Genomic DNA, 57,671 nt, shown 5'->3' with positions numbered 1-57,671 from the left:
AGCGGGATACGCCACTGCCAGCCCGCAGGCCGCGCGGTGCACCGGGTGGACGGGTCGATCTCGGCGGTTGCCGCGCAGGGGACTGCCCAGGCACGATCGCATGGCAGCAGGTCGGACAGGTCGATCGTGCCGGTGTTCAGCACGCCCTGGATCAGCAACGCGCGAAAACCGGTGCAATCGAGGAACAGGTCGCCCTCGACCACGTCGCCGCGATGGGTGTGGAGCGCCACGATGTGACCGGTTTCGGGATCCTGATCGGCCCGCTCGATGATCCCCTCGATCCGCCGGACCCCCATCGCTTCGGCCAGGGAACGCAGATACCGGGCGTAGCGTCCCGCATCGAGATGATAGGCATAGCTGAGCGTCTTGAGCGGCGAGCCGGGCGGCGCACGATCCGGGCGGTCGAACCGGCGCATCCGCGCGGCGACCGAGGTCATGCAATAATCCTCGAACGACGTGACCAGCCCCCGGCGCCGCGCCTTGACCCATAGATGCTGGAATCCGACCCCGCGAAGCGGCGCGCCGTACCGGCCGAAGGGGTGGTAGTAGCGGCTGCCCGCGCCGGTCCAGTCGCGAAAGTCGATGCCCAGCTTGAACGTCGCCTGGCTCGCGCGGACGAAGGCGTCCTCCTCGATCCCCAGAACGTTGTTCAGCCAGTGGATACCCGCGATCGTCGCTTCGCCGACACCGATAATACCAATATCATCCGACTCGACCAATTGGATCGTACAGCCCTGGTGCTGCAAGACTTTCGCCAGCACCGCGGCGGACATCCATCCGGCCGCGCCACCCCCGGCGATGACGATCCTGCGTACCGCTTCTCCCGCCATTCCCCTGTCCTCCCGATGGAACCCTTTCAACGGAAAACCTGCCTTTTACGAAGGTGATCGCAGCCGGTGGTCCGAAGGTTTCGGTTCCCGGCGACGATAAACATTGTCATCATATGTCGCTATATATGTCGATTTTGACCGAAAATATAAGTCCGTAATTGACATAGATTGGTATCGTAACATAGCCTTCCTTCCGGGGGTGAGCCGAGGACGACGGCACACGGAAACAGGGAGGGCTCAATGAAAGTTCGTACGCTTGCGTTGTTTACTACGGCGATCACCAGCGTCGGCTGGGCGGTTTCCGCCACCGCGCAGGATCAGGTCGCCGATACGCCGGTTCAGGCGCAGGTGCAGGCCGACGCGCCCCGCAGCACCGCCGATCGCGTGACGCAGCGGCTGGAGAAGCGCGGCGAGGCCAATACCGATGGCGACGGAGACATCGTCGTCGTCGGCACCCGGAACGCGATCGCCAATTCGATCGACACGAAAAGGGCATCGTCGGCGCAGATCGACGTCATCACCGCGGAGGACGTGTCCCGCTATCCCGACGTCAACGTCGCCGAATCGCTGTCGCGCCTGCCGGGCATCACGATCGATCGCACGGCGGGCGGGGAGGGCGCCAAGGTGTCGATCAACGGCATCGACTCCCGGCTGATCCTGACCCAGTTCAACGGCCAGCCCATCGCGACCGCCGAAACCGGCGCGAACAATCGCGATACCGGCCGCAGCTTCAACTTCCGCAATCTGGCGCCGGAACTGATCGGTACGGTCGAGGTCTACAAGACGTCCGAGGCGCGGCTGGACGAAGGCGGGGTCGGCGGCTCGATCATCGTCAATTCGCGCCTGCCGTTCGAACTGCCCCGCAACACCCTGTCGGTCGCGGCCAACTACAATCTCAATCTGCGCAACAAGGAACGCGATCCGCGCGCGTCGATCCTGTACAGCTGGTATACCGAGGACAAGACCTTCGGCATTCTGGCGAGCCTCGCCTACAACAAGTCGGTGCTGGGTTCGGGGTCGTTCGAGACGCGTTATGGCCCGGCCTGTAACGGCAATGGCTGGGGCGGCTGCACCAAAGGCGCGACCGGGGCGTTCAACAACGCCGCCCTGCTGCCCACCGTGACCAGTGGCCCGGCGCTGACCAGCTCGATGCTGGTGCCGCAATTCCTGTGGATGAGCGCCACCCGGTCGAACAGCATCCGCACCACGGGCTATCTCGCGGTTCAGGCCAAGCCGGTCGACAATTTCGAGATGCAGGGCACCGCGCTGCGCATCTGGGGCGATTTTTCGGATTACACGCAGACCTTCCAGACCGACTTCAGCGTGCCCTGGAACCAGGGCAACGCCTATGACGCGGGATCCGCGCCGATCACCCGGCTGTCGACCGTCACCACCCAGGCGGCGGGCGTCACCGGCGGCGCGGGCAATTTCGCGGTTCGCATGGACGAATATTACAAGCGTTCGAAGCTGAACACCGAGGTCTACAACATCCGGACGCGCTGGTCGCCCGGGCGGCTGGACATGGTCCTGAACGCGGGCATCACCCAGGCGACCGGCGGCAGCGACCCGGAATATTATCTCAGCTTCTACGGCAACACGTCGGGCAGCTTCGCCTTCGACCGCAACGGGCCTGCATTGACGCTGGCGACGTCGCCGACCGATCCGGCGCTGTTCAAGACGCGCGCGGCCGGCCAGCAGGCCGGGTTCGTGAAATTCGCCGAGACCCTCGACCGCTACCAATATGCCAAGTTCGACGGCAAGCTGAACCTCGATTGGGGCCCGGTGAAGGACCTGTTGTTCGGTGGCCGCATCCAGCAGCATCGCTCGCTGAACAAGCCGACCTTCTACAACACCGTGTTCCCGCGCACCGAGAGCATGGCGGCGTATCAGACGTCGGTGCTGGACCCGACATTGTGGCGAGGGTTGGGGGCAGGCGGCGCGCTGCGCAGCATCGTCGGCCTGACACAGGATTCGCTGACCAAATTCTCCGAGGCCAACCGGTCGCCGGGCAATGCCACCGGCAATTTCCGCGATGCCGGCAATTTCTGGAACACGATCGAAAACACCAACGCCGCTTATGGGCAGATCAATTACAACGTCGGTCGCCTGTCGGGCGATATTGGCGTGCGCTACGCCAGGACCAGCAACGAACAGACCTATCGTTCGACGCTCGATTACGACCCGTGGTACGAAGAACAGGTCACGATCAAGCGCGGCTATGACGACTGGTTGCCGTCGTTCAACGCCGCCTATGAGGTGACCGATGACATCAAGCTTCGTGCCGCGGCGAGCAAGGTCGTGTCGCGCCCCAGCTTCGCCGACATGTCCGGGCAGGTGGAATACAGCATCGACCGGTATTCGAGCTTCGGGCCGTTCTTCGGCGGGAACGGCGGCAATCCCGACCTGAAACCCTATCGCGCGTGGCGCTACAATGCGGCGTTCGAATGGTATTTCGCGAAGGGCAGCCTGTTCAACGTCGATCTGTTCGTCAACGATATCCAGTCGTACATCGTGCGCAAGAATGCCTTCGTCGAGGTCGTGGTCCCGACCGAAGCGGTCGATTTCTGCCGGCAGAACCGGTCGCTGTTCTGCAACGGCAAGCTGCAGCGGACGAACACGATGCTCGTCAACACGCCCTTCAACGGCAGCAACGCGCAGGTGCGGGGCGCGTCGATCGGCCTGACGAGCAATCTGGCCTGGGGATTCGGCATCCAGACCAATGCGACGGTGCTCGACCAGAAATACGGATCCTTCACGGACAACTTCAATACGCCCGGCAAGCTCCCACTCCCCTACCTCTCGAAGCTGAGCTATACGATCTCGCCCTTCTTCGAGCGGGGGCCGGTCCAGGCTCGCGTCTCCTACACCTGGCGCAGCAAGTATCTCGACACGGTCGGGACGGAAACGGACGCGCCGACCTACGTCAACGCCTGGGGACAGCTGGATGCCCAGGCGGCGTACAATATCACCGACAGGCTGGCCGTAACGATCGCGGCGCAGAACATCCTCGACGCGACCGAAAGGCCGACGACCAACGGCAACCTGCCGCTGGCGTGGAACCGCTACGGCGCGCGCCTCACGGCGGGTGTGACGTTCCGCATGTTCTGATGGTTCGGGGGGCTCGACGTTTCCCAATCCTCGTCGGGCCCCCCAACTGGGCGTGGTGGTCGTGGCCGTGAGCGGTGCGATCTGTGCCGCAGCACATCCGCAGTCGACCACGCCCCTTTGTTTTGCGGTGCCGCCGGATGTTCGATGGTGAGCATCGGGCCATGCCGATTTGCCAGAGGTATATCTCCCCAGGACATGCGTCGCAAACGATCGGGGTTCGTGAGGCGACATGTCAGGCCAGTGCGGTCCACCTCGGCCTGCGGCCGACAGGTTTCCACAGCGCCTCCCCATCGACGACCAAAAGTTATGCGCGACCACCAAATCACGTGAAGCAGGAGGGAAGGATGATCGAACGCAAGACGACGACCGATCGCGGCATGGATGCCGACCGCGGCGGCGGTCACGGGAAATCGCTGTCACGTCGCCAGACGCTGCTGGGCGGCGCAAGTCTGGTGGTGGCGGGGCTCGCGCTTGCCGCGCGTAGCCGCCAGGGTGGCTGGTTGGGTGGTGTCGGCCAGGCAGACGATTCCGTAAGAGTGGTGACCGGCTCGTCCGCTGCCGATTCCGCCTCTGCTATCGCCGCCAGCGCCGCGACGGCCCAGGCCGCACCCGCCTATCCGTTGACCCGCGCGAATGCCGATCAATTCCTGGCCTTCATGGCTTATGATCCGGCGAAAGATCCCGATGCCGTCTATTTCCGGTCGGTGGTTCCCCTCGCGCCGCGGATCGCGCCGCTGGCGGCCACGCAAGCGCATCCCGCGCTCGATCCAAGGCCGGGTGCGGCGACGCTGGCCGGACCCTATCGCACCATTCAGCGCGGCTATTCCAACGATCTGTATCGGCGTACGCGCCATGCCGCGATGCCCCCGATGGGCGTGCAGGTTCCGCGTCGACTGGGCGTCCACGATATCGTCGTGCAATGGGCGGGGACGGGCTCCATCCCGAATCCTGCGACGACCGACGCCGCGCATCGGAACGGTGCGCTTTGCCTCGGCACCATATTCCAGCCCGAACAGCGGATTTTCAACGGCCGCGTGTTTTCGGTCGACGCCGTCGCCAGACAATATGTCAAACTTGCCAAATATTTTGGGTTCGACGGCTATTTCGTCAATCACGAACAGGGTTCGGCAAACGACAACGCAGGCGTGGCGAGACTGATGGCGGCGATGCGAACTGCCGCTTCGCAGGCCGGTCTGGCGCGTTTCCATGTCCAGCATTACAATGGCCAGACCAGTCTGTCGCAGCTGTTCCCGCGCAGCGCGCGTCTCAATCCTGCCCCCAACAGCGCGATGCCCGATCAGGGTTGGAGCAGTTACGGCGGTCCCGGCAATTGCTGTGGGGGCCGGCCCGGTTCCCCGGCGATGAACAGCATTGCCATCGGCACGTTCCAGCGGACGAAGTTCGATATATACTATGGGTTCCAGCTCTATCCCGGACCCGGCTATATCGGCGTGGCCGCCCCCGACGTCATCAGCCCGAGTTCGGCCCAGCGGGTGGAAGGCAGCCTGCAACTCTATTCGCTGGACGACGGCATCCTCAACCTCATGCGTGCCCGCCAGTCGGGGCGAGGCGCCGCCTTCCTTCCCGCCGCCGTCGACGTCCCCACGATCGAGCGCATGGTCTATAGCGGCCAGACCCAGAACCCTGCGCTGCTCAACAGTCCCGACGCGACGCAGCAGGCGGCTTATGGGAAGGGCCGTCGTTATACCGAATGGGCGACGACCAACGACGATTTCCCGCGCTCGTCGAACGACCAGGCGGATCTTCCGATTACCTATGGCGTGGCCAACTTCATTGCCGAACGCTCGGTGATCGGGGCGATGCCCTTCGTCACGCACTTCAACGAGGGGGAAGGGCAATCCTTCTTCGTCAATGGCATGCGGGTCAGCGACACGGCCTGGTTCAACCTGGGCGTTCAGGACCTTCTGCCGACCTGGCAATGGTGGCGCGCACCGTTTGCGGGCTTGACCGACCGCAACGCCGATGCCGTCGGGCTGCTCGACGTCGCGTTCGATCGCGGCGTGGCCTATGACGGTGGCACATCGCTACGCGTCGCGGGGACGCTCGGCCCTGCCAGCGAGACGCGTCTGCATCTCTACAAGACCGACCTGCCGATCGGCTCGGGTTCAACGGTGCTGGAACTGGTCGCACGAGGGTCTGCGGCCGATCGGCTGCGAACGCGCGTCGGCCTGATCTTCGCGGACCAGCCCGCCCAGACGCAATGGTTGCCCCTTGTCTCGCCTGATGCCGTCACCGGGTCAGCGACCGACTGGGTTCCGCATCGGCTGGACCTCCGGGCATTTTCCGGACGTCGTATCGCCGCCATCCTGCTGGGTTTCCAGGCCGCAGATGGCGCAACGCAGGCGATCGACATGCGCTTTGGTCGGCTGGCCGTGACCAACGGCGCATCATCCCCGCCCGCCGCGCCGACGGGTCTTCGCCTCGACCGGCGCGTCGTCGATCCGGAAACCGGGGCAATCGGTCTGGCGCTGCGCTGGAGCGGAAGCGGTCGATACGACGTCTTTCGGCGATCGTCGGCGGGAGGGGAGCGGGTTTGGATCGGCCGGATCGACGGCGATGCATTCTACAGTCCCACCGCCCTGCCGGCGGGCACCGGCGCTGCGATCATCGAGGTGCAGGCGATCGGATCGGGCGGTCCGGGCGGTGCGGCGACGGTCAACGTCTGACGGCGCAGATGGCAGGGGCACGGACGGAACGGAGGTGTCCGGTCCCGTGCCCCGCGTATCACCGTCGACCGATGACCGAACAGCGCCGTGGCAGGATCGCGGCGCGCATGCAGGTGGCGGCAGGTACCTGACGCAGCGGGCCCAACCGGCCATCAAGCGTACCGGAAGCTTTCGTTGGTGAGCAACGCGTTTCCGGGGCACAAGCGATCGCGACCAAATGCCCCGCTGGAGCGTGTACCTTATCGGCTGGACCGGCAACGGCTCCTCGGGCGGGGCCGTTGCCGGCAAGATCGGCGCCGCTCCGCTCAGAACCTGCGTCGCAACGTGCCGAAGACCTGCCGCGGCGATCCAGCCTGAAGCGTGTTGTTCAGCGATGCCGCGGTGTTGAAGAACTGTCCCGAGCCGAGCGCTGCGATATAGGCTTCGTCGGTGAGGTTGATGGCATTGATCTGGACCTCGACACCGGCGAACGTGCTGTTCGCGGGGAAGCGATAGCCGATCGCCGCGTCGAATAGCGTGTAGCCCTTGACCGTCACGTCGCCGGTGTAGGTGACGTTGCGGCGGGAGGTATAGGCGCCCGCGAGATTGGCGAAGAACCGGCCGTCGTCATAGTTGATCTCGCCCTTGCCGAGGTGGGCGGGGGTGTCGACCGTGCGCACGCCCCGCGTCGGGACGAATGCCGTGCCGTTGACCGTGTCGTCGTCATAGGTGCTGTCGTTGTACGAATAGGAGGCGATCAGCGCGAGCGGCCGCGCCACCTGATAGGTGGCGGCCACTTCCACGCCGCGGCTGGTGACGCTGCCGACGTTCTGCAATATGCTGGGATTGCCGAGGATGTTCGCACCGCTGAAGGCCGCCAGCAGCCGGTTCCGGAACCTGACGTCATAGCCGGCAAGCACCCCGCGTACCGACCCCAGATCGAAGCGCCAGCCCGCTTCCACGGTGCGCGACGTCTCGGGCTTCAGCGTGTTCCGGATAGCCTCGAAACCGACCTGGGTCGTGCCGAAGGGGCCGCGGAACGAGCTGATGTACGCGCGCATGTTCTCGGCGTAATTGGCGAACAGCTCCTGACGACCGACACGATAGGTCGCACCGATCTGGGGCTGGAACCAATCCCTCGCGGCGATCCGGCCGTTGATGAACGGCGTGCCGACGCTGGTCGTGATGCCGTTCGACACGCGTGCGCCCTTGAAGCCGCCGGCGATCGTCAGCGCGTCGAGGATCTTCCAGCTGTCGCTGACGAAAACCTGGTTCGTCACGGTGGTCAGGTCGGTGAGGAAATCGCTGCGGAACGGATTGGTCAGGAAGGCCGTGACGTCCGGGCGGTTGGTGAGGCTGGCGGCATAATAATTGCGGTCGGTGCTGGCGCGATTGTCCTCGTGCCAATAGCCGATCTGGACCGTGTGCGCGCCGAGCGTCGCCGTCGCGCGGGCGAGGCCGCCGTCCCGCTTGATGCCATATTCGGTGGTGCGGACCGACAGCGGGAAACCATCGGGGGAGAAGACCGCCGGCGTGTAGATGCCGCCGCTGCCCTTGTCGTAATGGTGGTAATAGGTGGCGCTCGCATCCAGCCAGTCGGCGACCGGCAGGTCCAGCGTCACCGCGCCCAGCCAGTCGCGCCGCACGCCCCCGCTGTCGTAATAGGTGTCGTTGACGTTCGTGTAGGGCGCTGGGAAGGCGACGCCGGCAGTGGGGAAGGGCAGGGGCCGGCGTGCGGCCTCGGCGGTCCGGTTCGCGCTCACCTGCGACAGCAGGATCGCGGTGGCATAGTCCGGCCGCAGGAAATCGAGGTCGTAGCCGATGCGCGACAGCGTCGCCGGCGACAAATCGGCGTAATTGCGCTCCTTGTGGAGCGAGTAATTGAGCCAGCCGGTCAGCGTTGCATCGCCGATCGTCTGGACGATCTTGCCGTTGACCTTGTTGTCCGACTGGCCGCCGAAGCCCTTCCACTTGCTGGCATCGTGGATGACGCCGGAAACCGACAGCAGCGTGCCGGTCGCCAGTTCGCCGCTGTCCAGCCGGCCATACAGATGCACCGTGTCGTACATGCCATAGGTCAGCGCGACTTCGCCGCCGAGTTCCCGCGACGGCGCGCGCGACACGAACTCCAGATTGCCGCCGAGATTGCTGGTCGAGGCGATGCCGAGCGATCCGGCACCCTGCGAGACGTCGACCCGCGCGATATTCTCGGCCGCGATCGCACGGCTGACATGCAGGCCGTTGTGATTGTTGTAGAACATGTCGCCGAGCGGCACGCCGTCGAGCGTGTAGCCCATCTGGCTCTGGTTGAAGCCTCGTACCGACAGGCGGGTGCCCAGTTCGTACGACCCGAAGGGGTCGGAGCTTTGCAGCGCCACGCCGGGCAGCCGGGCGACCGCCTTCAGCGGCGAACTGCCCGGCGGCAGGATCTCGATCGCCTTGCGCGAAACCGTCTGTTCCTGGCGGACCTTGCCGCTGCCATAGACGACGATCTCGCCGCCGGCGTCCTGCGGTTCGCGCGATGCGATCTGGTCGTCGGGTGCGGCCTGAGCCCGCGCCACGCCGGAAATGGCGAACAGCGCGCTCACCGAGGCGAGCAGCATCGTCTTGCGGATCATCGGGGTTCCCACCTTTGAGAAGCGTCGTAAAAGTCGTCGTTCGTCGACGATCGTCAGGGCCCGGTTACGATCGCCCGGGGACGTTTTCGTTGCGCTTCTGCTACGTTTCCGTGACGTCGGGCGATCCGTGTCATCGCCGCGTCACGGCGCGCGGACAGGATGGATCCGCATGACGACATCCGATCAGCTGTGGCATCGCCGGGCGCTCCTCGCCGCCATGGCCGGGTTGGCGGTGATGCCGTCGATCCCGCTCGATGCGCATGCGCGTGCCGATACGGATCCGTTCGCCCTCGGCGTGGCGAGCGGCGATCCGACGACGGACGGCTTCGTCCTGTGGACGCGATTGATCGGGCCGCATGCCACGCCGCTACAGGCCGCCGCGGTCGCGGTCCGCTACGAGGTGGCGACCGATTCGCACTTCCGCAGCATCGTCCGTCGTGGGCGGGGCGGCGCCTTCCCCGAGCGCGCCCATGCCGTACATGTCGAGGTGACGGGGCTGCCGCCGGGCAGGCCCTATTGGTATCGCTTCCATGCGCTCGGCGCGACCAGCCCGGTCGGGTGGGCGGCGACGTCGCCGGTGATTGCGGACCGGCTGCGGCTGGCGGTGACGTCCTGCCAGCATTGGGAACAGGCATGGTTCGGCGCCTATCGCGACATCGTTGCCGCCGAGCCCGATCTGATCGTCCAGCTCGGCGACTATATCTACGAGCAGAGCTACCCGGACCTGCCCCGCGTCCGCAGCTTCGGCGCGCCGGAGCCGCGCGATCTGGCCGGCTATCGACAGCGGCACGCGCTCTACAAGACCGACGCCGATCTCCAGGCCGCACATCGCGCCTGCCCCTGGGTGGTGACCTGGGACGATCATGAGGTCCTCAACGATTATGCCGGCCTCGCCAACCGCGAGGGATTGCCGCCCGCTTTGTTCGCGCCGCGGCGTGCGGCGGCCTATCAGGCCTATTTCGAACATATGCCGATCCGGCCCGGCCTGTGGCGCAACCGTCGCGCACCGCGACTGTATCGTGCCGTCGACTGGGGCGATCTGGTATCGATGTCGATCCTCGACACCCGCCAGTATCGCAGTGCGCCGCCATGCGCCGCGCCCGACGTGGCGCGGAACGTCCGGCTGGAGGACTGCGCCGCAGCGTCGGCGCCGGGCCGCACGATTCTGGGAGGCGCGCAGGAACGCTGGCTGTCCGATCGTCTTGCCGGCGAGCGCCGGCCCTGGTCGCTGATCGCGCAGCAGGTGTTCTTCGCCCCGCTCTGGCTGAACGGCGCGCGGACGGCGACGTTCAGCGATCAGTGGGACGGATATGCGGCCAATCGTGCCCGGCTGCTGCGCGACATGCAGCGACCGGCGGTGACGAACCCGATCGTGTTGAGCGGGGACGTGCATTCCTTCTGGGCTAACGATCTCGGCGGGGACGATGGCACGGCGATCGGGGCCGAATTCGTGACGTCCGCCCTAGGCGCCGCGCCGCCGCCGACCGGCCGCTTCGGCGACGTGGGGCACAACAACCCGCACGTTCGCTTCCACGACGTCCGTCACAGCGGCTGGACGCAGATCGATATCGATCGCGCACTCGTGCGCGCCGACATGCGGATGATCGTCGATAGCGGCGACCGCAACGGCGCGATCCGCAGCGGCGCCGCTTTCGTCATAGCCGCAGGAACGCGAACGCTATCCGCGGGGTAGACCGAGCGAGGCTTCGGCCTTGCGAGCCACCACGTCACCGGCTTGGTGCATGTCCTTGGCCACGCAGATAGCGCATCAGTGCCGTGGGCTGGTTCGTCATGATCATCCGGGCGCCCGCCCGGATCTGCGCGCCCCAGACCGCATCGGGTTCCTTCAGCGCGAGGGCATCGTCGTGGCCCGCGTTGTCGGCCGGGAACATCGTGGCGGTCCAAAGCCTGACCGGGGTGCTGGGCTGGCTGGCGGCAACCTGGCGGATCCAGTCCTCGTCGGACCATTTGACGTGCGCCCAGCCGGCCGGGTTCGAGGGACACCGCGCCACCGCCGGCGCGAGCGGACCGTCCTTGCCGAACATGATCGGGATCGTCACGACGCGGTCGCGGAACGGCGCGATCGCCTCGGCCAGCGTGCGGTCGACGCATTCGTAGAAGAAGATCGCCTGATCGACCGTTCCCGATCGCTCGATATGCCGGAACGCCGCGCGCTGGCTGCCGTCCTTGACGTCATAGACGATCATGACCCGATCCTTCGCCGCCGCGATATAGGCGTCGAGGGTGGGAATGCGCTCGGCGGTCAGCGCGGCGCCGGCACCGCCGTTGCGCGTACGCAGGTGGAGCCCGGACAGGTCCGCCCAGGACAGGGCGGCGACGCGGCCGTGCCCGTCGGTCGTCCGGTCGACGGTGTCGTCGTGCATGATGACGGCCACGCCGTCGCGCGTATGCCGCACGTCGTTCTCGACGGCATCGATCCCCAGCGCGGCACAGGCGTCGATCGCGGCGATCGAATTCTCCGGGGCGACCTCCCAGCAGCCGCGATGCGCCACCGTGATGACGTGCGGCGAGGCGGGGTCGGCGAGCGCCTGGCGGGTAACGGCGATGCGACCGGTGGCGGTTGGCCTGGTCCGCGCCGGGGCGGGCGTGCTCATGGCGGCGGCGAGCAGCATCAGGGCGCCTCCGGACCGGGATAGATGTGACATTGCCTGTTTCTCCAGATGTCGGGGTCGAGCCGGCAGCGGCAGGCACCACCGGCTCGACCTGCCTGCCTATGTGTTCGCGATCACCACCGCCGGGTCAGCGACAGGGTGAAGGTCCGCCCGAAGATCGAGCGGCCGACCGACGCGTTCGCGACCGAGCCGGCGGCGATGGCTGCGGCCCGGGCATTGCCCTCGGTCAGGCCGACGACGTTGCCGACATTGTTGACGATGCCGCGCAGTTCGAAGCCGTCGATCGACGTGAGCGATGCGCCGATGTCGAACGTCGAATAGGCGGGCAGGCGGCTCAGGTTCGACGCATCCTGAAAGCGCCGGCCGATGGTGAAGAACGAGGTGAAGACGCGCGCGCGCAGATCGCCGGCATCGAAGCTGTACGACGGCTCCACGCTCAGCTGGATACGCGGCACGCGCGCGATGTCCGTTCCCTCCGTGCTGCGCGCATCGAGGCCGGTCAGCGTGTCCACCCGCGTGTTGGTCGGCCTCTGGACCATGCCGCTGGCGATGATCTCGACACCGTCGGCCGGGGTGGCCACCGCCTCGAACTCGACGCCATAGGTCCGGGTGTCGAAGATGATGTTTGCGTTGGTGATGAGGCCGTTGACGTCTGCGACTTGGGTGCCGCCGTTGAGATTGAGGAATTTCGACCAGAAGGCGGTCGCGGCGAGGCGCAGGCCGGGCAGCGCATATTTCACGCCGGCTTCGGCGAGCTTGATGTCCGTCACCGGCAGCGGCCTCGTCGAGCCGGGGAGGACCGCCCCGCCGAGGATATTGTCGAGCCGCGGATAGCTGAACGTCTTGGTGTAGCGGGCGAACACATTGGCGACCGGCGAGAGGATATAGCCGGTGCCGATCGTCCAGCTGTGCCCGACGGGCTTTTCGGAGCGGGCGACCGAGCGGACCGGCCCGGCGACCGCGCGCGCCGGGATCGCGCCGTTGGCGTCGGCCACGACCGTTCCGAGCACGAGTTGCACGCCGCTCTGGTCGCGCTGCACGCGGCGATAGCCCGCATCGATCGACCAGGCGGGCGTCACCTGCCAGGTGTCGGCGACGTAGACATCGGCGGAATGGCCGTCGACGCGGCCGCTCTGGCTGCCGTTGCCATAAGCGATGAAGCCGTTTTCGGTGACGCCGCCGACGACCTGCCCGGCCGCGTTCAGCGCTTGGATGTCGAGCGCGATCGGCTGCGTCCGGACGTCGGTCAGGATCGCGTTGAGCAACTGCCGCGTCTCGTAGCGATAGCTGCTGTAATAGAAGCCCGCGGTCAGCGTGTGCCGCCCGACCGGCGTGTCGAGCGCCTTGGTCAGATGGATGTCGTTGGCGTCGTAGCGAACCTCGGTGTCGACGCTGCCCCAGGTGTTCGTTGCGATCAGGGGGGTGGTGAGGGTGTAGGGGGTGTTCGTGCCGGCGACGACGTAGCGCAGGGTGGCGACGTTGGCGCCGAAGGCGGTGCGCGCGGCGTTGAGGCGGCTGGCGAGATAGGCCGCGGCGCCGGTCGGCGCGCCGTTGAACAGCGCGTTGAACCGCGTCGTGTCGTCCGTGTGGCGATAGGTGTCGTAGAGCGTGAAGCCGCTGCCGAGGTCGATGTCGCCGCCCAGCGTCGCGGTCAGCGCCTTGCTGTGGATACCGTCCTGCAGATCGCGGCGGACGGTCGTCGCGCGCCCGTCCGGACCGGTCGTGCGCAGCGTGACGTAGCGGAAGGCGTTCGACGTCAGCGTGCCGTCGCGCGGATCGATCAGGCGTGCCAGCGACGATCCGTCGAGCGGACTGGTGAGCGGAACCGCGGTGTAGAAGACGTTCTGGTCGTTCAGATATTTGACGTCCGCCCAGATCTTGCCGGCGTCGAGCCGGTAGGTCGCGCCGACCTTGATCTGCCCGCCCAGATCGGCGTTCCGGAAGCCGGTGGCGCGCAGGCCGTCGTCGCGCCGATAGAAGCCGCCGACCGTCGCCATCAGGCGATCGGTGAGCGGGCCGGAGACGGACGCGTCGCCGCGCACCCGCGCGCCGGTGCCGGTTTCGAGCCGCACCGCGGCCTCGAACGCCGGCGTGCCGTGGCCGGTGATGAAATTGACCACGCCGCCCGAGGCATTGTTGCCGTAGATCGGCGCCGTGCCACCGCGCACGACCTCCGCGCGCCGGGTGTCGAGATCGACGCGATAGATCTGGTCGATGTTGAAATAGCGTTCGGTGTTCGTCTCGAAGAGCGGCATCCCGTCCTGGTTGAGATCGATCAGCCGCCACCCGCTCCACGGCAGGCCGCGGATGACGACATTCTCGCCGCCGCCCTCGCCGCCGGACGCCTCGACGGTGATGCCGGGGGTCGCCTTGAGCAGCGCGGCGACGCTGTGCGGCGCGGTGTCGTCGATCCGCTGGCGATCGATCGTCGAGACCGAATAGGGCGCGTCGAACTTGCGCTGGGTGCGCGACGTGCCGGTGACGACGATGTCGCCGGTGTCGGTGCCGTCGCTATCGGTCCCGGGCTGGTCCGCACGCGCCTGCGCGACGGCCGCGCCGGCGGTCGCGACGGTCTGGGCCTGCGCATGGGCGCCCATCAGGCTCAGCACCGAAACGGCGCCGAGCCACTGCATTGTCGATCTGATCACTGTATCCCCCTGCGGTGTCTTCGACATCCAGGCATGCGCACGCGAGGGCCGCCGCGATTGCGCTCGACACGCGACGGCTTCGTCTGCAAAACGCTATGCAAATGCCCGAATACAATTCGCCATCTATTTTGGTCCGTTTGCAGAAATATGACGTCTGATAAAAATTCGCCGCCGCTGGGCGCGCTCGACCCGCCCGCCTGGGTGAAGCCGATCGGTGCCGGGGGGCGGGCGATCCTCGATCTCGTGTTCAAGCGGGGAAGCGCGGTGCAGGCGGACCTGCCGCGCGCGCTCGGCCTGTCGCAGCCGAGCGTCGCGCGCCTCGTGAACGGCTTCGTCGCGGATGGCATGATGCGCACCACCGCGCGCACGCCGAGCGGCCGCGGCAATCCCAGCGTCGAACTGGCGCTGGTCGCCGACTGGGCGTTCGGGCTGGGCGTCGGGATGGACGGCGACGCGCTGTCGCTGGCGCTGGTCGATTTTGCCGGACGGGTCCGGGCGACGCGACGCATATCCATGGCGGACCGCAGCCGCGCCGCGTTCCGCACGCGCCTGACCGCGTTGCGGGCGGAGGTGATCGCGGCCGCGGGGATCGATCCGGCGCGGATCATCGGCACCGGGGTGGGCTTCACCGGCTTCTTCGTCGACGGTCCGCTCCGCTTCAACCCGCCCGCGGTCCTGCACGACTGGGTCGACGCCGACCTGACCGCGGTGCTCGCCCCCGCGCTGGGGACCAACCTGCTGTGCGACCGGGTGGCGACGACGGCGGCGATCGCGGAAAGCTTCCTGGGCGTCGGCCGCACCTGCGACAGCTTCGCCTATTGCCACCTCAACAACGGGTTCGGCGGGGCCCTGATCGCGAACGGCAGGCCGATGCGCGGCTTTCTGGGCAATGCCGGCGATTTCGGCGGCATCTGGTGGATGCTCGATCAGGGCTATCCCAACCTCGAGCGGCTGCGCATCCATATCGCCGATGCCGGCACGCCATCGGCGACGGTCGAGGACATGCTGGAACGGCTGACGCCGGACACGCCGGGGATCGAGGCGTGGCTGGCGGAGGCCGAACGCCCCTTCGCATCGCTCGCCTTCCTGCTCGGCCATATGGTGGCGCCCGAAAAGGTGGTGATCGCGGGGCGGTTGCCGATCTGGCTGGCCGAGCGCCTCGCCGCGCGGATCGCGCTGCCGGCCAGCCCGCCGCGGAACGATCAGCCGTTCCGGTTGCCGCAGGTGGTCGCGAGCCAGGTCGCCGGCGACGGCGGCGCGATCGGTGCGGCGCTCATGCCGATGCAGGCGCTGCTGTTCGCCTAGGGCCGATCGACGTTCAGCCCCGACGGCCTGCAAACGGTGGTCTCGCGCGCGTCCGGTGCGCACGTACCGGATGGACGCGGCGCCGCGGGTCGCGCGGAATGACCGTGTCCGGCACGTGAGCATCCGCATGGCGATCGGCCCCGGGCGCGAGCACCGCCACCCCCACCGCGCCGGATGCGGTCAGCGCGAGGATCGCGCCCGCCGCGGACAGGCTTCCCGCCTCGACGCCCTCGATCAGCGGCCCCAGCGCCAGCGCGCCGAGCGCCGCCGCGATGTGCATCGTGAAGGTCACCGAGCCGAAGACGAAGCCGTCGCTGGCATCGCTGCGCGCGGCGAAGGCGGCGCCGGCCCACAGGCGGACGACGAGCATGCTGAGCGCGACGCCGTGCAGCGCGGCGGCCGCTTCCCGCAGCAGCGGTGGCGCGGGCAGCAGCACGACGACGCAGCTGAGCGCCGCGATGCCGGCGCAGAGCGGCGCGGTGTCGCGGCCCGGCGCGCGCCGGCCGATCCGGGCATGGACGATCGGCCCGGTCATCGATCCGATATAATAAGCGGCGACCATGACGGATGCGAAATCCGGCTGGCCGGGAACCGCGGGCAGGAAGATCAGCAGCCGCGTCAGCGTCGGCATCAGCATGGTGGCGAGCGCGAAGCCCGCGAGCAGGCGGCCGAGGCCGGGACGTTTGGCCCGCCACGAAAAGGCCGAGGGCGACGGGCGCGTTTCGGGAAAGGCGACGTTGCGCAGGCCGAACGCGCCGACAACCGTCAGCACGGCCATCACGCCGATCACGACCCCGCGTTCCGCCATCCCCTCCAGCCGCGCCAGCGCGAGATGCATGGCGAGGACGACGAGCCGCGCGCCCGAGCTGAGGACGATATGGAGCCGGGCATAGGTGTCGGTGTCGGCATCGTCGTCGGGCAGCAGCGAGGCGAGGCAGTTCTGCGTCACGTCCTGGATGGCGAAGGCGATGCGGAAGCCCAGCCCCGCGACGATGACGGCGACGACGTCGTGCGCGAGGAACTGGCAGGCGAGCAGCAGCGCCGCGGCGACGGCCGCATACAGCTGAAGCCGGACATAGACGCGCGCCGGCGCCCGCGCGTCGCTCAATCCATAGCCGATCGCGAGGCTGGCGATGCTGCCGGTGAGCAGGAACACGAACAATACGGTGGACGTCGCGAACCCGGAGAGGCCGACGACGACATGAAGGTGCCAGGCGAGCAGCAGGTCGACCGCCGACCAGGCGATCGACCGGGTGCCATGAGCGAGCGCATAGCGGGATCTGTTCCGGACGCGCTCCGCGTCGCCTGCGCCATCTGTCACCCCCGCCGCCTACAGGGCGTGGATGGCGTTGGCGTGACAGTGGCTGGCGTTCTGCATGCCGGGGAATCGGGGAGCGTGTCGGCCTGTGGTCCGCGCGCGGAGGCTAAAAGCGAAACCCCCGTGCCGCCCACCAGGCGAACAGCGCCGCCGCGACGATCCCGGCGAGCGCGCGCCACGGCGATGCACCGAGCGGTTCGGCGGGGTGGCGCGCGCCGGCCGGGCCACGGCCGTGGATCATCGGGCCGATCAGGTCGTGGCGCAGGCGGATCAGGTGGAACAGGATCGCCAGCACATGCAGCGCGACCAGCGCGAGCAACAGGTTGAAGATCACCTCATGCGCCGCGGCGGCGAGCCGGCCTTGGTCGAAGCTGACGTAATCGGCGAGCGGACCCGATTCGAGCCCGTCGACATCGACCGCGAACAGCCCCGCCACGACCATCGCGACCAGCGCGGCGAGCATCACGATCACGCTCCACCCGCCGATCGGATTATGCCCCGGCGGCGCATCGTGGCGCCCGGCGATCAGCCCGCGGGCATAAGCGATGCCGGTGCGCGGCCCCTTCACGAACTGCGCGAACCGTGCGGTGCGCCCGCCGGCGACGCCCCAGTAGAGGCGGAACACGACCAGCGCGAGGATCGCATATCCCGACAACCGGTGCCATGCCATGTCGTGGCGCTCGCCGCTCCACCATGAGAACGCCATCAGCAGCACCAGCGACCAGTGGAACAGCCGCACCGCGGCGTCCCAGACGGGCGCGCGGACGGTCGCGCCGGGGGAGGATTGCGCCGCCATCGCGGTCAGCTGTCGGCGCGGAACTGGCGATGGCAGGCGGCGCAGGTCGCGCCGGTCGCCTTCGCCTGCACGCGGATCGCGGCGACGTCGCCGCCGTTGGTCGCCGCGACGAGTTTGCCCGATTCGGCGATCAGCTTCGCCATCTGCGCGTCGAAGGTGGTGCGGTCGCTCCAGATCGTGGTCAGCGCGTCGTTGGCCACGCCGGCCGATGCGCCGCTGCCGGCGGGGAACAGCGCCGGCTGTTCACGCGCGGTCGCGGCGAGGACGCGGGCGGCGGCGGTCATCGCCTCCTTCGCCGGGGCGTCGCTCTTGAGCTGGTCGTTGAGCGCCTTCATCGCGCCGCCCATCTTCTTGAACCCCGCCTGCCGCGCCGCGACCGCCGCCGCGGGCGTGGGACCGGCCGCGGCCAGCGTCGCGGAGGCCGCCAGCGTCGCCGCGGCGAACCCGAGCAGGCCGATCTGGAAATATCGTGTCGTCGTCATGCGATCATCCCGTGCTTGAAGATGGCGGCGTCACCGGCGCGCCGCGGCGAGCCGTATCGGTGTCGGTTCTGCAAAGACCTGATGGAACAGGGTCTTCACGTCGGTCAGGCCGGTGTCGGCGATCGCCGCCGCCGTATGCCCCGACCGGTCGGCGATATCGGTACGCGCGCCGCGGGCGGCGAGCAACCGCATCGTCGCGGCCATGTCGGGCGGCATCCCCGCGCCGAGCAGGCGGTGCAGCGCGGTGCGCCCGCGCGCATCGGCGACGTCGACCGCGGGCGCCGCGTCCAGCGCCACCGCCATCGCCGCGGCGCTACCGCCATTCGCCGCCGCCAGCACGACATTGGTCCCGTCCGCGGCGACGAACCGCGGATCGGCGCCCGCCGCCAGCAACAGCGTCATCGCCTCCGCCCGGCCATGCGCGGCGGCGACCAGCAGCGGCGGCGTCGGCGGTACCGGCGGCGGCGGCACCCCGAAATTGGCCTCCGTCACCCAGGTGATCCGCGACGCGCCGGTCAGGCCGTTGGGATCGGCCCCCTTCGCGAGCAGCAGCGCGATCAGGGCGGGATCGCCCTCCGCGGCGGCGGCGTGGAGCAGCTGGTTGCCGTTGCGGTCACGGGCGGTCAGGTCGGCGCCGCGGGCGATCACCAGCGCGGCGGCGGCGGGATTGTGCTGGTAGAGCGCCAGTTGCGCGGCGCCGGTATCCTCGGGCCCGCGATGCGCGGGGTCGGCGCCGGCGGCGAGCAACGCCGCGGTCGCCGCCGGGACGCCGCTCTTGATCGCGAAGAACAGCGGCGTGAACCCGGCCTTCGACACCCGGTCGACGGCGGCGCCCGCGGTCAACAGCAGTGCCATCGCCTCGGTCCGGCCGGCGGCGGCCGCCCACATCAGCGGCGTCTGGCCGCGATCGTCGACCGCATCGGCCGCCGCGCCCGCCGCGAGCATCCGCGCCACCGCCGCGGCGGGCGCGTGGGCGGCGCAGATCGCGAGCGGGGTGATCCCCTCCGGTCCGGCGCGGCGGACGTCGGCGCGGGCATCGAGCAGCTGCGCGACGACCGCGCCGTCGCCCAGTTCGCACGCCAGCGCCAGCGGGGTGACGCCATCGCCGTCGGCACGTTGCGGATCGGCGCCCTGTTCGAGCAGCATCGCGACCATCGCCGGGTCCTGCGTGTCGACCGCGATGCCGAGCGGGGTCGCACCGAAGGCCAGCCGCGCATTGGCGTCGGCCCGGCCGCGGATCGCGGCGCGCGCGGCGGCGACGTCGGTGTCTCGGATCGCGCGGACCAGCGCTTCGGGATCGCGGGCGTGCGCCGCCGCCGCGCCGGCCAGCGCCAGCGCGGCGGCGAGCAGCGGCAGGGGCCAGCGCTCAGCCATGGGCCAGCCCCGCCAGCACGCCGGTGCTGTCGCCGAAGGTACGTGCCGGCACGTCGAGCAGCTGCAGCCCGGCCAGCAACAGGTTCGACATCGGCGTGTGCGGCGTCACCGCCATATGGCGGTTCCCCTGCACCAGCCCGCCCGCGACGATCACCGGCAGGTTCATATGGTCATGCTCGTTGGGGTCGCCGAAGGCGGAGCCGCGGATCACCAGCGTCCGGTCGAGCAGCGATCCCTCGCCGTCCTTCGTCTCCTGCATCCGCTTCAGATAATATGCGAAATATTCCATGTGATGGCGGTTGATCCGGGCCAGCTTCGCCATCTTGTCGGGGTTGTTGCCATGGTGGCTGAGCATGTGGTGCGAATCGGGGACGCCGATCTCGGGATAGGTGCGGTTGCTGAGCTCGCGGCCGATCATGAAGCTGCCGACGCGGGTGATGTCCGCCTGCATCGCCAGCACCTGCAGGTCGATCATCATCCGGACATGCTCGTCGAACGTATCCGGGATACCGGCCGGGCGCTGCATGCCGGTCGCCTGCGGGTTGCCGCCGCCGGCGCCGTCCGCCGCCATCGTGCGCTGGATGCGCCGTTCGATATCGCGCGTCGCCTCCAGATATTCGTCGAGCTTGCGGCGATCCTCCGCGCCCAGCCGGCCGGACAGGCGGGCGGTGTCGTCCATGACGAAATCGAGGATGCTCGACTGGCGCCGGAGCTGCGCCAGCCGACTGGCGGCGTCGAGCGCGTCGCCGTCGCCGAACAATCGCTCGAACACGTCGCCGGGGTTGGCCGTGACCGGCAGCGGCACGGTCGGGCCGCGCCATGAGATGCCGTTGGTATAGGCACAGCTGTAACCGATGTCGCAGCTGCCGAGCAGGCTGGCCTGGTCGATGCCGAGTTCCAGCGAACTGAGCCGGGTGGCGTCGCCGAGATGCGCGGCATAGACCTGATCGACCGAGATCGCGCAGCGGATGTCGGTGCCCTCGGTCTGGCGGACATGGGTACCGGTGAGGAAGGCGGGGCAGGAGCGGCCGTGCCCCGCCGGCCGGTCGCCCATCGCCGCGGCGCTGGGATGCGCGAGGCCGCTGACCACCGCTACCCGGTCGCGGAACGGCGCCAGCGGGGCGAGCGTCGGCGGCAGGACGGCGGGCAGCGCGGACCCGGTGCCGGGCGCGGGCACGAATCCGTCCATCATCATGCCGTTGGGCGAATAGAATATCTGCAGCCGTTTGGGCCGGGCCGCGCGGTCGGCGGCGCGGGCGGCGGGCATCATCGCCTCGAGGAACGGCAGGGCGATCGTCGTGCCGGCGCCGCGCAACAGCGTCCGGCGGCTGATCGGTCCGCGCAGCAGTTTCATGACAGGTTCCTCATGGTTGCGGCACCCGACGCTGGGTGAACGGCGCGCTGGTGGCGATGCCGCGGACGATCGTCTGGATGCGATAGTCGTCCGCCGCCGCCGCGCGCGCGACCCGGCGCACCGCGGGCATGTCGGCCGCACCGAGCCCGCGGGCGAGCGCATAGGTCATCAGCCGTTCGGTGAAGGCCGCGGCGAATTCGTCGCGATGCGTCATCAGGATACCCTGCAACCCCGCCAGCCCGGCGAACCGCGTCCCGTCGGGCATCCTCGCGCCCGCGTCGATCGGCTGGCCGGCATCGACCCGGCGATAGCCGCCGATCGCGTCGAAATTCTCCAGCGCGAAGCCGAGCGGGTCCATCTTCACGTGGCAGGCGGCGCAGGCCGGGCTCTTGCGGTGCAGTTCGAGCTGCTCGCGCGCGGTCAGCAGGCGGCCGTCATGCTTGTCCTGCAACGCCGGCACGTCGGGCGGCGGCGGCGGCGGCGGCGCGGCCAGCATGTTGTCGAGGATCCACTTGCCGCGCTTCACCACCGAGGTGTGGTTGCCGTAGGAGGTGACGGTGAGGATGCTCGCCTGCCCGAGCAGGCCGCCGCGGTTCGACCCGGGGGCGAGCGCGACGCGGCGGAAGGCGGTGCCGGTGACGCCGCCGATGCCGTAATGCTGCGCCAGCCGCTGGTTGAGGAAGGTATAGTCGGCGGCGATGAAGTCGAGCACGCTGCGGTCGGTGCGCAGGACGTGACCGAAGAACATCTCCGTCTCGCGCGCCATCGCGCTGCGCAGCCGCAGGTCGTAGGTCGGGAAGACCGCGATGTCGGGGCGCTGCTGGTCGAGGTTGCGCAGGTAGAGCCACTGGCCGGCGAAATTGGTGGTCAGCGCGTCGGCGCGCGGATCCGCGAGCATCCGCGTCACCTGCGCCGCCAGCACCGCCGGGTCGTGCAGCCGGCCCCGTTCGGCGACCGCGAGCAGTGTGTCGTCGGGGATGCTGCTCCACAGGAACAGCGCCAGCCGCGACGCGAGTTCGAGGTCGCCGAGCGGATGGACGCTGCCCGGTGCCGCGCCGGCGGGATCGCGTTCGATCAGGAACAGGAAGTGCGGCGACACGAGGATCGCCTCCACCGCCGCCTCCACCCCGTGCGCGAAATCGCTGCGCGACCGTTCGGCGGCATAGACGCGCATCAGCGGCGCGAGGTCGGCCGCGGTCACCGGCCGGCGATAGGCGCGGCGGGCGAGCGCCGCGACGATGCGGGTCGCGCACGGCGTCTCCGCGCCCTTCGTCTTCGGGCTGCACAGGAAGATGCGGCGGCGGCTCGGCGTGTCGCCCGCGCCGGCCGGGGCGAACGGCCCGGCGACGTCGATCTGCAGCACGTCGCGCGGCCAGTTCTGCTGCGCGTAGCGCGGCGACAGGCGATAGGAGGGCACCTGGAGCTGCCGCACCCGCGTGCCGTCGACGGACACGTCGAGCGGCAGCATCACCGGCGGCGCGGTCGGCATCGGCACGACGTCGAGCGTGTTGCGCAGCGTCTGGATGCTCTCGTCGGGCGCGAGGCGGCGGCGGAACGACAGCGCGATGGCGTGCGACCCCGCCTTCAGCGGCACGCGCACGCCGACGCGATCCTCGGGCAGGTCGTCGGTTTCGTTGTTGGTGTTGGCGTTCAGATGCGCGGTGATCTCGTACACCCCGTCGTGGCGCGCATAATAACGCACCGCGCCGCCGCCGCGCGACCCGAGCGGCAAATCGTCGCCCGCGCGTTCGTTATAGGCGGGGCGGCCGCCGTTCATCACCGACCCGTCCTTCGGCATGGGAAAGGTGGTGACGATGGCGCGGCGCGACGCCAGCCCGGTCGCCAGCCGCCCGACCTTGCCCGCGACCGCGACATAGCGGTCCATCAGCGTCGGCGAGACGCTGAGCACGTCGGCGATATTGTCGAAGCCGTAGCCGGAATTGTCCTGCGGCAGGTCGCGGCTGACGTCGACGTTCAGCGCCAGCAGGTCACGGACCGCATTGGCATATTCGACGCGGTTGAGGCGGCGGATGGTGGCGCGGCCGGGATCGGGATGGGCGATTGCGCGCGCGTCGAGCGCACGGCGCAGCCAGGTGACGAATGCGGTGCGCGCGGCGGCATCGGGTTGCGGCCGATTGAGCGGCGGCATCTCGCCCTGGCTGACCCGGCGCAGGATCTTTTCCCATTCGTCGGCATGCGCGCCCCCCGCCGGATCGCCGGGCCGCAGATCCTCGATCGAAAGGCCGGCGGCCTTGTCGGTGTCGTTGTGACAGCGCGAACAATATTGGTCGAGCAACGCCGGTGGCGCATCCGGCCCGGCCGCCTGTGCCGCCGGGGGCGGTGCGGCGCCATCGTCCGACCGTGCCAGCACCGATCCGGCGGCGATCAGCGCGCTGAGCATCAGCACGCCGCTGTGCAGGGTAGGGCGCCAGGTCAGGCTCATGCGGTTCAGGTCCATCCTTTCCGAGTGGCCGCCAGCGGACCGTCGGGCCATGTCGGGGCGGCGCCCGGCGCCGGCCGGCGAATGCGGCATGACGGGGAGGTAACGGACGGGGACTTGCCGCGTCCATTGCCGTTAACGCGACGCCCGGAGCGCAAAATGAGCGCATGCCCCGGGACGGCGGCTTTCACCCACCCCTGCCGAATTTCAGCAACGCATCGTGCTTTTAATGGTCGTTGAGCAGGCGGGGGCGGCGGCGCTAGGTCGGGCGCGGGGCGGCCCTGGGGGGAGCCGCCCGAGCGGTATCGACGTCGGGGCGACGCGGCCGCCAGCCACATTCCAACCGGGGGGACGACGATGCGGGCGGCGGCTGCTGCGATCATGATGGTGCTGGCCTCGCTGCCGTCGCCCGCTGCGGCGAAGGCGGCGGGTGCGGCGGCGCGCGCGGAGGCGCGAACGGCGGCGCGGCTGCAGCGGATCGCCGACAGCCCGCCGCGGCTGCGCCTGTTCCTGCAGGCGATGCCGAAGGGCGGCGACCTGCACAACCATATGGGCGGGTCGATCTACGCCGAGGATTATCTGCGCTGGGCCAGCGCGGGCGGATTGTGCCTGACCACGCCCGGCTATGCGATCGTCGATCCGCCGTGCGACGCGCCGGGCCGGGTGCCGGCGGCGGGGCTGGAGCTGGACTATCCGCGCTGGTCGGGGGCGATCGACGCGCTGTCGACCCGCGGGTTCGAGGCGGGGGTCGGCGACCGGTCGGTGTCGGGCTACGACCGGTTCTTCGCGACCTTCGCGTCCTTCTCCGCCGCGTCGCGGGGCAATATGGGCAAGGAACTGGCGGCGACGCGCGAACAGGCGGCGGCGGACCGGGTGTCCTATGTCGAACTGGGGGCCGGATCGCGCGCGGCGATGACGCTGGTCACGGCGATGGACGATCGGGGGGAAGGGCGCGGGGACGAGCGGGAGGGCGACAGTTTCGCGGCGATGACCGCGCGGCTGGCGCCGCTGCTGCCCGCCGTGGTGGCGCAGGTGCGCGCCGATTACGACGCGGGCGAGGCGGCGTCGGCGGCGATCGACCAATGCGGGACCGCCGCGGCGCAGCCGGCCTGCGCGGTCGAGGTGCGCTATCTCTTCACCGCGCTGCGGACGATCGCCCCGGCGAAGGTGTTCGCGCAACTGGCGCTGGCCTTCGCGATGGCGGAGGCGGATCCGCGCTTCGTCGGGGTCAACATCGCCGCGCCCGAGCACGATCCGGTCGCGATCCGCGACTATGCGCTGCACATGCGGATGATCGCCTTCCTGAAGGCGCGGCATCCGCGCGTGAACCTGTCGCTGCATGCCGGCGAGCTGGTGCTGGGGCTGGTGCCGCCGCGCGAACTGGCGTTCCACATCCGCGACGCGGTGGCGGTCGCCGGTGCGCGGCGGATCGGCCATGGCGTCGACATCGCCCATGAGGCGGATGCGGCGGCGCTGCTGCGGCGGATGGCGCGGGACCGGGTCGCGGTGGAGATCAACCTGACCAGCAATGCGGTGATCCTGGGCGTGAAGGGCCGCGACCACCCGCTGTCGCTGTATCGCGAGGCGGGGGTGCCGGTGGTGCTGTCGACCGACGACGAAGGCGTCTCTCGCAGCGACATGACCAACGAATATGTGCGCGCCGTGACCGAGCAGGGGCTGCGCTATCGCGACCTCAAGCAGATCGTCCGCGACGGGCTGCACTATGCGTTCCTGCCGGGGGCCAGCCTGTGGCGCGACCGGGCGGGCGGCGCGCGGGTCGCGGCCTGCGTCGTAGCGGGCGCGCCGGCCTGTGCGGCGTTCCTCGCGACCAGCGCCAAGGCGACGCGGCAGATGCAGCTGGAACGCGACCTGACCGCGTTCGAGGCGGCGGACCAATGAGGGGGTGCGCTGTTTTTTGCAACGATCCGTCGCAGTCATTGCGTTGGATCGGTAGGGTGCGGTCGGGCATCATGCTGTGATGACCGCCGACGCCGATCCCATCCCCCGCACCGAAGCGGCCATCGCCGCCGCGGCGGCGGCGATCGGGCTGACGATCCCGGCGGCGTGCCTGCCCGGCGTGGTCGCCAATCTGGCGCTGCTCGATCGGCATGCCGCGATCCTGCGGGGGACGGGCGGTTGAGACGCGCGGGTGCCATCGCCGCATCGGTGCGCGCCGGGCGGGAATCCGCGCTGGCGCTGGTCGAGGCATGCCTTGCGACCTTGCCCGCGGCGGACGCGTCGCTGGTCGCCGTGACGCGCATCCTCGCCGATCGCGCGCGGGCGGAGGCGGCGCGGGTCGACGGTATCGTCGCGGCGGGCGGCGATCCGGGGCCGCTGGCGGGCGTGATCTATGGCGTGAAGGACCTGTTCGCCGTCGCGGGCCTGCCGACCACGGCGGGATCGACGCTCTATGCCGACGCGCCGCCCGCGACGGCGGATGCGACCGCGGTCGCGCGGCTGCGCGATGCGGGGGCGGTGCTCGTCGCGACGCTGAACATGGACGAATTCGCCTATGGATTCGCGACGATCAACGCGCGCCACGGCACGACCCGCAACCCGCACGACACGCGCCGGCTGGCGGGGGGATCGTCGGGCGGGTCGGCGGCGGTGGTCGCCGCCGGGCTGATGCCGCTGGCGCTGGGGTCGGACACCAACGGATCGATCCGCGTGCCCGCCAGCCTGACCGGCGTCTATGGCCTGAAGCCGACGCATGGCGCGCTGCCGATGGCGGGGGTGTTCCCCTTCGCCGACAGTTTCGACGACATCGGCCCGTTCGCGACGTGCGTCGCCGATCTGCGGCTGGTCTGGGACGTGCTGGGCGGGGCGTCTGCCGACGATGGCGCGCCGGTCCGCGTCGCGCGGCTGGGCGGGCGCTTCGCCGCGAACGTCGATCCCGATCAGGTCGCGGCGATCGACGCGATCGCACCCGGCGCGGCGACGGTCGATTTGCCCGATATCGCGCGGGCGCGATCGGCGGCGTTCGTCATCACCGCGGCGGAAGGGGGCGCGCTGCACCGCGATGCGCTGGCGCGCGCGGCGATGGCGTTCGACCCGGCGACGCGCGACCGGCTGATCGCGGGCGCGCTGCTGCCGGCGGGGCTGGTCGCGGCGGCGCAGGCGTTTCGTGCCGGTTTCCGCCAGCGGGCGGCGGCGCTGTTCGCCGATCACGACGTGCTGCTCGCGCCCGCCACGCCCTGCGTCGCGCCGCCGGTCGCCGATCCGCGGATCGCGATCGACGGGGCGATGGTGCCGGCGCGTGCCGATCTGGGCATCCATACGCAGCCGATCAGCTTCGCCGGGCTGCCGGCGCTGGCGGTGCCCTTGTACCGGCCGGGGCGATTGCCGCTGGGGTTGCAGCTGATCGGGCGGCCGGGGGGCGAGGCGACGCTGTTCCGGTTCGCGCAGATGCTGGAAGACGGGGGGCTGGTCGGCGTGTCGCCGCCGGCGGACGGGGGACAGAGCGATGACTGACGCAGCGGCCACGGCACCTCCCGGCCGGCTCGACCGGCGGTTCGCGCTCAGCGCGCGGGGCACGACCGCGCGGACCGAGGTGCTGGCCGGGGTCACGACGTTCCTGACCATGGCCTATATCGTGCTGGTCAACCCGGCGATCCTGGGACAGGCGGGGATGCCGGTCGCGGCGGTCGCGGCGGCGACCTGCTTTGCCGCGGCGTTCGGATCGATCCTGATGGGGATGGTCGCCAACACGCCGCTGGCGCTGGCGCCGGGCATGGGGCTGAACGCCTATTTCAGCTTCACCGTCGTGCAGCAGATGGGGGTGCCGTGGCCGGTCGCGCTGGGGTGCGTGTTCGTTTCCGGCATCGCGTTCCTCGTGCTGACGCTGACGGGGGTGCGGCAGATGATCGTCGCGGCGATCCCGATGTACCTGTTCGCCGCGGTGGCGGGCGGGATCGGGCTGTTCATCGGCTTCATCGGGCTGAAGAACGCCGGGCTGATCGTCGCCAATCCGGCGACCTTCGTGGCGCTGGGCGACCTGAAGGCGCCGGGGGCGATGCTCGCGCTGTTCGGGCTGCTGGTGATCGGCGGGCTGAGCGTGTGGAACGTCCGCGGTGCGATGCTGATCGGGATCGTCGCGACGACGGTCGTCGGCTGGCTGACCGGGCAGGTGGTGGTGAAGCCCGAACCCTACGACCTGTCGGCGCTGGCCGGCACCGCGTTCCAGCTCGACCTGCCGGGCGTGTTCGGGCTGACCGGCAGCCACGGGCTGGGGCTGCTCGAGATCCTGTTCGTGTTCCTGTTCGTCGACCTGTTCGACAATATCGGCACGTTGGTGGCGGTGACGAAGCGGGCCGGGCTGATGGACACGGCGGGGCGGATCCCGGGGCTGAACCGCATCCTCCTGACCGATGCGACCGCGACCGTCGTCGGATCGCTCGCGGGGACCAGCACCGTCACCAGCTATGTCGAAAGTGCGGCGGGGGTGCAGGCGGGCGGGCGCACCGGGCTGACCGCGGTGGTGACCGGCCTGCTGTTCCTCGCGACGATGTTCGTCGCGCCCTATGCGCAGATCGTGCCGCTGGCGGCGACCGCGCCGGCGCTCATCATCGTCGGCGGGCTGATGCTGCTGCCGCTGGGCGAGGTGGCGTGGGAGGACCCGCTTTCCGCGATCCCCGCGTTCCTGACCGTCGCGATGATCCCGCTGACCTTTTCCATCGCCAACGGCATGGCGTTCGGGATCGTCGCGCATGCGCTGCTGAAGCTGGTCCGCGGCAGCGCGGGGCGGGCGGACTGGTTCCTGTTCGTGCTGGCGGCGCTGTTCGTGGTCCGCTTCGTGTGGATGGGTGCGGCGTGAGGGCGATGCCGTCCACGGTCACCGGCACGTCGGGCATGGTCACCGCGCCGCATCACCTCGCGGCGGAGGCCGGGTGCGCGGTGCTGAAAGACGGCGGCACCGCGGTGGAGGCGGCGGTGGCGGTCGCGGCGACGCTGGCGGTGGTCTATCCGCACATGACCGGGATCGGCGGCGACGGCTTCTGGCTGGTGGCGGAGCCCGATGGCCCGGTGCGTGCGATCCACGGCTGCGGGGGCGCGGCGGCGCGTGCCGACCTGGCGCTGTACGACGGTCATGCCGCGGTGCCGACGCGGGGGCCGCTGGCGGCGAACACGGTGGCGGGCACGCTGTCGGCCTGGGCCGCGGCGCTCGCCGACGACGGCGGGCGGCTGCCGCTGGCGCGGCTGCTGCGCGATGCGATCGGCCATGCCGAGGCGGGGGTGGCGATCACTGCCGGCGGCGCGGCGATCGCGGCGGCGAAGGGCGACGAACTGCGCGGGCAACCGGGGGCATGGGCGGCGATCTTCGAACCCGACGGCCGGCCGATGCGGGCGGGCGAGACGCTGCGCCAGCCGGCGCTGGCGGCGACGTTGCGGGCGATCGCGGCGGACGGCGTCGCGGGTTTCTATGACGGGCGGCTGGCCGCGCTGGTCGCGGAGGACCTTGCCGCCACGGGCAGTCCGGTGACGGCCGCCGATCTGGCCGCGCATCGCGCGACGCGGCCGGCGCCGCTGCGCGCGCGGATCGCCGGTATCGACCTGTTCAACACCGCCCCGCCGACGCAGGGGTTCGCCTCGCTGATGATTCTCGCCCTGTTCGACCGGTTGCAGGCGCCGCATGCCGACGGCTTTGTACATCTCCATACGCTAATCGAAGCAACCAAACTCGCGTTCCTGTTGCGCGACCGGCATGTCGGCGATCCCGACTGGCATGACGTCGACCTGCAGGCGCTGCTGCACGACGGGGCCGCGCTGGAGCGGCTGGCGGCGGGCATCGACCCGGCGCGGGCGCTGTCGTGGCCGCAGCCGTCGATGCCGGGCGATACCTGCTGGTTCGCCGCCGCCGATCGCGACGGGCGGGTCGCGAGCGTGATCCAGTCGACCTATTTCGAGTTCGGATCGGGCATCGTCCTGCCGCAGACCGGCATCACCTGGCAGAATCGCGGCAGCTCGTTCCGGCTGGTGGCGGACGGGTGGAACGTGCTCAAGCCCGGCCGCAAGCCGTTCCACACGCTCAACCCGGCGCTGGCGCGCTTCGACGATGGGCGGACGATGGCCTATGGCACGATGGGTGGCGAGGGGCAGCCGCAGACGCAGGCGGCGCTGTTCACTCGCTATGCGCGCTACGGCATCGACCTGCAGGCGGCGATCAGCGCGCCGCGCTGGCTGCTCGGCCGGACCTGGGGCGCGGACAGTACGACGTTGAAAATCGAGGAGGGGTTTGCGCCCGCGCTCTACGCCGAACTCGCGGCGGCGGGGCATCAGGTCGAGCGGGTCGCGGCGCACAGCCAGATGATGGGCCATGCCGGCGCGATCGTCCGCCACGCCGACGGCCGGCTGGAGGGGGCGACCGACCCGCGTAGCGACGGTCGAGTGGTGGCATGGTGAGCGACCCGGCCCTCATCGGTGCAGGCGGCGCACGCGCGGTGGCGCGGTGCGACGCGCTGGGCGTCGCGCCGTACAGCGACACGGACGACGGGCTGTACCGCGGCTATCTGACGCCGGCGCACCGGGCGGCGCGCGCGCAGGTGGCGACGTGGATGACGGTGGCGGGGATGCGCGTTACGGTCGACGCCGCCGCCAATCTGATCGGACGCTACGAGGGGACGACCCCCGACGCGCCGGCGCTGCTGATCGGCAGCCATATCGACAGCGTGCGCGGGGCCGGGCGCTACGACGGACCGCTGGGCATCATGCTGGGCATCGAATGCGTCGCGGCGCTGGCGGCGGCGGGGCGGCGGATGCCGTTCGCGATCGAGGTGATCGCCTTCGGCGACGAGGAGGGTTCGCGCTTTCCAGCGGCGATGCTGACCAGCCGCGCGGTGGCGGGCACGCTGTCCCCCGAAGCGCTCGCGGTCGCGGATCGCGACGGGGTGACGCTGGCCGATGCGCTGGCGGCGGCGGGGCTCGAGGTCGGCCGCTATTGCGAGGCGGCGCGCGCGCCGGGGACGACGCTGGCCTATCTGGAGGCGCATATCGAACAGGGGCCGGCGCTGGAGGCGGCGGGGTTGGCGGTCGGGACCGTCACCGGCATCGCGGCGCAAGGCCGCTACGCAGTGCGGGTGACGGGCATGGCTGGCCATGCCGGCACGACCGCGATGCCACTGCGCCGCGATGCGCTGGCCGGTGCGGCGGCGATGGTGCTGGCAGTGGAGAGGATCGCGCGCGACGACGCCTCCGATCTGGTCGCGACGGTCGGCACGATCGCGGCGGCGCCGGGAGCGGCGAACGTCATCGCGGGGGCGGTGTCGTTCACCATCGACGTACGGTCGGGCGATGCGGCGCGGCGCGATCGGGCGGCGGCGGCGATGCTGGACGCGATCACGGGGATCGCCGCCGACCGTGGGCTGGCAATCGCGATCGAGCATATCCACGACCTGCCGGCCAGTCCGTGTGCGCCCGCATTGATGGACCTGCTCGACGCGGCCACCGTCGCCGCGGGGCAGCCGGTGTACAGGCTGGTGTCTGGCGCGGGGCATGACGCGATGATCCTCGCCGCGCTGTGCCCGACCGCGATGCTGTTCGTCCGGTGCCGCGACGGGATCAGCCACCATCCGGCCGAACAGGTCGACCCCGCCGATGTCGAGGTCGCGCTGCGGGTCCTGATCGGCTTCATCGACCGCCTGGGGGACCGCGCATGACGCCCGATCTGTTCGGGGAGATCGATCCGCCGCAGCGGCTGCTGATGGGGCCGGGGCCGGTCAACGCTCATCCGCGCGTGCTGCGCGCGATGTCGGCCGACCTGCTGGGCCAGTTCGACCCGGAGATGACCGGTTACATGAACCAGGTAATGGCGCTGTACCGCCCGGTCTTCGGCACCGCCAACCGTTGGACGATGCTGATCGACGGCACCGCGCGCGCGGCGATCGAGGCGGCCCTGGTATCGTTGGTCGCGCCGGGCGACCGGGTGCTGGTGCTCAACTTCGGTCGGTTCGGACTGCTGTTGACCGAGATTCTCGCGCGGATCGGCGCGGTGGTCGACACGGTCGAGGCGGACTGGGGACAGGTGGTGCCGATGGACGCTGTCGCCGCCGCGATCGCGCGGACCGGGCCGAAGGTGGTCGCGACCGTCCATGGCGATACGTCGACGACGATGGCGCAGCCGCTCGACGGGCTGGGCGCGCTGTGCCGGGCGGCGGGGGCGCTGAGCTATGTCGATGCCACCGCGACGCTGGGCGGCATGGAGATCGCCGCGGATCGGTGGGACGTCGATATCGTCACCGGCGGCTTGCAGAAATGCCTCGGCGGGCCATCGGGGTCGGCGCCGGTGACGCTGTCCGATGCCGCCGCCGCGCATATCGCCGCGCGCCGCCACGTCGAGCGCGGCATCCGGCGCGACGACATCCGCGACGGGGCGGGGGTGCGGATCGGGTCCAACTATTTCGATCTGGCGATGATCATGGATTATTGGTCGGAAAAGCGCCTGAACCACCATACCGAGGCGACGTCGATGCTGTACGCGGCCCGCGAATGCGCACGCGTCGCGCTGGGCGAGGGGCTGCCCGCTCGCTTCGCGCGCCATGCCGCCGCCGGGCGCGCGGTGACCGCGGGGCTGCGCGCGATGGGGCTGACGGTGTTCGGCGACGACGCGCACCGGATGACGAACGTCACCGGCGTCCACATTCCGGAAGGCGTCGACGGAGAGCGGGTGCGCAGCGCGATGCGCGACCAGTTCGAGATCGAGATCGGCACCGCCTTCGGCCCGTTGCAGGGGCGGATCTGGCGGATCGGGGCGATGGGATACAATGCGATGAAGCACAAGGTGCTCATCACGCTGGGTGCGCTGGAGGCGTGCCTGCGGCAGGAGGGGTTCGCCTTGCCCGCGGGCGAGGCGGTAGCGGCGGCGATGGCGGCGTGGGAAGCATGAGTGCCGCCGCCCGCGACCTCACCGGTTATGGCGCGACCCCGCCCGAGGCGGCGTGGCCCGGCGGCGCGCGCGTTGCGGTGCAGTTCGTCGTCAATTACGAGGAAGGGGCGGAGAACAACGTCCTCCATGGCGATGCAGGGTCGGAGGCGTTCCTGTCCGATATGGTCGGTGCGCAGAGCCATCCCGACCGGGCGATGGCGATGGAAAGCCTGTACGAATATGGCAGCCGCGCCGGCTTCTGGCGGCTCCACCGGCTGTTCGCGGCGCGCGGGCTGTCGGTGACGGTGTTCGGGGTCGCCGCCGCGCTGGCGACCAACCCGGACGCGGTCGCGGCGATGCGGGCGGCGGGGTGGGAGATCGCGAGTCACGGCCTGCGCTGGATCGATTACCAGCGCGTGCCCGAGGCGGTGGAGCGCGACCATATCGCCGCGGCGATCGCGCTGCATGCAGAAGTGACGGGGGAGCGCCCGCTCGGCTGGTATCAGGGTCGCACCTCACCCAACACCGCGCGGCTGGTCGCGGAGGAGGGCGGCTTCGTCTACGACGCCGACAGCTATGCCGACGACCTGCCCTATTGGGACCGGCGGCACGGGCGGGCGCAGCTGGTCGTGCCCTATACGCTCGACGCCAACGACATGAAGTTCGTGGCGCTGAACGGCTTTACCGAGGGGGAGGCGTTCTTCCGCTACCTGCGCGACACGTTCGAGATGCTGCGCGCCGAGGGCGGGCGGATGATGTCGGTCGGGCTGCATGCGCGCATCGCCGGGCGGCCGGCGCGGGCGCTGGCGCTGGCGCGGTTCGTCGACCATGTCGTCGCGAGCGGCGATGCCTGGGTGGCCCGGCGGATCGACATCGCGCGCCATTGGATGGAGCGGCACCCGGCATGACGATCGACGATCCTGCGCGTCTCGCCGAGGTGACCGCCGCCTTCCAGGCCTATGAGCGCGCGCTAATGGCGGACGATATCGCCGCGATGGACGCGCTGTTCCACGACGCGCCGACTACCAACCGCTACGGCGTGGGCGAGGTGCTGTACGGCATCGAAGCGATCCGCGATTTCCGGCGCGGGCGCGGCGGATCGCCGCAGCGGCAGCTGGGGCGGGTGGCGATCACCGTCTACGGCGACGCCTTCGCCACCGCCGATGCCGAATTCTTTCGCGACGGCACCGACCGCCGCGGCCGCCAGACGCAAGGCTGGGTGCGCTTCGCCGACGGGTGGAAGGTCGTGTCGGCGCACGTCAGCCTGGAAGGGAGCAGGTCATGAGCGCCGCCGCCTTCGTCGCGCACTACGGCGCATTGTTCGACCATTCGCTTTGGGTGGTGGAGCGCGCCGCCGCGCAGGCGCCCTTCGCCGACCTGCATGCCGGGCTGATGGCGCAGGTTCATGCGGCAACGCCGGAGGAGCAGCTGGCGCTGATCCGCGCGCATCCCGAACTGGCGGGCAAGGCGGCGATCGATCGCACGCTGACCGAAGCGTCGGCGGGGGAGCAGGCGTCGGCGGGGCTGGATCGGCTGACGCCGGCCGAATACGAGCGGTTCCACGCGCTCAACGCCGCTTATGCCGCGCGGTTCGGCTTTCCGTTCATCATCTGCGTCCGCCTGACCGACAAAGCGGGTATCCTTGCCGCGATGCAGGCGCGGCTCGACAACGACCGCGCGACCGAGATCGCGACGGCGATCCGCCAGATTGGCGAGATCGTGCGGCTGCGGCTGGAGGACATGCGATGAGCGGGACGAAGTCGATCGGCCTGCCCGCGCTGGAGGCGGAGCTGGCGCGGCAGCTGGCGCTGATCAGCCATGGCGGCGCCGACTGGACGACGCCGCGCCGGCATGCCGACGGCCATGTCCACGACGTGGTGATCGTCGGCGGCGGGCAGAGTGGGCTGGCGGCGGCGTTCGGCCTGTTGCGCGAACGCGTGTCCAACATCCTCGTCATCGACGACAATCCGGCGGGCTATGAGGGGCCGTGGGAAACCTATGCGCGGATGCTGACGCTGCGCACCCCCAAGGAGCTGAACCCGATCGATTTCGGCATCCCGGCGCTCAGCTATCGCGCGTGGTGGGAGGCGCAGTATGGCGCGGCGGGCTGGGCGGCGGTCTGCAAGATCGCGCGCGGCGACTGGATGGCGTATCTGCGCTGGTATCGCCGGGTGCTGGCGCTGCCGGTCCGCAACGAGGCGCGGCTGACGCTGGTCGAGCCGCTGGGCGATGGGCTCCACCGGCTGCATATCGATGGCCAGCCGTCGCTGCTGGCGCGCAAGGTGGTGCTGGCGACCGGCATCCAGGGCGGTGGCGCCTGGCATGTGCCGCCGCTCGTCGCCGACGCGCTGCCGCCGCATCTGTACGCGCATACCAGCGCGCCGATCGACTATGCTGCGCTGGCAGGCAAACGCGTCGCGATCCTCGGCGGGGGCGCGTCGGCGTTCGACAACGCCAATGCCGCGCTGGCGCTGGGGGTAGCGGAGGCGCACGTCTTCATCCGGCGCACCATGCTGCCGCGGATCAACCCGATCCGGCTGATGGAGCGGGTCGGCTTCACCGGCCGCTATCCGGCGCTGGACGATGCCGCCAAATATGCGGTGATGACGTCGTTCCTCGGGCACAACCAGCCGCCGACCAACGACACGTTCGAACGGGCGGCGGCGCGGCCGGGCTTCATGCTGCATCTGGGCGCGCCATGGCTGTCGGTCGCAACGGCGGGCGCGGGGGCGCGGGTGACGACGCCGGCGGGGACGCACGATTTCGACTTTCTCGTGCTGTCGACGGGGCTGGTCAGCGACCCGGCGCTGCGCCCCGAATTGCGGCTGGTTGCCGGGCGGATCGCGCGCTGGCGCGACCGGTTCGCGTCGGCCGGGGCGGCGCATCCGCTGATCGACGCACACCCCTATCTGGGCGACGGGTTCGACCTGTTGCCGCGCGACGCCGCCGACGCGGCGATGCTGCACGGGTTGTTCGCGTTCAACTATTCCGCGCTGGTCAGCCTGGGGCTGTCGGCGGCGGCGCTGTCGGGGTTGCGCACCGCTTTGCCGCGGCTGGTGAAGGGCGTGACCGACCAGCTGTTCCTTGACGATCGCGAAGCGCTGGTCGCGGCGCTGATCGACTATGACGAGCATGAATTCGTCGGCGAATGGCCGCGACGGCAGGAGGCGGCGGCATGATCGTGACCCTTTCCACCCACGTCCTCGACACCGCGCACGGCCGGCCGGCGGCGGGGGTCGCGGTGACGCTGTCGACCGCGGCGGGCGATGAGATCTGGGCGGGGGCGACCGATGACGACGGTCGCTGTCCGGGCATGCCGGGGATCGCGCCGGGCGGATACCGGCTGACGTTAGCGGTCGCGGCCTATTTCCGGGGGGCTGGCGTGGCGCTGCCCGATCCGCCGTTCATCGACCGGGTCGCGATCGACTTCGGCGTCGCCGCGGGCGGCGGGCATTATCACGTGCCGCTGCTCGTCGCGCCGTTTGGCTATTCCACCTACCGGGGCAGCTGAGATGGCGGTGCGCTTCATCCTCGACGGCGAGATCGTCAACCTGCCCGACGTCGAACCGGCCGACACGCTGCTCGACCACCTCCGCTACCGGATGCGCCGCACCGGCACCAAGGAGGGCTGTGCCGAGGGCGACTGCGGTGCGTGTACCGTGCTGGTCGGCGAACTGACGCCGGCGCGGGACGCGATGCGGTGGCGCGCGGTCAATGCGTGCATCCTGTTCCTGCCGATGCTCAACGGCAAGGCGTTGCTGACGGTGGAGAGCCTGTCCGACGGGCGCGCGCTCAACCCGTTGCAGGCATGCATGGCCGCCAACGGCAGCTCGCAATGCGGATTCTGCACCCCCGGTTTCGTCATGTCGCTGTACGGCCGGGCGATCGGGGCGGCGGGCCACGCCTTGCCGGTCGCGGACGTGATCGCGGGTAATCTGTGCCGGTGCACCGGCTATGGCCCGATCCTGTCGGCGGCGGAACAGGCGGGCGAGCTGGCGCGCGACGACGCCCCGCTGCTCGCGATGCTGCGCGATCTGGCGCCCGGCGACGGCGATGCGGCCGGGCGATGGTTTGCGCCGCGCACCGCCGACGCGCTGGCGAGGGTGCTGACAAAGCATCCCGAGGCGCGGATCGTCGCAGGCGCGACCGATGTCGGGCTGTGGGTAACCAAGGGGCTGCGTACGATCGCACCGGTCGTGTTCGTCGGGGACATCGCCGAATTGCGGGGGATCGAGGAAACGGCGGAGGGACTGACCCTCGGCGCCGCGGTCCGCTATGCCGAGGCGCATGCGGCGTTCGCGAGGCTGCACCCCGATCTGGGCGAGCTGGTGCGGCGGCTGGGCGGGCTGCAGGTGCGCAACGCCGGCACAGTCGGCGGCAATATCGCCAACGGATCGCCGATCGGCGACGGGCCGCCCGCCTTCATCGCATTGGGCGCGACGCTGACGCTGCGCAGCGCCGAGGGGCGGCGGACGATGCCGCTGGAGGACTATTTCCTCGATTACGGGCGGCAGGACCGGCGGGCGGGCGAGTTCGTCGAGGCGCTGCACCTGCCCCGACCGGAACCCGACGCCATCGTCCATATCGCCAAGCTGTCGCGGCGGTTCGACAGCGACATCTCCGCGGTGTGCGGCGCGTTCCGGCTGACGATGGCGGACGATCGGATCGCCGATGCGCGGGTCGCGTTCGGCGGGATGGCGGCGACGCCGCGGCGGGCGACGGGGTGCGAGGCGGTGCTGGCCGGCGCGCGGTTCGACCGCGACACGATCGCGCGGGCGATTGAGGCGCTGCGGACGGATTTCGCCCCGTTGACCGACGTGCGCGGCAGCGCGGCCTATCGCATTGAGGCGGCGGGCAATCTGCTGTGGCGGCTGTGGCATCGCCGGCAGGGCGAGGCGGTGTCGGTGCTGGAGGCGATCGATGGCTGATCGCGATGCCCTGACGCCGGTGCTCGCCCGGCCGTCGCACCCGCACGACAGCGCCGCGCTGCACGTCGCCGGCACCGCGCGCTATGCCGACGATGAGCCGGAGCCGGCGGGGATGCTGCATCTGGCGTTCGGGCAGAGCAAACGGGCCAGCGCCGCGATCGTCGCGATCGACCTGACCGCGGTGAGGGCCTCGCCGGGGGTGGTCGCGGTCTTCACCGCGGCCGACATCCCGGGCGCCAACGACGTCAGCCCGGTTGCACATGACGACCGGCTGCTCGCGGACGGCGAGGTCACGAGCATTGGGCAGGCGGTGTTCTTGGTCGCCGCCACCAGCCAGCGCGCGGCGCGGCTGGCGGCGCGGCTGGCGCGGATCGACTATGCGCCACGCCCGGCTATCGTCACGATCCCGGCGGCGCGCGCGGCGGGATCGCTGATCGAGCCGACGCAGCGGATGGCGCGCGGCGATGCCGCCGCGGCGCTGGCGGCGGCGCCGCATCGCCTGTCGGGCGGGTTCGCGATGGGCGGGCAGGATCATTTCTATCTCGAGGGACAGATCGCGATCGCCACGCCGGGCGAGGACGGGCAGATCCATCTGCTGAGTTCGACGCAGCATCCCAGCGAAGTCCAGCATCTGGTCGCGCATATGCTCGGCCGCCGTTCGGCCGACGTGACGGTCGAGGTCCGGCGGATGGGCGGCGCGTTCGGGGGCAAAGAGACGCAGGCGGCGCTGTTCGCCGCCGCCGCCGCGCTGGTCGCCGATCGTACCGGCCGTCCCGCCAAGTTCCGCTGCGACCGCGACGACGACATGGCGATGACCGGCAAGCGTCACGACTTCCTCGTCGATTACGACGTCGGGTTCGACGAGGCCGGGCGGCTGCTGGCGCTGCGGCTGGGGCTGGCGTCGCGCTGCGGGGCGACGGTCGATCTGTCGCCGGCGATCAACGACCGGGCGATGTTCCATGCCGACAATTGCTACTGGCTGCCCGATGTCGCGATCGTGTCGGAACGGCTGAAGACCAACACCGTGTCCGCGACCGCGTTTCGCGGCTTCGGCGGGCCGCAGGGGATGCTGGCGATTGAGCGGGTGATCGATCACGTCGCGCAGCATCTGGGGTGCGATCCGCTGGCGGTGCGGGTCGCCAATCTGTACGGGCCGGGCCGCGACACGACCCCCTATGGCATGACCGTCGCCGACAATATCGCACCGGCGCTGATCGCGCGGCTGCGCGACGCGGCGCGCTACGACGAACGGCATGCGGCCGTCACGGCGTTCAATGCGCGGCACCATGTGCTGAAGAAGGGGATCGCGCTGACCCCGGTGAAGTTCGGGATCAGCTTCACCACCACGCATCTGAACCAGGCGGGCGCGCTGGTCCACGTCTATGCGGACGGCAGCATCCAGATCAATCACGGCGGCACCGAGATGGGGCAGGGCCTGTACATCAAGGTCGCGCAGATCGTCGCCGACGTGTTCGCGGTGCCGGTGACGCAGGTGCGGATCACCGCCACCCGGACCGACAAGGTGCCCAACACCTCGGCCACCGCGGCGTCGTCGGGTGCCGACCTCAACGGCATGGCGGCCTATAACGCGGCGATGACGATCCGCGACCGGCTGGTCGATTTCCTGGCGCGCAGCACCGGATGCGAGGCGGCAGCGGTGCGCTTTTCCTCCGCCGGCGTGGTCGCGGGAGAGGAAAGGCTGGCGTTCGGCAACCTGTGCCGGCGCGCGCATATCGGCCGCATCTCGCTTTCGGCGACGGGCTATTATGCGACGCCGGGCATCGCCTACGACCGGGCGGCGCATCGTGGCCGGCCCTTCTATTATTTCGCCTATGGCGCGGCGGTGGCGGAGGTGGTGATCGATACGCTGACCGGCGAGCATCGCGTGCTGGCGGTCGATATCCTGCACGACGTCGGCCGGTCGCTGAACCCGGCGATCGATATCGGCCAAATTGAGGGCGGGTTCATGCAGGGGCAGGGCTGGCTGACCACCGAGGAGCTGGTGTTCGACGACCACGGCCGGCTGCTGACCCATTCGCCCGCAACCTACAAGATCCCGACCGCGTCTGATCGCCCGGCGCGGCTGCACATCTCCTTGTGGGACGACGAGAATGCCGAACCGACGATCAACCGGTCGAAGGCGGTGGGCGAACCGCCGTTCATGCTGGCGATCGCGGTCTTTTCCGCGCTGACCGGGGCGGTCGCCGCGACCGCGCCCGACGTCCGCGCGATGCCGCCGCTGGACGCGCCCGCGACGCCCGAGGCGATCCTGCGCGCCATCGCCGGGCATCGCGCATGATCGAATGGGCGCACTGGCTGCGGGACGCGGCCGCGGCGGGACCGGCGGCGATGGTCAGCGTGCTGGCGACGGAAGGGTCGGCTCCGCGCGGCGCGGGGACGCGGATGATCGTTATCGCCGACGCGCTGTACGGTACGATCGGCGGCGGACAGCTGGAATATCGCGCGGTCGAGCAGGCGCGCGCGATCCTGTCCGAACCGGCGGGCGCGTGGCGGGTGCAGGATTATCCGCTGGGGCCGCTGCTTGGGCAATGCTGTGGCGGGCGGGTGCGGTTGCTGGTCGATCACGTCGATCCGGCCGGGCTGGGCTGGACCGGCGACGCGACGGAGGGGCGGTTCCTGGTGACGACGCTGTCGGCCGACGGGGTACAGCGCCATGTCGCGCGCGATGCGGCGGCGATCGCCGTGCCGGCGCGGGGCGACCGGCCGCGTGCGGGAAGCAGTTTCACGGAGATCATCGGCTGGTATCGCCGCCCGCTCTATCTGTTCGGAGCCGGGCATGTCGGACAGGCGATCGCCCGCCATGCCGCGCCACTGCCGTTCCGGCTGGCGTGGTTCGATACGCGTCCGGTGTTCGAGACGGTCCCGGGCGTCGCGATCGTCCCCGAGGATGCGATCGGGCAGTGCGTCGCCGAGGCGCCGGACGATGCGGCGATCGTGATCCTGACGCACGACCATGCGCTGGATTACCGGCTGACGCGCGCGGCGCTGGCGCGGGTGCAGGCAGGCGCGCCGCTGGCGTTCGTCGGGCTGATCGGATCGGCGACCAAGCGCGCGCGCTTCGCCGCACGGCTGGGGCGCGACGGGGTGGATGGGGGCGACCGGCTGACCTGTCCGATCGGAATCGCCGGGATCGGCGGCAAGGAACCCGATGTGATCGCGGTGGCGACGCTGGCGCAATTACTGCAACTGGACCGCGCATGACGATCGGGGCCTATCGCGGCGAGATCCTGTCGGTCGGGCACGACCCGCGCGACGATGCCGACGCCGTCCGGTACGAGGCGGACGGGGTGCTGATCGTCGAGGACGGCATCGTCGTCGCACGCGGGCCGTTCGCAGCCATGGCCAACCGGCTGGGCGGTGTGCCGGTCGAGCGGCTGGACGGGTTGATCGTCCCCGGCTTCGTCGACGCGCACGTCCATTATCCGCAGATGGACCGGATCGCCTCGCACGGCGAGCAGTTGCTCGACTGGCTCGACCGCCACATCTTTCCGGCCGAACAGGCCTTTGCCGACCGCGCGCACGCCGATGTGGTGGCGGCGGTGTTTCTGGCCGAGCTGCTGCGCCACGGCACCACCAGCGCGCTGGTGTTCGCGACCGTCCACGAAACGTCGGTCGACGCGCTGTTCGACGCGGCGCTGGCGCGGCGGATGCGGATCGTGTCGGGCAAGGTGATGATGGACCGCGGGCCGCCGGGGCTGGCCGACACGGCGGCATCGGGGCGGGCGGAGACGGAGGCGCTGATCGCCCGGTGGCGCGGGCGCGGGCGGCTGGGCTATGCGGTGACGCCGAGGTTCGCGCTGACCTCGTCCGACGATCAGCTGGCGGGCGCGGGGGCGGTGCTGGCCGCGCATCCTGACGTGCTGCTCCACACCCACCTTGCCGAGAACGTCCGCGAATGCGCCGCGGTGGCCGCGCGCTTTCCGGACGCGGCGGACTATCTGGACGCCTACGACCGGTTCGGTCTGGTCGGTGCGCGATCGGTATTCGCGCACGGCGTGCATCTGTCCGACCGCGCCTGTGCCCGGCTGGCGGATAGCGACGCGGGCGTGGCGGTCTGCCCGACCTCCAACCTGTTCCTGGGATCGGGCTTTTTCGACTTCGGGCAGGCCGACGCGCACCGGATACGGATCGGCCTGGGCACCGACGTGGGGGCGGGGACGTCCTTCTCGATGCTTCACACTACCGGCGTCGCCTATCAGGCCGCACTGGCGCGGGGGGCGCCGCTCGACCCGTTCCGGGCGCTCTATCTGGCGACCGCGGGCAGCGCGGGGCTGTTGCGGATCGCCGACCGGGTGGGGGCGCTGGCGCCGGGGCAGGAGGCGGATTTCGTCGTGCTGGACGACCGGGCGACGCCGTTGCTCGCGCGGCGGACGACGGGCGCGACGCTGGCGGAGAGGTTGTTCGCGCTGCAGATATTGGGGGACGATCGTGCGATCCGGCAGACCTATGTCATGGGGCAGTGCGCATGGGACCGCGATGCCGCGGCGGCGCACTGAGATGCGGGGTGTCGTCGGGCTGCTGATCGCGTGGCTGCTGCTGGTCGCGGGGACGGCGCAGGCGCAGGACGCGCGGCGCAAGGTCATCATCGACGACGAGGGCTTTGCCCTGATGCACCTGATGCTGCTCGAATCGCCCGATGTCGAGGTGCTGGGCATCACCACCGTGTCGGGCAACGTCTGGGCCAACCGTGCGACCGCGCTGGCGTTGCGCGGCGTGGAGGTGGCGGGGCGCACCGACGTGCCGGTGGTGCAGGGTGCGACCTGGCCGCTGCTCAATTCCGAACTGCTGACCGACCGGTGGGAATCGCTGTATGGCAGGCTGACGTGGAAGGGCGCGTGGATGAAACGCTGGGTCGAACCGACGCAGCAGAGCACGCCCGACTATCATGGCCCCGACGATCCGGTTGTCCTGCCCTGGGGCAATCCGACGACGAAGGCGTCGCCGGAGATGGCCGCCGCCTTCCTGATCCGCATGGTCCGCCGCTATCCGGGGCAGGTGACGATCCTCGCCGCGGGGCCGCTGACCAATCTGGCGCTCGCGCAGCGGCTCGACCCGCAGTTCGCCGCGCTGGCCGGGGAACTGGTCTATATGGGCGGCAGCCTTAACCCGCGGCAGGTGCTGGACGACCGTGCCGCGCGCGACTTCGCGCGGGAATTCGTCAACTCGCCGCGGCGCGAATTCAACGCGCGGTTCGATCCGGAGGCGGCGAGCATCGTGTCGCGCAGCCCGTGGCGCAGGATCACGATGGTCCCGGTCGATCCGTCGACCGCGACACAGCTCGGCCGCGGCCTTCTGACCCGGCTGGCGGCGGTCGCGACGCCGGGCGTGGCGCGCCTGATCGACCGGATGGAGCCGGGATTTCCCTTGTGGGACGAGATCGCGGCCGCGGTCTGGCTGGACCCGACGATCGTCACCGACCGCGCGACGCTGTACGTCGATTACGATACGCAGTTCGGGCCGGGCTATGGCGACACGCTGTCGTGGCGCCCCGGCTATCAGCCGGGGCTGGGCGAACGGCCGGCGGAGGTGGTCCGGGCGATCAACCCCGAACGGCTGGAGGCGCTGATGGTGCGGGCGCTAAGGCGCCGCGCACCGGTCACGCGTCCAGATCGAGCGCCGGTTCGATCGACGCCGGGTAGCTGAGCTGCGCGAAGCCGTTCTCGATCTCGCGCAGCACGATTCCCGCGGCATAGGAGGGGGTGCGCGACGAGGCGGTGCACAGGGCCAGCGTCATCGGCCGCAGCACCGAATCGGAGATGCGCGTGAACGACAGCAGCCCGCGCTTCACTTCGGTGATGACGTCGAGCGAGGTCAGGATGCCGATGCCGACCCCCTGCATCACCAGCGACGTGATCATCTGGATATTGTCCGACGTCACCGTGCGGTCGAGCGTCGCGCCGGTCACCCCCTCCAGCACCGCGATCTGCTGGCACACCGCCAGCGGTTCGGCGGGGACGATCAGCGCCGAGCCGACCGACGCGGAAAAGCGCGCCTCCTTCTGCTGGCCGAACGGGTGGCCGGCGGGGGTCAGGAAGCCGAGCACCACGTCGACGAAGGCGCGGACGTTGATGTCGCGATAGGATTGCGGGCCGAAGAAGATGCCGAAATCCACCTCGCCACTGGCGATCGCCACACGAACCGCATCGTTGTTCAGCACGCGGATGCCGATCGTGATCCCCGGATTGCGGCTCTGGATCGTGCGGATCGTCTCCGGGATATAGCCCTTGGCGAGCGCGTCGATGATCGCGATGTCGACATGGCCGCGCTTCAGCCCACGCAAATCCTCGATCTGGGCGCGGACCGACGCCATGTTCTTCTGCCAGCCCGCCCCCGCCGCCATCATGATCTCGCCCGCCGCGGTCAGCCGCAATCCGGTGGGCAGGCGTTCGAACAGCGCCACGCCAATATCGGCCTCGACGTTCAGAATCTGGCGATCGATCGCGGAGGCGGAGACGTTGAGTTCGTCCGCCGCCTTGCGGATCGACCCGAGCCGGCCGACCGCCATGAAATAGCGCAGGAAGCGGGAAAATGCGGGCATGGACCCTCTCTAATTTTCGCAACGGCGTGTCGGAATCATTGCGTTTGATTGCATCACGTCGGGTCCTTAGTCCATATGTTATCACCCGGGGGGGAGTGATAGTGCGCGGGTTCGTGAAAATAACGAACCGCGTCGCCGGCCAACAGAAGCCGAACAGACGATGGAACGGGTGGACCTGAACCGGTCATCGGCCGATCCTATACCTGCGCGCATAAATATATCCGTGACATCGGCGCGATGCGAAGCACGTCCATGCATCGCATAGACTGATTCGGTGGGTCGTTTCCGGGTGGTTCTGCTTAGATTCTCGCATGCACGACATTCATATATCGCAACGCCGCATGCCCGATGCGCCCGGTCCACGGGGTTGCGGGCGGCGCGAAGCGTCACAAGGGGGCAAGGGACGATGGCAAGGAATAACCTCGCAGGGCTGGCGACGACACGACGGGCGGGACTGCACCGGCCGATCGCCGGGATCGCGGCGGCGCTGCTGTGCTGTACCGCGATGACCGGCACCGCCTGGGCGCAGACCGCCGCGACGACGACGGCGGCCGCCGCGGCCGTGGCGGAGGACCCGCAGGACCAGGACATCGTCGTCACCGGTACGCTCGACGCGCTGCCGAACAAGGATGTCGGATCGGTCTTCGGCTTCGCCAAGACCCTGGTCGAGACCCCGCGTTCCGCCTCGACGATCAGCAGCGAGCAGATCGAGCGGTTCGGCGTCACCGACATCTACGACCTCGTCGCGCAGGCGCCGGGCACCTTTACCAACTCCTTCTTCGGCGTCGGCGGCGCGCTCGACATCCGCGGCACGCCGGGCGAGGTCTATTTCCGCGGCGTTCGCCGCCTGGACAATCCGGGCAACTACCCGACCCCGATCGGCGCGTCGGACCGGATCGACATCGTCCGCGGCCCGTCCTCGCCGATCTACGGCCCGTCGAAGACCGGCGGCTATATGAACTTCGTGCCCAAATCGGCGCGGGTGTCGGGCGGCGCGCTGCTCGACCATGCCGAGGGCGAGGTCAGCTACACCGGCGGCAGCTGGGACTATAACGTGCTGAAGGCGCAGCTGCGCGGACCGCTGCGCGTCGGCGGCACCGAATTCGGCTATAGCCTTTATGCCGAAGTCGAAGATTCCGGCAGCTATTACCGCAACATGTCGACCCGCAACGTCGTCCTGCAGGGCGCGTTCGACAACCAGATCACCGAGCAGCTGCGCGTCGAGTTCGGCGGCATGTACCAGAAATACGACGGCCAGCAGAACGGCGGCTGGAACCGACTGACCCAGGATCTGGTCGACAACGGCACCTATATCACCGGCAGCGCCAAGCCGCTCGACACCAACGGCGACGGCCAGCTAGCCCCGGCGGAATTCCTCGCGGCGGGCAATTTTAGCCCGTTCGGGACCTTCGGCTGTGGCGGCGGCAGCGCGCTGGCGTCGTCGTTCACCGACGCCTGCCTCAATTCGACCTACCCCCATCTGGCGTTGCAGAACACCGGCACCACGAAGCTGAGCCGCAAGAACGTGCTGACCGGCACCAACGATTTCCTGCGCAACAAGGCCTATACCGGCTATTTCGACATCATCTACGATGGCGGCAACGATCTGGAGGTCAAGAACCAGCTTTTCTACGACGGCATCGATAACGACAACAACAACAGCTACGGCTTCTCGCAATTCCACAATTCCTATGTCATCGAAGACAAGGTCGTGGTGTCGAAGACGTTCAAAAACCAGGTTGGCAATTTTTCGGTCCAGCTGTCGCCGTCGATCCGTTACACCGATTTCAAGCATGGCGACGATTTCAACTTCGAGTATTTCCACCGAGTCGACCTGACCGTCGGCTATACGCCGCTGTCCGACCGGCTGCTGTCGACCGAAAGCGACAGCAATTATTCAAACTATCTGAAGGGCCATTACACCGATTACGGCTTCGCCGCGCTGACCGACCTCGACTTCGCGTTCGGCCTCGATGTGATCCTGGGCGTCCGGTACGATACGGTCGACGTGACGTCGACCAACGTGCTCAGCAAGCTGCGCGTCACCAACAACGTCGTGCCGACCGGATCGGGGTCGAAGGGCGGATGGTCGTACAACGGCAGCGTCTCGTACAAGCTGCCGTTCGGGATCATCCCCTATGCGACGATCGCGCGGCAGACGACGGTGATCGCGGGGCAGGGGTCGGAGATCGACCCGGCGACGGCCAATGGCGGCCTGTTCCTGACCGCGTCGAAGCTGTACGAAGGCGGCGTCAAGGGCAGCTGGCTCGGCGGCCGCCTGTATGGCGCGGTGTCGGTGTACCAGCAGGAGCGGACCGACCGGAACATCCAGTCGTCGACCGTCAACCAGTCGGTGCAGACCAAGGGCGTCGAGGCGGAGATGCGCTGGTCGGTGGACAAGCATCTGCTCGTCACCAGCGCCTATACCCGTGCCAAGGTCTATAACCTGACCTTCCTCGATGCGGGATCGACGTTCAGCTTCTTCGGGATCGAGGATCTGGTGAACGTGGTCAACCCGACGCTGACGCTGGGCGGCCAGGTCGGCGGGCTGGTGCCGATCCCCGACCGCGAGGCATCGCGGCGACAGGGCATCCCGACCAACCTCTATTCCGCCACCGCGACCTATGCGTTCGACAACGGCATCGCGCTGAGCGGCAGCGTCGTCCACGTCGACTCGGTGTTCTCGGGCCAGTCGCGGGTCGTAAAGCTGCCGGCGTACACGCTGTTCGACCTCGGCGCCTCTTATGGCACCGGCGACTGGCTGTTCCGCCTGACCGTGAAGAATGCGACCAACGAAAAGTACTTCCGCGCGAACTTCACCGAGCTGTTCGGTAGCACGATCGTCCTGCCGGAACGGCCGCGCAGCTTCCAGGGGGCGGTCGTCTACAAGTTCTGACGAACAGGTGATAACGAGATGATGCGTATCCTGGCAGCCAGCCTGATGCTGGCCCTTGCGACGATCGCGGCGCCCGCCGCCGCGAAAGGTGCGACCGCCGCGTGCGTCCCGGGTGGGGCGTGCGCGCGGGCGTTGCCGGTGCGCGTGGTGATCGTGACGATGTTCGAGATCGGCAAGGACGAGGGTGACGTGGCCGGCGAGTTCCAGCTTTGGAAGACGCGCGCCGGCCTGACCCAGCGCATCCCCTTCCCGCAATCGCACCACGACCTGTTCTACAATCCGAAGACGCAGGTGCTGGGCGTCGTCACCGGGGTGGGGACCGCCAAGTCGGCGACCGCGACGATGGCGCTGGGGCTCGACCAGCGGTTCGACCTGCGCCGCGCCTATTGGCTGGTCGCCGGGATCGCCGGGATCGATCCGGAGGATGCCTCGATCGGCTCCGCGGCGTGGTCGCGCTATCTGGTCGACGGCGATCTGGCGCACGAGATCGACGCGCGCGAGATCCCCGCGGACTGGACCTCCGGCTATTTCGCCCGGGGTCGCAACGGCCCCAACGATCCGCGTCCCGCCCCGCCGTCGCAGGGCGAGGTGTTCGAACTGAACGGCGCCTTGCGTGACTGGGCCTATGGCCTGACCCGCAACATCGCGCTGCCCGACGACTCCGCGATCCGCGCGGAGCGTGCGCGCTACACCGACCACCCGATGGCGCGGCGCGCGCCGTTCGTGCTGAAGGGCGACCATGTCGCGGCGATGACCTTCTGGCACGGCGCGAAGATGAACGGCTGGGCGAACGACTGGGTACGCTACTGGACGGCGGGCAAGGGGACATTCGTCACCTCGGCGATGGAGGAGACGGGGACGTATCAGGCGATCACCTATCTCGACCGGATCGGGCGGGTCGACAAGGACCGGGTGATGGTGTTGCGCGCCGGCAGCAATTTCACTATGCCGCCGCCGGGGGTGACCGCCGCCGCCTATCTGTTGCGCGAGAACGAGGGCTATTCGGGCCTCAACGCGGCGGTGGAGAGCCTGTACGCGGTCGGATCGCGCGTCGTCGACGAATTGGCCGGTCAATGGGACCGGTACGCGACGACCATTCCGCGATGACACCGTCGCGCCGATGAACCGCCGTCGATTATGAACGCCCGTCGGCGATGAACAGGGGCCTGATCCTCGTCCTCCACGCGGACCGGGTCGTGTGCATGGACGACGCCCGGCGGGAGATCGCCGACGGTGCGGTCGCGTTCCGCGATAGCGCGATCGTCGCGGTCGGCACCAGTGCCGAACTGGCGATGCTGGCGGATGGGGCGGGCGAGATCGTCGAGGCGCGTGGCTGCGTCGTGACGCCGGGGCTGGGCAACACCCACCACCATCTGTTCCAGTCGCTGACCCGCGCATTACCCGGCGCGATCAATGCGTCCCTGTTCGACTGGCTCAAATGCCTCTACCCGATCTGGGGCCGGTACCGGCCGGAGGACGTGTTCGCCGCGACACAGCTGGGGCCGGCGGAGCTGGCGCTGGCCGGCTGCACGCTGAGTTCGGATCACCTCTATCTGTTTTCCCGACGGCGTGACACTGGACGAATCGATCGCTGCGGCGCAGGCGGTCGGGCTGCGCTTCCACCCGACGCGCGGTGCGATGAGCGTGGGGGAGAGCCTGGGCGGACTGCCCCCCGACGCGCTGGTCGAGGACGAGCGCGCGATTCTCAACGATACGATCCGCGTCATCGATACCTATCACGACCTCCGCGACGGCGCGATGCTGCGCGTCGGGGTTGCGGCCTGTTCGCCCTTCTCGGTCAGCCAAGGGCTGATGCGCGACGTCGCGGCGCTGGCGCGTGACAAGGAGGTGATGCTGCACACGCATCTGGCCGAGGATGCCGACGACGTCGCCTTTTCGCTGGCGCGGTTCGGATGCCGCCCCGGCTATGCCGAGCAGCTCGGCTGGCTGGGCGAGGACGTGTGGCATGCGCATTGCGTCCGGCTGGACGCGCGCGAGATCGACCTGTTCGCGCGCACCGGCACCGGGGTGGCGCATTGTCCGGGATCGAACTGCCGGCTGGGATCGGGGATCGCACCGCTGCGCGCGATGGTCGATCGCGGCGTGCGCGTCGGGTTGGGGGTGGACGGGTCGGCGTCGAACGACGGTGCCAGCGGGCTGACCGAGGCGCGGCAGACGATGCTGCTGCAGCGCGCGACCGGTGGACCGGCGGCATTCGATCCGCGCGAGGCGCTGTTCATGGCGACGCGCGGCGGCGCGGCGGTGCTGGGGCGGCCCGATTGCGGGATGCTGGCGCCCGGCACCCGCGCCGATACCGCGATCTGGGACATGACCGACATTACCGCGACCGGCGCGTGGGACAGGGTCGCAGCGCTGATTCTCTGCCCGCCGGCCGGCGCGCGCGACGTGTTCGTCGACGGCCGCGCAGTGGTGCGCGACGGCGAGCTGGTGCGGGTCGCGCGGCGGGATGTACTGCGCGCCGCCGACGCGTCGCTGGCGCGGCTGATGGCGCTGGCGTGACGATGCGAAGCCACGAAGGAGACGGGATGACGATCGCCACGCCGGACCTGCACACCCTGCAGTCCCCCGCAAGGGGCGGTGCGATCATGACGCCCCAACAGGCGCGCGATCCCGATCATTTTCCCGGGCTGGCGGTCGCGATCCCGCTCGGCATCCAGCACGTGCTGGCGATGTTCGTCAGCAACCTGACGCCGGCGATCATCGTCGCCGGGGCGGCGGGCCTCGGCTACGGATCGGCCGACCCGCGCGAGATGATCTACATGATCCAGATGGCGATGCTGTTCGCCGGGATCGCGACGCTAATCCAAACTGTCGGCATCGGCCCGGTCGGCGCGCGGCTGCCGATCGTGCAGGGGACGAGCTTCGCCTTCCTGCCGGTGATGATCCCGATCGTCGCCGGGCAGGGGGTGGCGGCGATGGCGACGCTGACCATCGCGGCGCTGGTCGGCGGCCTGTTCCACGCCGGGCTGAGCGTGTTCGTCGGCCGCATCCGCGTCGCCTTGCCGCCGATGGTGACGGGGCTGGTCGTGCTGATGATCGGGGTGTCGTTGATGGGGATGGGAATGCAATATGCCGCGGGCGGCGTGCCGGCGCAGGGGACTGCGGCGTATGGATCGGGATCGAGTTGGCTGCTCGCGGGGATCGTGGTGGTGGTGACGCTGGCGCTCAGCTTCTTCGGGCGAGGTATCTGGACGACCGCGGCGGTGGCGATGGGGCGGGTGTCGCTGGCGCCGGTCGCGGGCGCGGGATGGATCATGGTGCCATCGCCCTTCCATTTCGGGTTCGCGGTGTCGGCGTCCGCGATCCTCGGATTCTGCCCGATGGGCTTCATCTCCGCGATCGAATCGATCGGCGCGACCAGCGCCGACGGCGTCGGCACCGCGCTGGCCGCGGTGTTCGGCGCGATGCCCAACACCTCGTTCAGCCAGAATATCGGCCTGATCGCGATCACCGGGATCAGCGGACGATGCTGATCTTCGGCATCGCGCTGTCGATCGGCATCGGGCTGGAGCTGGAGCCCGCGGCGGTCCAGCACCTGCCGCAGACGCTGCGCATCGTGCTGACGTCGGGGGTGCTGCCCGCGGCGCTGATCGCGGTGGTGCTGAACCTGACGGTGCCGGAGCGGATCGGGAGCGCCCCCGCGGCCGGGTGACGGTGGGGGCCGATGCCGTGCCGCGCGATCGCGTCCGCCTGCCGTCGTCCGCCGGCGCCGCGCGGGATCAGAGGAAGTCGGTCAGCCCCTGGAACCACATGATCGCGACGAAATCGCCCGACAGCACCAGCTTGCGCTCGTGCAGGCCCTGCAGGAACGCGCCCTTGCTGTCCTTGGCGGTCAGGATGCGGAAGCCGTCGGCGGGGGAAGTGAAGGCGAGCGTGAAGACCGGCGCGTCGGCGAGGCCCGCGGCCGAACTGATCGTGCCGTTCGCGATCGTATAGTGGCGGCCCGTCCCGTCCGCCGTGCGGATCTGGAAGGTCAGCGTCTTGCCGCGGACATAGGCCGCCGCGGCGGGTTTGGTACGGATGGTCCGCTTTATCAGCTTTTCCATCATCCAGAGCAGGAAGGTGAATTTCAACATGGTCGTAATGTCCTCATCGGGCCGGTGTCGTGACGGGTGGCGGCGTCATTCGTCGAGGAACTGGATCGCGTGCCGCAGGAAGCGTTCGGGATATTGGAACTGCGCGCCGTGCCCTGCGTCGGGATAGATGAAGAGCTGCGCGTTCGGGATATTCTGCGCCATCGAGAAGGAGTTGATCGTCGGGATCATCACATCGACATTGCCGTTGAGGATGAAGGTCGGCTGCGTGATCGTGCGCAGGTGTGCGAAGGGATCGGCGGCATCCAGCTTGGGCAGATAATACATGTTCGCCTCGATCTGCGCCTGGATGACCTGCGGCGAGCTGGGCGGATCCTGGTCGACGCGGACGTGACGGCGCGCCCAGAACGCCCGGCCCGCCTCGCGCGCCGCCTCGGAGCGGCCGAAGAACAGGTACAGGAAGTCGTCGAGCGTCGGCACGGGACGCGGCGCCGCCTCGAGCACGCCGGGTTCGGAATCGGGATTGCCGCCGCGCGGGCCGGTGCCGAGCAGCATCAGCTTGCGCACGAGATCGGGATGCCGGCGCGTCAGGTCCTGCGCCTGGAAGCCGCCGAGGGAGAAGCCGAGCACGTCGACCTTGCTCAGCCCGAGCGCGCGGATCGCGGCGGCCGCGTCGTCCGCCATCGCCTCGATCCGGGTGCGCGGCGTGCCGGTGGACGAGGCGACGCCGCGACCGTTGAACAGGATCACCTCGCGCCCGGCGGCGAGGCCGTCGGTCATCAGCGGGTCCCAATGGTCGAGGCCGCCGCGGAAATGCTGCAGGAAGAACAATGGCGGCTGGCCCGCGGCGGCATTGCCCCAGCGGCGGTAGGCGAGCTGGTCGCCGTCGACGGTGACGAAGCGGGTCGGTGCGGTCAGATGCGTGTCGGTCATGCGGGTCTTCCCTTGTGCTTCAGCGGGTTCGGCGTCGTATTCGGGGTGTTCGGGCGCGTCGCAGCGCTTGCAAATCGTGGTGGTCCAATATACTTCAATAATTGAAGTTACAAGATGGGAATGGTCGATGAAGCCGAAATCCTTTGCCGGCATGTGCTGTTCGGTGGCGGGCGCGCTCGAGATGGTCGGCGATCGCTGGACGCTGCTGCTGATCCGCGACCTCTCCCTCGGCCTTGCCCGCTACGAGGATCTGCGCGCCAGCACCGGCATCCCGGCGGCGACGCTGGCGGCACGGCTGAAGCATCTGGTCGCGGTCGGCATCGTCGATCGCGTCCGCTATCAGGAACGGCCGCCGCGCGACGAATACCGGCTGACCGCCAAGGGGCAGGACCTGTGGCAGGTCAGCGTCGCCTTGCGCGAATGGGGCGATCGCTGGGACGCGAGCGGTGCCGGCGCGCCGCCGCTGGAGACGGTCGACCGCGAGACCGGGCGGCGGCTGACGCTGGCGCTGGTCGATGCGGAAAGCGGGGCGATCGTGTCGCGCGAGCGTGCGTCGCTGCGCGCGGGGCCGGGCGCCGATGCGGGCGTGCGGACGCTGCTCGACACGCTGGCGGGGGCGGCACGATGACGCCCGAACCCGGCCGCGCCGCCGCCCCTGCCGCCCCTGCGCCCGCCCTGCCCAGGGTGCTGGCGTTCGACGTGTTCGGCACGGTGGTCGACTGGCGGACGAGCGTCATCGCCGAATCCGCACGGTTCCTCCGCCGGATCGGTCGCGACGACGTGGATGCGGCGGCGTTCACCGACGCCTGGCGTTTCGCCTATATCGCGGTGATGGCGCGCTATTCCGCCTCCGGCCGCGCATTCGCCATCCTCGATACGCTGCATCGCGAGATGCTGGACGATACGCTGCGCGCCCATGCGGTCGATCCCGCCGGGCTCGATGCGGCGCTGTTGCAGGACTGGACCTTCGCCTGGCGCAGGCTGGCACCATGGCCGGATGCGGTCGAGGGGCTGACACGGCTCAGGCGGCGGCGGCCGATCGTCACGCTGTCGAACGGCAATATCGCGCTGATGCTGGCGCTCGCCCGCCATGGCGGCCTGCCGTGGGACGCGCTGCTGGGGGCGGAGGTGACCGGCGTCTACAAGCCCGATCCGCGCGCCTATACCGGCACCGCCGAGGTGCTGGGACTGGCGCCCGCCGACATCTGCCTCGTCGCCGCGCACCACAGCGACCTCGCCGCGGCGCGCGCCTGCGGGCTGAAGACCGCCTATATCGACCGGCCGCAGGAATATGGCGGCCGCCGTGCGCCCGATGCGGATGCGGCGCAGGACTGGGACTGGTCGGCCGACAGCCTCACCGCGCTCGCCGACCTGCTCGACCGCTGACGCCGACGCCGACGCCGCGGGGGCGAGGCATCAGCCGTCGGTGATGCCGTCCTGCCGATAGCGGTCGACCGCCGCGCGCACGCTGCTGCCCAGTTCCTCCAGCGTCACCGCCTGCAGCGCGTCGCCGACCGGTGCGGGCGAGCGCAGCAGGTCGGCGATCGCCAGCTGCGTCTGCGTGATCCGGTCGACGCTTTGCAGGCTGTGCATATGATGGCGCAGCGTGTCCGGATTGCCGGCGAGATCATAGGCGAGGTCGGCAAGCGCCGAGGTGAGCGCGACCAGCTCGTCCGCCAGCGCATGGGCCAGCGCACGCTCCGGCCCGATCGCCCAGCCGACCGGTTCCGCGCCGACGGCGTCGATGGCGCGCTGGATCACTTGCTGACCAGCTTGAGGATGCTGCGCGCCAGCTGGTCCGCGGGCACCGCCTGCGCCGCGATCCGTCGCGACAGCACGAAGCCCTCCGAGCGGACCTCGGCCGGAACGATGCAATAGCTGCCGCCGGCCTGCAACGCGCGCACGCCCGCATCGCCGTCCTCGCCGTCAGCCCCTAGCAGCAGGCCGATCGCCTCCGCGCCCGCCGCCTTGGCGATCGAGGCGAACAGGATCGAGATCGACGGCCGCTCGCCCGCGACCGGATCGCGCGGCAGCATGCGGAGCGTGCCGTTCGGCCAGGCGTCAACGACGACGTGATGGTCGCCCGGCGGCGCGAGATAGATCGTCCCCTGTTCCACCGCCATGCCGTCCTCGGCGAGGACGATGCGCGGCGCGATCGCGGCGCCGAGCGCGTCGATCATCGTGCCGGCGAGCCCCTGGCCGAGATGCTGGACGACGACGGTCGGCGGGCAGTTCGCCGGGAAGCTGCCGAACAGGTCGAACATCGCCTGCGTCGCCGCCGCCTCGCCGCCGATCGCGAGGATGCGGCCGTTCCAGTCGAGCGGCGGGGCGGCCACGGCGGCCTTGGTGCCGCCCGAACTCTTCACCGGCGCGCCCTTGGCAGCCTTGATGCGCTTGCCGAGCTTGCTCAGGATCTTGTCGAATTCGGCCGCGACCGCGACCTTTGGCTTGGGGAAACAGTCGATCGCGCCGAGCCGCAGGGCCTCGATCGACGCCTCCGCCCCCGCATCGGTGCGGGTGGAGAACATGATGACCGGCATCGGCCGCTTTTCCATCATCTCGGCGAGATATTCGAGGCCGCTGATCCCCGGCATCTCGACGTCGAGCGTCATGACGTCGGGGCAGAGCTGTTCGCGCATCGCGCGCGCCTCGTCGGCGCCATTGGCCGATCCGACGACGGTGACGCCGGGAATGCGTTCGAGCGCACCCGACAGCAACGCGCGCATGGTGAGCGAATCATCGACGACGAGAACCTTGACCGGGGCAGCCATGACCTAAACTTTCCTTGGAATGATGACGGGGAGGCTCAGGCGGCATCCGCGAGGGTGATCGAGGTGTCGGCGAGGCGATCCAGCGCGAGGACCAGGATCAGTCGCTCGTCGATCGTGGCGAGCCCTTCGAGGAAATGCGCCGCCGGGGTTTCGCCGATATCGGGCAGCGGCTGCATGCCGTCCGTCGGGATGGTGACGATGTCGTTGACCGCATCGACGATCAGGCCCTGCAGCTGATCGCCGATCCGCACGACGATGATGACGTGGCGCGACGAGGGATCGGTCATCCCCCAGCCGAGCCGGTGGCTGAGGTCGAGCACCGGCAGCACGACGCCGCGCAGGTTGACGACGCCGCGGACGTGCGGCGGCACGTTGGGCAGCGGGGTGGCCGGCGACCAGGCGCGGATCTCGCGGATCGCCATAATATCGACGCCGAGGACCTGTTCGCCGATCTGGAAGGTGATGAGCTGACGGGACATGGGTTGTGCTCCTGGAAGGACGATCAGTGCAGGACGCGGCGGATCGCCGCGGCCAGCTTGTCGGGGTGGAAGGGCTTGACGATCCAGCCGGTCGCGCCCGCCGAGCGCGCGCGCTGCTTCTTCTCGTCGGAGCTCTCGGTGGTCAACACCAGGATCGGCAGATTGCGGTGCCGGTCCTGTTCGCGCACCTTCTCGATCAGGCCGAACCCGTCGAGGCGCGGCATGTTGATATCGGTGATGAGCAGGTCGGGCTCCACCCCGCCGAGCCGCTCCAGCGCCTCGATGCCGTCCTCGGCCTCCAGCACCTTGTAGCCGAGGTCGGTCAGCGCGGCCTTCAGCAGCATCCGCATGCTGGGGGAATCGTCGACGGTCATGATCGTGCTCGGCACGGGTTTTCCTTCGTTGGATAGGGGAAAGGTCATCAGAAGAACTCCACATCGCCGAGCGAGGCGGGCGGCGGCGGCGGGGCGACCCGCAGCCGCGCCTGTTCGACCGGGCGGGTATCGGCGACGCGACAGCGGGCGAGGCCCAGCGTCGGGCGGAACTCGACGCGGCGCGCGGCGGCGCCGCCGACGTCCTCGCCGACCAGCGCGATCCGTTCGTCGCGCAGGAAACGGCGCGCGAACAGCGCGTTGGTCGCGCCGATGTCGCGGAAGCCGTCGCGCAGGCTGGCGCCGCCATAAATCCGCGCCTTCAGGTTGGACCGCGTCGCGCCCATCGCCATCATCGCGTTGATGAGCACCTCCATCGCATAGACGCCGTAGCGCTGGAGCGACTGGATGTCGGTGTCGCCGCTGCCCGGCTCGGCGAGCAGGAAGTGGTTGAGCCCGCCGACCTTGACCAGCGGATCGTACAGGCAGGCCGAGATGCAGCTGCCGAGCACCGTCGTCAGGATCACCGACGGATCGTCGGAGATCCGGGTCTCGCCCTGCATGATGGTGATGCGGGTCAGCCCGTCGCTCGGTCGCGGCAGCGCGCTCATGCGCGGCACTCCGACAGCAGCCGGGCGGCGACGCGCGACAGCGGCAGCTGCACCGTCACCGCGCCCATCTGCTTGGCGGCGGCGGGCATGCCATAGACCACGCAGCTTTCCTCATCCTGGCCGATCGTCATCGCTCCCCTCTCTTTCATCGTTTTCAGCCCGATCGCGCCGTCGGCCCCCATGCCGGTCAGGATCGCGCCGACCGCGGAGGCACCGGCCCAGCGCGCCACCGACAGGAACAGGCGGTCGACCGAGGGGCGGTGACCGCTCATCTTCTCGTCCGCGACCAGCCGGCAGCGGCGGAGCGTGCCGCCGCCGATCTCGAGATGATGCGAGCCGCCCGGCGCGACATAGACCTGCCCGGGCTCCAGCGGCGCGCCGGTCCGTGCGACGCTGACCGTCGGTGCGGACAGGCGGTCGAGCCGCGCGGCGAAGGTCGGCACATAGGTTTCGGGCATGTGCTGGACGATCACGGTCGGCGGGCAGTTGGCCGGAAAGCCGCGCAGCAGCTCGATCAGCGTCTCGACCCCGCCGGTCGACGCGCCGATCGCGATCATCGCATCGGCGCGCGGCGTATAGGTCGCCGGCTGCGCCGCGGGCGATGCGACATGGCGCGGCCGCACCCGGCTCTTCGCGGCGGCCTTGACCAGGGTGGCGAGTTCCTCGCCCAGCCCGTTGCGCACCGCCTGCGTCGGCTTTTCGAAACAGTCGAACGCGCCCAGCTCCAGCGCGCGGATCGTCGCCTCTGCCCCGCGGCCGGTCAGCGTCGACAGCATGACCACCGGCATCGGCCGCAACCGCATGATCTTGTCGAGGAATTCGAGGCCGTTCATCCCCGGCATCTCGATATCGAGCGTGATGACGTCGGGGTTGAGGCTCTTGATCATCTCGCGCGCGGAATGCGGGCCGTCCGCGGTGCCGACGACCTCGATGTCGGCATCCTGCGACAGGCTGTGCGCGACGATCGCGCGCATCGTCGCCGAATCGTCGACGACCAGGGCGCGCACCGGCCGACCGGCGCTCATGCCGCCACCTTCTGGAAGGTGGTGCGCCCGACGCAGGTGAAGCGCGGTGCGACCGAGGCGGACAGCCGCTCGGAATGGCCGATATACAGGAAGCCGCCCGGCACCAGCTGGTCCGCGAGCCGCGTCTGCAACCGCTCCTTGGTCGCCTCGTCGAAATAGATCATGACGTTGCGGCAGAAGATCGCGTCGAACAGGCCGCGGATCGGCCAGGCTTCGAGCAGGTTCAATTTGCGGAAGGCGCAGCGCTCGCGCAGCAGCGGATGCACCTCCGCCATGTCGCCGTCGCGCTTCACCCAGGTCTGGCGTAGCGACATCGGAATGCCCGATGCGGTGTCCAGCGTGTAGCGTCCGGCCCGCGCCGCGGCGAGGATCTCGGTCGACAGATCGGTGGCGAGCACGCGCAGGTCGGTGCGCGCGAGGCGCTGGCCGTTGCCGCGATCCTTGCCGAACATCGCCATCAGCAGCGAATAGGGTTCCTCGCCGCTCGAACAGGCCGCCGACCAGATCCGCACCTTGCCGCGCGCCGCCAGCCGCTGGTCGAGCGCGGGCCAGGCATGTTCGAGGAAATGGTCGAAATGATGCGATTCGCGAAAGAAGCTGGTGTGGTTGGTGGT

Annotated in this window: 48 protein-coding genes (1 of these 48 running past the window's edge); 28 read left to right on the top strand and 20 right to left on the bottom strand. The window is 69.6% G+C overall.

The window, feature by feature from the left end:
• Positions 1-830: the 5' portion of a tryptophan halogenase family protein gene (locus AC1RTO_RS18170; protein WP_493162220.1), read on the bottom strand. 685 nt of this gene lie to the left of the window's left edge; the window shows 830 of its 1,515 coding nt (coding positions 1-830); it begins with the start codon at positions 828-830; the stop codon falls past the left edge of the window.
• A 240-nt stretch (positions 831-1,070) separates the two neighbouring features.
• Between AC1RTO_RS18170 and AC1RTO_RS18165 the strand changes: the two genes are divergently transcribed.
• Positions 1,071-3,938 carry a TonB-dependent receptor gene (locus AC1RTO_RS18165; RefSeq protein WP_493162219.1) on the top strand — a complete coding sequence of 956 codons (2,868 nt, stop codon included), beginning with the start codon at positions 1,071-1,073 and terminating at the stop codon, positions 3,936-3,938.
• An 83-nt stretch (positions 3,939-4,021) separates the two neighbouring features.
• Positions 4,022-6,625 (top strand): endo-beta-N-acetylglucosaminidase, encoded by a 2,604-nt coding sequence (locus AC1RTO_RS18160; protein WP_493162218.1) that lies wholly within the window; start codon positions 4,022-4,024, stop codon positions 6,623-6,625.
• A 305-nt stretch (positions 6,626-6,930) separates the two neighbouring features.
• On the opposite strand, the gene AC1RTO_RS18155 is transcribed toward AC1RTO_RS18160, so the two are convergent.
• Entirely contained in the window at positions 6,931-9,222 is a 2,292-nt protein-coding gene (locus AC1RTO_RS18155) for a TonB-dependent receptor (protein WP_493162217.1), read from the bottom strand.
• A 169-nt stretch (positions 9,223-9,391) separates the two neighbouring features.
• On the opposite strand from AC1RTO_RS18155, the gene AC1RTO_RS18150 reads away from it, so the two are divergent.
• Positions 9,392-10,915 carry an alkaline phosphatase D family protein gene (locus tag AC1RTO_RS18150; protein WP_493162216.1) on the top strand — a complete coding sequence of 508 codons (1,524 nt, stop codon included), beginning with the start codon at positions 9,392-9,394 and terminating at the stop codon, positions 10,913-10,915.
• Positions 10,916-10,949: 34 nt separating this feature from the next.
• Here AC1RTO_RS18150 and AC1RTO_RS18145 read toward each other — a convergent pair whose 3' ends face one another.
• Both AC1RTO_RS18145 and AC1RTO_RS18140 read right to left on the bottom strand, forming a co-directional pair.
• Positions 10,950-11,855 (bottom strand): glycerophosphodiester phosphodiesterase family protein, encoded by a 906-nt coding sequence (locus AC1RTO_RS18145; RefSeq protein WP_493162215.1) that lies wholly within the window; start codon positions 11,853-11,855, stop codon positions 10,950-10,952.
• Positions 11,856-11,968: 113 nt separating this feature from the next.
• Positions 11,969-14,488 (bottom strand): TonB-dependent receptor, encoded by a 2,520-nt coding sequence (locus AC1RTO_RS18140; RefSeq protein WP_493162214.1) that lies wholly within the window; start codon positions 14,486-14,488, stop codon positions 11,969-11,971.
• A gap of 162 nt (positions 14,489-14,650) precedes the next feature.
• Between AC1RTO_RS18140 and AC1RTO_RS18135 the strand changes: the two genes are divergently transcribed.
• Positions 14,651-15,808 (top strand): ROK family transcriptional regulator, encoded by a 1,158-nt coding sequence (locus AC1RTO_RS18135; protein WP_493162213.1) that lies wholly within the window; start codon positions 14,651-14,653, stop codon positions 15,806-15,808.
• 13 nt (positions 15,809-15,821) lie between these two features.
• Here the strand turns inward: AC1RTO_RS18135 and AC1RTO_RS18130 are convergent, their stop codons facing one another.
• From AC1RTO_RS18130 to AC1RTO_RS18105, 6 genes are all read right to left on the bottom strand, one after another.
• The gene (locus AC1RTO_RS18130; RefSeq protein ID WP_493162212.1) at positions 15,822-17,129 is read right to left on the bottom strand and encodes a hypothetical protein; all 1,308 of its coding nucleotides are present in this window, start codon (positions 17,127-17,129) and stop codon (positions 15,822-15,824) included.
• Positions 17,130-17,232: 103 nt separating this feature from the next.
• On the bottom strand, positions 17,233-17,922 hold the full coding sequence (locus tag AC1RTO_RS18125) for a cytochrome b/b6 domain-containing protein (RefSeq protein ID WP_493162211.1): 690 nt from the start codon (positions 17,920-17,922) through the stop codon (positions 17,233-17,235).
• Positions 17,923-17,927: 5 nt separating this feature from the next.
• Positions 17,928-18,404 carry a cytochrome c gene (locus tag AC1RTO_RS18120; protein ID WP_493162210.1) on the bottom strand — a complete coding sequence of 159 codons (477 nt, stop codon included), beginning with the start codon at positions 18,402-18,404 and terminating at the stop codon, positions 17,928-17,930.
• 30 nt (positions 18,405-18,434) lie between these two features.
• Positions 18,435-19,778: an ankyrin repeat domain-containing protein gene (locus tag AC1RTO_RS18115; protein WP_493162209.1), complete on the bottom strand. Its 1,344-nt coding sequence runs from the start codon at positions 19,776-19,778 to the stop codon at positions 18,435-18,437.
• Positions 19,771-21,132, bottom strand: a complete 1,362-nt coding sequence (locus tag AC1RTO_RS18110; RefSeq protein ID WP_493162208.1) for a DUF1552 domain-containing protein — start codon at positions 21,130-21,132, stop codon at positions 19,771-19,773. Before AC1RTO_RS18110 ends, AC1RTO_RS18115 begins: the two co-directional genes overlap by 8 nt.
• Before the next feature lie 10 nt (positions 21,133-21,142).
• Positions 21,143-23,575: a DUF1592 domain-containing protein gene (locus AC1RTO_RS18105; protein ID WP_493162207.1), complete on the bottom strand. Its 2,433-nt coding sequence runs from the start codon at positions 23,573-23,575 to the stop codon at positions 21,143-21,145.
• Positions 23,576-23,929: 354 nt separating this feature from the next.
• Here AC1RTO_RS18105 and AC1RTO_RS18100 point away from each other — a divergent pair, with 354 nt between their 5' ends.
• From AC1RTO_RS18100 to AC1RTO_RS18020, 17 genes are all read left to right on the top strand, one after another.
• Positions 23,930-25,471, top strand: coding sequence for an adenosine deaminase family protein (locus AC1RTO_RS18100; RefSeq protein ID WP_493162206.1), 1,542 nt, complete (start codon positions 23,930-23,932; stop codon positions 25,469-25,471).
• A gap of 79 nt (positions 25,472-25,550) precedes the next feature.
• Positions 25,551-25,712 carry an AtzG-like protein gene (locus AC1RTO_RS18095; protein ID WP_493162205.1) on the top strand — a complete coding sequence of 54 codons (162 nt, stop codon included), beginning with the start codon at positions 25,551-25,553 and terminating at the stop codon, positions 25,710-25,712.
• Positions 25,709-27,043 carry an AtzE family amidohydrolase gene (locus AC1RTO_RS18090; RefSeq protein WP_493162204.1) on the top strand — a complete coding sequence of 445 codons (1,335 nt, stop codon included), beginning with the start codon at positions 25,709-25,711 and terminating at the stop codon, positions 27,041-27,043. Before AC1RTO_RS18095 ends, AC1RTO_RS18090 begins: the two co-directional genes overlap by 4 nt.
• Positions 27,036-28,385: an NCS2 family permease gene (locus tag AC1RTO_RS18085; RefSeq protein WP_493162203.1), complete on the top strand. Its 1,350-nt coding sequence runs from the start codon at positions 27,036-27,038 to the stop codon at positions 28,383-28,385. Before AC1RTO_RS18090 ends, AC1RTO_RS18085 begins: the two co-directional genes overlap by 8 nt.
• A gap of 5 nt (positions 28,386-28,390) precedes the next feature.
• Positions 28,391-29,971 carry a gamma-glutamyltransferase family protein gene (locus AC1RTO_RS18080; RefSeq protein WP_493162202.1) on the top strand — a complete coding sequence of 527 codons (1,581 nt, stop codon included), beginning with the start codon at positions 28,391-28,393 and terminating at the stop codon, positions 29,969-29,971.
• Positions 29,965-31,224, top strand: coding sequence for an allantoate amidohydrolase (locus tag AC1RTO_RS18075; protein ID WP_493162201.1), 1,260 nt, complete (start codon positions 29,965-29,967; stop codon positions 31,222-31,224). Before AC1RTO_RS18080 ends, AC1RTO_RS18075 begins: the two co-directional genes overlap by 7 nt.
• A complete protein-coding gene (locus AC1RTO_RS18070; protein ID WP_493162200.1) occupies positions 31,221-32,450 on the top strand; it encodes a pyridoxal-phosphate-dependent aminotransferase family protein in 1,230 nt (409 codons plus the stop codon). The genes AC1RTO_RS18075 and AC1RTO_RS18070 overlap by 4 nt, the downstream gene beginning before the upstream one ends.
• The gene (gene puuE, locus AC1RTO_RS18065) at positions 32,447-33,337 is read left to right on the top strand and encodes an allantoinase PuuE (protein WP_493162199.1); all 891 of its coding nucleotides are present in this window, start codon (positions 32,447-32,449) and stop codon (positions 33,335-33,337) included. Before AC1RTO_RS18070 ends, puuE begins: the two co-directional genes overlap by 4 nt.
• Positions 33,334-33,714: an oxalurate catabolism protein HpxZ gene (gene hpxZ / locus AC1RTO_RS18060; protein ID WP_493162198.1), complete on the top strand. Its 381-nt coding sequence runs from the start codon at positions 33,334-33,336 to the stop codon at positions 33,712-33,714. The genes puuE and hpxZ overlap by 4 nt, the downstream gene beginning before the upstream one ends.
• Positions 33,711-34,178: a 2-oxo-4-hydroxy-4-carboxy-5-ureidoimidazoline decarboxylase gene (gene uraD / locus AC1RTO_RS18055; protein WP_493162197.1), complete on the top strand. Its 468-nt coding sequence runs from the start codon at positions 33,711-33,713 to the stop codon at positions 34,176-34,178. The genes hpxZ and uraD overlap by 4 nt, the downstream gene beginning before the upstream one ends.
• Positions 34,175-35,608 carry an FAD/NAD(P)-binding protein gene (locus AC1RTO_RS18050; protein ID WP_493162196.1) on the top strand — a complete coding sequence of 478 codons (1,434 nt, stop codon included), beginning with the start codon at positions 34,175-34,177 and terminating at the stop codon, positions 35,606-35,608. The genes uraD and AC1RTO_RS18050 overlap by 4 nt, the downstream gene beginning before the upstream one ends.
• Entirely contained in the window at positions 35,605-35,940 is a 336-nt protein-coding gene (gene uraH / locus AC1RTO_RS18045; protein ID WP_493162195.1) for a hydroxyisourate hydrolase, read from the top strand. Before AC1RTO_RS18050 ends, uraH begins: the two co-directional genes overlap by 4 nt.
• A 1-nt stretch (position 35,941) precedes the next feature.
• Positions 35,942-37,357: a xanthine dehydrogenase small subunit gene (xdhA, locus tag AC1RTO_RS18040; RefSeq protein ID WP_493162193.1), complete on the top strand. Its 1,416-nt coding sequence runs from the start codon at positions 35,942-35,944 to the stop codon at positions 37,355-37,357.
• Positions 37,350-39,656, top strand: coding sequence for a xanthine dehydrogenase molybdopterin binding subunit (gene xdhB, locus AC1RTO_RS18035; protein ID WP_493162191.1), 2,307 nt, complete (start codon positions 37,350-37,352; stop codon positions 39,654-39,656). The genes xdhA and xdhB overlap by 8 nt, the downstream gene beginning before the upstream one ends.
• Positions 39,653-40,579, top strand: a complete 927-nt coding sequence (gene xdhC / locus AC1RTO_RS18030) for a xanthine dehydrogenase accessory protein XdhC (protein ID WP_493162190.1) — start codon at positions 39,653-39,655, stop codon at positions 40,577-40,579. Before xdhB ends, xdhC begins: the two co-directional genes overlap by 4 nt.
• Positions 40,576-41,874: a guanine deaminase gene (guaD, locus tag AC1RTO_RS18025; RefSeq protein WP_493162189.1), complete on the top strand. Its 1,299-nt coding sequence runs from the start codon at positions 40,576-40,578 to the stop codon at positions 41,872-41,874. Before xdhC ends, guaD begins: the two co-directional genes overlap by 4 nt.
• A gap of 1 nt (position 41,875) precedes the next feature.
• Positions 41,876-43,021, top strand: coding sequence for a nucleoside hydrolase (locus AC1RTO_RS18020; protein WP_493162188.1), 1,146 nt, complete (start codon positions 41,876-41,878; stop codon positions 43,019-43,021).
• On the opposite strand, the gene AC1RTO_RS18015 is transcribed toward AC1RTO_RS18020, so the two are convergent.
• Entirely contained in the window at positions 42,975-43,916 is a 942-nt protein-coding gene (locus tag AC1RTO_RS18015; RefSeq protein WP_493162187.1) for a LysR family transcriptional regulator, read from the bottom strand. The two genes, AC1RTO_RS18020 and AC1RTO_RS18015, sit on opposite strands and share 47 nt — an antisense overlap.
• Positions 43,917-44,322: 406 nt before the next feature.
• On the opposite strand from AC1RTO_RS18015, the gene AC1RTO_RS18010 reads away from it, so the two are divergent.
• The 5 genes from AC1RTO_RS18010 (at position 44,323) to AC1RTO_RS17990 (ending at position 50,485) form a co-directional block, all read left to right on the top strand.
• Positions 44,323-46,812 (top strand): TonB-dependent siderophore receptor, encoded by a 2,490-nt coding sequence (locus tag AC1RTO_RS18010; RefSeq protein ID WP_493162186.1) that lies wholly within the window; start codon positions 44,323-44,325, stop codon positions 46,810-46,812.
• Positions 46,813-46,833: 21 nt separating this feature from the next.
• Positions 46,834-47,919: a purine nucleoside permease gene (locus AC1RTO_RS18005; protein WP_493162185.1), complete on the top strand. Its 1,086-nt coding sequence runs from the start codon at positions 46,834-46,836 to the stop codon at positions 47,917-47,919.
• 462 nt (positions 47,920-48,381) lie between these two features.
• Entirely contained in the window at positions 48,382-49,332 is a 951-nt protein-coding gene (locus tag AC1RTO_RS18000; RefSeq protein ID WP_493162184.1) for an amidohydrolase family protein, read from the top strand.
• A gap of 26 nt (positions 49,333-49,358) precedes the next feature.
• Entirely contained in the window at positions 49,359-50,306 is a 948-nt protein-coding gene (locus AC1RTO_RS17995; protein WP_493162183.1) for a uracil-xanthine permease family protein, read from the top strand.
• The gene (locus tag AC1RTO_RS17990) at positions 50,300-50,485 is read left to right on the top strand and encodes a hypothetical protein (RefSeq protein WP_493162182.1); all 186 of its coding nucleotides are present in this window, start codon (positions 50,300-50,302) and stop codon (positions 50,483-50,485) included. The genes AC1RTO_RS17995 and AC1RTO_RS17990 overlap by 7 nt, the downstream gene beginning before the upstream one ends.
• A gap of 67 nt (positions 50,486-50,552) precedes the next feature.
• Here the strand turns inward: AC1RTO_RS17990 and AC1RTO_RS17985 are convergent, their stop codons facing one another.
• Positions 50,553-50,909, bottom strand: a complete 357-nt coding sequence (locus AC1RTO_RS17985) for a hypothetical protein (protein ID WP_493162181.1) — start codon at positions 50,907-50,909, stop codon at positions 50,553-50,555.
• A 45-nt stretch (positions 50,910-50,954) separates the two neighbouring features.
• On the bottom strand, positions 50,955-51,800 hold the full coding sequence (locus AC1RTO_RS17980) for an alpha/beta fold hydrolase (protein WP_493162179.1): 846 nt from the start codon (positions 51,798-51,800) through the stop codon (positions 50,955-50,957).
• Between the two features lie 127 nt (positions 51,801-51,927).
• Between AC1RTO_RS17980 and AC1RTO_RS17975 the strand changes: the two genes are divergently transcribed.
• Entirely contained in the window at positions 51,928-52,428 is a 501-nt protein-coding gene (locus AC1RTO_RS17975) for a winged helix-turn-helix transcriptional regulator (RefSeq protein ID WP_493162178.1), read from the top strand.
• Positions 52,425-53,186 (top strand): haloacid dehalogenase type II, encoded by a 762-nt coding sequence (locus tag AC1RTO_RS17970; protein WP_493162177.1) that lies wholly within the window; start codon positions 52,425-52,427, stop codon positions 53,184-53,186. The genes AC1RTO_RS17975 and AC1RTO_RS17970 overlap by 4 nt, the downstream gene beginning before the upstream one ends.
• Before the next feature lie 30 nt (positions 53,187-53,216).
• Here AC1RTO_RS17970 and AC1RTO_RS17965 read toward each other — a convergent pair whose 3' ends face one another.
• The 7 genes from AC1RTO_RS17965 to AC1RTO_RS17935 form a co-directional block, all read right to left on the bottom strand.
• The gene (locus AC1RTO_RS17965) at positions 53,217-53,561 is read right to left on the bottom strand and encodes a hypothetical protein (RefSeq protein WP_493162176.1); all 345 of its coding nucleotides are present in this window, start codon (positions 53,559-53,561) and stop codon (positions 53,217-53,219) included.
• On the bottom strand, positions 53,558-54,571 hold the full coding sequence (locus AC1RTO_RS17960) for a chemotaxis protein CheB (RefSeq protein ID WP_493162175.1): 1,014 nt from the start codon (positions 54,569-54,571) through the stop codon (positions 53,558-53,560). Before AC1RTO_RS17960 ends, AC1RTO_RS17965 begins: the two co-directional genes overlap by 4 nt.
• A 35-nt stretch (positions 54,572-54,606) precedes the next feature.
• A complete protein-coding gene (locus AC1RTO_RS17955; RefSeq protein ID WP_293875107.1) occupies positions 54,607-55,050 on the bottom strand; it encodes a chemotaxis protein CheW in 444 nt (147 codons plus the stop codon).
• A gap of 23 nt (positions 55,051-55,073) precedes the next feature.
• Positions 55,074-55,472, bottom strand: a complete 399-nt coding sequence (locus AC1RTO_RS17950; RefSeq protein WP_493162174.1) for a response regulator — start codon at positions 55,470-55,472, stop codon at positions 55,074-55,076.
• Positions 55,472-56,032: a chemotaxis protein CheD gene (locus tag AC1RTO_RS17945; protein WP_493162173.1), complete on the bottom strand. Its 561-nt coding sequence runs from the start codon at positions 56,030-56,032 to the stop codon at positions 55,472-55,474. Before AC1RTO_RS17945 ends, AC1RTO_RS17950 begins: the two co-directional genes overlap by 1 nt.
• Positions 56,029-57,057, bottom strand: a complete 1,029-nt coding sequence (locus AC1RTO_RS17940; RefSeq protein WP_493162172.1) for a protein-glutamate methylesterase/protein-glutamine glutaminase — start codon at positions 57,055-57,057, stop codon at positions 56,029-56,031. Before AC1RTO_RS17940 ends, AC1RTO_RS17945 begins: the two co-directional genes overlap by 4 nt.
• Positions 57,054-57,671, bottom strand: a 618-nt coding sequence (locus AC1RTO_RS17935) for a CheR family methyltransferase (RefSeq protein ID WP_493162171.1), incomplete at its 5' end; no start/stop codon positions are given. The genes AC1RTO_RS17940 and AC1RTO_RS17935, both read right to left, overlap by 4 nt.

It is taken from the genome of Sphingomonas sp. GW821-FHT10F09, assembly GCF_058809195.1.
Note: the sequence above shows the minus strand (reverse complement) of the source record. Positions and strands in the feature narration are given on the sequence as shown.

What these genes read in the sequence shown, in the direction of transcription:
- AC1RTO_RS18020 (WP_493162188.1), top strand. Translation starts at nt 41,876, where the DNA reads ATGCGGGGTGTCGTCGGGCTGCTGATCGCGTGGCTGCTGCTGGTCGCG.
- AC1RTO_RS17960 (WP_493162175.1), bottom strand. Translation starts at nt 54,571, where the DNA reads ATGGCTGCCCCGGTCAAGGTTCTCGTCGTCGATGATTCGCTCACCATG.
- AC1RTO_RS17970 (WP_493162177.1), top strand. Translation starts at nt 52,425, where the DNA reads ATGACGCCCGAACCCGGCCGCGCCGCCGCCCCTGCCGCCCCTGCGCCC.
- xdhB (WP_493162191.1), top strand. Translation starts at nt 37,350, where the DNA reads ATGGCTGATCGCGATGCCCTGACGCCGGTGCTCGCCCGGCCGTCGCAC.
- AC1RTO_RS18070 (WP_493162200.1), top strand. Translation starts at nt 31,221, where the DNA reads ATGACGCCCGATCTGTTCGGGGAGATCGATCCGCCGCAGCGGCTGCTG.
- AC1RTO_RS17995 (WP_493162183.1), top strand. Translation starts at nt 49,359, where the DNA reads ATGACGATCGCCACGCCGGACCTGCACACCCTGCAGTCCCCCGCAAGG.
- xdhC (WP_493162190.1), top strand. Translation starts at nt 39,653, where the DNA reads ATGATCGAATGGGCGCACTGGCTGCGGGACGCGGCCGCGGCGGGACCG.
- AC1RTO_RS18075 (WP_493162201.1), top strand. Translation starts at nt 29,965, where the DNA reads ATGGTGAGCGACCCGGCCCTCATCGGTGCAGGCGGCGCACGCGCGGTG.
- uraD (WP_493162197.1), top strand. Translation starts at nt 33,711, where the DNA reads ATGAGCGCCGCCGCCTTCGTCGCGCACTACGGCGCATTGTTCGACCAT.
- AC1RTO_RS18095 (WP_493162205.1), top strand. Translation starts at nt 25,551, where the DNA reads ATGACCGCCGACGCCGATCCCATCCCCCGCACCGAAGCGGCCATCGCC.
- AC1RTO_RS17990 (WP_493162182.1), top strand. Translation starts at nt 50,300, where the DNA reads ATGCTGATCTTCGGCATCGCGCTGTCGATCGGCATCGGGCTGGAGCTG.
- AC1RTO_RS17940 (WP_493162172.1), bottom strand. Translation starts at nt 57,057, where the DNA reads ATGAGCGCCGGTCGGCCGGTGCGCGCCCTGGTCGTCGACGATTCGGCG.
- uraH (WP_493162195.1), top strand. Translation starts at nt 35,605, where the DNA reads ATGATCGTGACCCTTTCCACCCACGTCCTCGACACCGCGCACGGCCGG.
- AC1RTO_RS17950 (WP_493162174.1), bottom strand. Translation starts at nt 55,472, where the DNA reads ATGACCTTTCCCCTATCCAACGAAGGAAAACCCGTGCCGAGCACGATC.
- AC1RTO_RS18085 (WP_493162203.1), top strand. Translation starts at nt 27,036, where the DNA reads ATGACTGACGCAGCGGCCACGGCACCTCCCGGCCGGCTCGACCGGCGG.
- AC1RTO_RS17945 (WP_493162173.1), bottom strand. Translation starts at nt 56,032, where the DNA reads ATGAGCGCGCTGCCGCGACCGAGCGACGGGCTGACCCGCATCACCATC.
- AC1RTO_RS18105 (WP_493162207.1), bottom strand. Translation starts at nt 23,575, where the DNA reads ATGAGCCTGACCTGGCGCCCTACCCTGCACAGCGGCGTGCTGATGCTC.
- AC1RTO_RS18080 (WP_493162202.1), top strand. Translation starts at nt 28,391, where the DNA reads ATGCCGTCCACGGTCACCGGCACGTCGGGCATGGTCACCGCGCCGCAT.
- AC1RTO_RS18140 (WP_493162214.1), bottom strand. Translation starts at nt 14,488, where the DNA reads ATGCAGTGGCTCGGCGCCGTTTCGGTGCTGAGCCTGATGGGCGCCCAT.
- AC1RTO_RS17955 (WP_293875107.1), bottom strand. Translation starts at nt 55,050, where the DNA reads ATGTCCCGTCAGCTCATCACCTTCCAGATCGGCGAACAGGTCCTCGGC.
- AC1RTO_RS18150 (WP_493162216.1), top strand. Translation starts at nt 9,392, where the DNA reads ATGACGACATCCGATCAGCTGTGGCATCGCCGGGCGCTCCTCGCCGCC.
- AC1RTO_RS18115 (WP_493162209.1), bottom strand. Translation starts at nt 19,778, where the DNA reads ATGGCTGAGCGCTGGCCCCTGCCGCTGCTCGCCGCCGCGCTGGCGCTG.
- AC1RTO_RS18135 (WP_493162213.1), top strand. Translation starts at nt 14,651, where the DNA reads ATGACGTCTGATAAAAATTCGCCGCCGCTGGGCGCGCTCGACCCGCCC.
- AC1RTO_RS18015 (WP_493162187.1), bottom strand. Translation starts at nt 43,916, where the DNA reads ATGCCCGCATTTTCCCGCTTCCTGCGCTATTTCATGGCGGTCGGCCGG.
- guaD (WP_493162189.1), top strand. Translation starts at nt 40,576, where the DNA reads ATGACGATCGGGGCCTATCGCGGCGAGATCCTGTCGGTCGGGCACGAC.
- AC1RTO_RS18050 (WP_493162196.1), top strand. Translation starts at nt 34,175, where the DNA reads ATGAGCGGGACGAAGTCGATCGGCCTGCCCGCGCTGGAGGCGGAGCTG.
- AC1RTO_RS18110 (WP_493162208.1), bottom strand. Translation starts at nt 21,132, where the DNA reads ATGAAACTGCTGCGCGGACCGATCAGCCGCCGGACGCTGTTGCGCGGC.
- AC1RTO_RS17980 (WP_493162179.1), bottom strand. Translation starts at nt 51,800, where the DNA reads ATGACCGACACGCATCTGACCGCACCGACCCGCTTCGTCACCGTCGAC.
- AC1RTO_RS18145 (WP_493162215.1), bottom strand. Translation starts at nt 11,855, where the DNA reads ATGCTGCTCGCCGCCGCCATGAGCACGCCCGCCCCGGCGCGGACCAGG.
- AC1RTO_RS18100 (WP_493162206.1), top strand. Translation starts at nt 23,930, where the DNA reads ATGCGGGCGGCGGCTGCTGCGATCATGATGGTGCTGGCCTCGCTGCCG.
- AC1RTO_RS17975 (WP_493162178.1), top strand. Translation starts at nt 51,928, where the DNA reads ATGAAGCCGAAATCCTTTGCCGGCATGTGCTGTTCGGTGGCGGGCGCG.
- xdhA (WP_493162193.1), top strand. Translation starts at nt 35,942, where the DNA reads ATGGCGGTGCGCTTCATCCTCGACGGCGAGATCGTCAACCTGCCCGAC.
- AC1RTO_RS18010 (WP_493162186.1), top strand. Translation starts at nt 44,323, where the DNA reads ATGGCAAGGAATAACCTCGCAGGGCTGGCGACGACACGACGGGCGGGA.
- AC1RTO_RS17985 (WP_493162181.1), bottom strand. Translation starts at nt 50,909, where the DNA reads ATGTTGAAATTCACCTTCCTGCTCTGGATGATGGAAAAGCTGATAAAG.
- AC1RTO_RS18125 (WP_493162211.1), bottom strand. Translation starts at nt 17,922, where the DNA reads ATGGCGGCGCAATCCTCCCCCGGCGCGACCGTCCGCGCGCCCGTCTGG.
- AC1RTO_RS18120 (WP_493162210.1), bottom strand. Translation starts at nt 18,404, where the DNA reads ATGACGACGACACGATATTTCCAGATCGGCCTGCTCGGGTTCGCCGCG.
- AC1RTO_RS18155 (WP_493162217.1), bottom strand. Translation starts at nt 9,222, where the DNA reads ATGATCCGCAAGACGATGCTGCTCGCCTCGGTGAGCGCGCTGTTCGCC.
- puuE (WP_493162199.1), top strand. Translation starts at nt 32,447, where the DNA reads ATGAGTGCCGCCGCCCGCGACCTCACCGGTTATGGCGCGACCCCGCCC.
- hpxZ (WP_493162198.1), top strand. Translation starts at nt 33,334, where the DNA reads ATGACGATCGACGATCCTGCGCGTCTCGCCGAGGTGACCGCCGCCTTC.
- AC1RTO_RS18005 (WP_493162185.1), top strand. Translation starts at nt 46,834, where the DNA reads ATGCGTATCCTGGCAGCCAGCCTGATGCTGGCCCTTGCGACGATCGCG.
- AC1RTO_RS18165 (WP_493162219.1), top strand. Translation starts at nt 1,071, where the DNA reads ATGAAAGTTCGTACGCTTGCGTTGTTTACTACGGCGATCACCAGCGTC.